The organism is Lentilactobacillus farraginis DSM 18382 = JCM 14108, from assembly GCF_000583655.1.
GTDB classification, from domain to species: Bacteria; Bacillota; Bacilli; order Lactobacillales; family Lactobacillaceae; genus Lentilactobacillus; species Lentilactobacillus farraginis.
Map to the genome: position 1 here is coordinate 115,343 of NZ_BAKI01000002.1, position 57,671 is coordinate 173,013.

At 42.7% G+C, this 57,671-nt stretch carries 61 protein-coding genes, 7 pseudogenes and 2 riboswitches (2 of these 70 running past the window's edge); of the genes and pseudogenes, 33 read left to right on the forward strand and 35 right to left on the reverse strand.

Annotated features, from left to right (window positions below; translation table 11 throughout):
- Positions 1-773: the 5' portion of a LicD family protein gene (locus JCM14108_RS01470; RefSeq protein WP_035177729.1), read on the reverse strand. Its footprint begins 94 nt before the window's first position; only the first 773 of its 867 coding nucleotides appear in the window; it begins with the start codon at positions 771-773; its stop codon lies off the left edge, out of view.
- Positions 774-1,350: 577 nt separating this feature from the next.
- On the opposite strand from JCM14108_RS01470, the gene xerS reads away from it, so the two are divergent.
- A complete protein-coding gene (gene xerS, locus JCM14108_RS01475) occupies positions 1,351-2,118 on the forward strand; it encodes a tyrosine recombinase XerS (RefSeq protein WP_439645786.1) in 768 nt (255 codons plus the stop codon).
- Entirely contained in the window at positions 2,079-2,462 is a 384-nt protein-coding gene (locus JCM14108_RS16185; protein WP_439645787.1) for a tyrosine-type recombinase/integrase, read from the forward strand. Before xerS ends, JCM14108_RS16185 begins: the two co-directional genes overlap by 40 nt.
- A 63-nt stretch (positions 2,463-2,525) precedes the next feature.
- On the opposite strand, the gene JCM14108_RS01480 is transcribed toward JCM14108_RS16185, so the two are convergent.
- The 6 genes and pseudogenes from JCM14108_RS01480 to JCM14108_RS01505 form a co-directional block, all read right to left on the reverse strand.
- The gene (locus tag JCM14108_RS01480) at positions 2,526-2,939 is read right to left on the reverse strand and encodes a hypothetical protein (RefSeq protein ID WP_035177731.1); all 414 of its coding nucleotides are present in this window, start codon (positions 2,937-2,939) and stop codon (positions 2,526-2,528) included.
- A gap of 15 nt (positions 2,940-2,954) precedes the next feature.
- Complete coding sequence (locus JCM14108_RS01485; protein WP_235807147.1) at positions 2,955-3,824, reverse strand: hypothetical protein; 870 nt, start codon at positions 3,822-3,824, stop codon at positions 2,955-2,957.
- A 191-nt stretch (positions 3,825-4,015) separates the two neighbouring features.
- Positions 4,016-4,708 (reverse strand): respiratory nitrate reductase subunit gamma, encoded by a 693-nt coding sequence (gene narI, locus JCM14108_RS01490; protein WP_035177737.1) that lies wholly within the window; start codon positions 4,706-4,708, stop codon positions 4,016-4,018.
- Entirely contained in the window at positions 4,701-5,276 is a 576-nt protein-coding gene (gene narJ / locus JCM14108_RS01495) for a nitrate reductase molybdenum cofactor assembly chaperone (protein ID WP_035177740.1), read from the reverse strand. Before narJ ends, narI begins: the two co-directional genes overlap by 8 nt.
- Positions 5,269-6,827: pseudogene (gene narH, locus JCM14108_RS01500) on the reverse strand (nitrate reductase subunit beta). The gene narJ and the pseudogene narH overlap by 8 nt, the downstream one beginning before the upstream one ends.
- A pseudogene (locus tag JCM14108_RS01505) lies at positions 6,817-10,484 on the reverse strand (nitrate reductase subunit alpha). Before JCM14108_RS01505 ends, narH begins: the two co-directional pseudogenes overlap by 11 nt.
- A 146-nt stretch (positions 10,485-10,630) precedes the next feature.
- On the opposite strand from JCM14108_RS01505, the gene JCM14108_RS01510 reads away from it, so the two are divergent.
- From JCM14108_RS01510 to JCM14108_RS15010, 14 genes are all read left to right on the forward strand, one after another.
- Positions 10,631-11,677, forward strand: coding sequence for a HesA/MoeB/ThiF family protein (locus tag JCM14108_RS01510; RefSeq protein ID WP_420805524.1), 1,047 nt, complete (start codon positions 10,631-10,633; stop codon positions 11,675-11,677).
- Positions 11,674-12,141 (forward strand): MogA/MoaB family molybdenum cofactor biosynthesis protein, encoded by a 468-nt coding sequence (locus JCM14108_RS01515; RefSeq protein WP_035177743.1) that lies wholly within the window; start codon positions 11,674-11,676, stop codon positions 12,139-12,141. The genes JCM14108_RS01510 and JCM14108_RS01515 overlap by 4 nt, the downstream gene beginning before the upstream one ends.
- Before the next feature lie 21 nt (positions 12,142-12,162).
- A complete protein-coding gene (locus JCM14108_RS01520) occupies positions 12,163-13,380 on the forward strand; it encodes a molybdopterin molybdotransferase MoeA (protein WP_051995954.1) in 1,218 nt (405 codons plus the stop codon).
- Positions 13,359-13,553: a molybdopterin-guanine dinucleotide biosynthesis protein B gene (locus tag JCM14108_RS14030; protein ID WP_051995956.1), complete on the forward strand. Its 195-nt coding sequence runs from the start codon at positions 13,359-13,361 to the stop codon at positions 13,551-13,553. Before JCM14108_RS01520 ends, JCM14108_RS14030 begins: the two co-directional genes overlap by 22 nt.
- A 62-nt stretch (positions 13,554-13,615) precedes the next feature.
- Positions 13,616-13,879 (forward strand): P-loop NTPase family protein, encoded by a 264-nt coding sequence (locus JCM14108_RS14035; protein WP_051995957.1) that lies wholly within the window; start codon positions 13,616-13,618, stop codon positions 13,877-13,879.
- Positions 13,854-14,363 carry a cyclic pyranopterin monophosphate synthase MoaC gene (moaC, locus tag JCM14108_RS01530; RefSeq protein ID WP_035177746.1) on the forward strand — a complete coding sequence of 170 codons (510 nt, stop codon included), beginning with the start codon at positions 13,854-13,856 and terminating at the stop codon, positions 14,361-14,363. The genes JCM14108_RS14035 and moaC overlap by 26 nt, the downstream gene beginning before the upstream one ends.
- The gene (locus JCM14108_RS01535) at positions 14,360-14,935 is read left to right on the forward strand and encodes a molybdenum cofactor guanylyltransferase (protein WP_035177749.1); all 576 of its coding nucleotides are present in this window, start codon (positions 14,360-14,362) and stop codon (positions 14,933-14,935) included. The genes moaC and JCM14108_RS01535 overlap by 4 nt, the downstream gene beginning before the upstream one ends.
- Complete coding sequence (locus JCM14108_RS01540) at positions 14,919-15,170, forward strand: hypothetical protein (protein WP_035177752.1); 252 nt, start codon at positions 14,919-14,921, stop codon at positions 15,168-15,170. The genes JCM14108_RS01535 and JCM14108_RS01540 overlap by 17 nt, the downstream gene beginning before the upstream one ends.
- Positions 15,171-15,272: 102 nt before the next feature.
- Positions 15,273-15,707: a GAF domain-containing protein gene (locus tag JCM14108_RS01545; RefSeq protein ID WP_035177754.1), complete on the forward strand. Its 435-nt coding sequence runs from the start codon at positions 15,273-15,275 to the stop codon at positions 15,705-15,707.
- 29 nt (positions 15,708-15,736) lie between these two features.
- A complete protein-coding gene (locus JCM14108_RS01550; protein WP_035177756.1) occupies positions 15,737-16,783 on the forward strand; it encodes a sensor histidine kinase in 1,047 nt (348 codons plus the stop codon).
- A complete protein-coding gene (locus JCM14108_RS01555; protein WP_035177759.1) occupies positions 16,776-17,429 on the forward strand; it encodes a LuxR C-terminal-related transcriptional regulator in 654 nt (217 codons plus the stop codon). The genes JCM14108_RS01550 and JCM14108_RS01555 overlap by 8 nt, the downstream gene beginning before the upstream one ends.
- Before the next feature lie 99 nt (positions 17,430-17,528).
- Positions 17,529-17,795 (forward strand): hypothetical protein, encoded by a 267-nt coding sequence (locus JCM14108_RS01560; protein WP_035177762.1) that lies wholly within the window; start codon positions 17,529-17,531, stop codon positions 17,793-17,795.
- 18 nt (positions 17,796-17,813) lie between these two features.
- Positions 17,814-18,386 carry a hypothetical protein gene (locus JCM14108_RS15005; protein WP_237745678.1) on the forward strand — a complete coding sequence of 191 codons (573 nt, stop codon included), beginning with the start codon at positions 17,814-17,816 and terminating at the stop codon, positions 18,384-18,386.
- Between the two features lie 26 nt (positions 18,387-18,412).
- On the forward strand, positions 18,413-18,784 hold the full coding sequence (locus tag JCM14108_RS15010) for a hypothetical protein (RefSeq protein WP_237745679.1): 372 nt from the start codon (positions 18,413-18,415) through the stop codon (positions 18,782-18,784).
- Positions 18,785-18,894: 110 nt separating this feature from the next.
- Here JCM14108_RS15010 and JCM14108_RS01570 read toward each other — a convergent pair.
- The 6 genes and pseudogenes from JCM14108_RS01570 to JCM14108_RS01595 form a co-directional block, all read right to left on the reverse strand.
- Positions 18,895-19,175, reverse strand: a pseudogene (locus JCM14108_RS01570) (metal-sulfur cluster assembly factor).
- A gap of 53 nt (positions 19,176-19,228) precedes the next feature.
- The gene (locus JCM14108_RS01575) at positions 19,229-19,540 is read right to left on the reverse strand and encodes a cupin domain-containing protein (protein WP_051995959.1); all 312 of its coding nucleotides are present in this window, start codon (positions 19,538-19,540) and stop codon (positions 19,229-19,231) included.
- A 25-nt stretch (positions 19,541-19,565) separates the two neighbouring features.
- Positions 19,566-20,759 carry a nitrate/nitrite transporter gene (locus JCM14108_RS01580; RefSeq protein WP_035177765.1) on the reverse strand — a complete coding sequence of 398 codons (1,194 nt, stop codon included), beginning with the start codon at positions 20,757-20,759 and terminating at the stop codon, positions 19,566-19,568.
- Between the two features lie 3 nt (positions 20,760-20,762).
- Entirely contained in the window at positions 20,763-21,761 is a 999-nt protein-coding gene (gene moaA, locus JCM14108_RS01585; RefSeq protein ID WP_035177768.1) for a GTP 3',8-cyclase MoaA, read from the reverse strand.
- 10 nt (positions 21,762-21,771) lie between these two features.
- Complete coding sequence (locus JCM14108_RS01590; protein WP_035177771.1) at positions 21,772-22,017, reverse strand: MoaD/ThiS family protein; 246 nt, start codon at positions 22,015-22,017, stop codon at positions 21,772-21,774.
- On the reverse strand, positions 22,014-22,421 hold the full coding sequence (locus tag JCM14108_RS01595; RefSeq protein WP_035177774.1) for a molybdenum cofactor biosynthesis protein MoaE: 408 nt from the start codon (positions 22,419-22,421) through the stop codon (positions 22,014-22,016). Before JCM14108_RS01595 ends, JCM14108_RS01590 begins: the two co-directional genes overlap by 4 nt.
- 129 nt (positions 22,422-22,550) lie before the next feature.
- Here JCM14108_RS01595 and JCM14108_RS01600 point away from each other — a divergent pair, with 129 nt between their 5' ends.
- The 3 genes and pseudogenes from JCM14108_RS01600 (at position 22,551) to JCM14108_RS01615 (ending at position 24,800) form a co-directional block, all read left to right on the forward strand.
- The gene (locus JCM14108_RS01600; RefSeq protein WP_035177779.1) at positions 22,551-23,015 is read left to right on the forward strand and encodes a flavodoxin domain-containing protein; all 465 of its coding nucleotides are present in this window, start codon (positions 22,551-22,553) and stop codon (positions 23,013-23,015) included.
- A pseudogene (locus JCM14108_RS01610) lies at positions 23,012-24,015 on the forward strand (FecCD family ABC transporter permease). The gene JCM14108_RS01600 and the pseudogene JCM14108_RS01610 overlap by 4 nt, the downstream one beginning before the upstream one ends.
- Complete coding sequence (locus JCM14108_RS01615) at positions 24,012-24,800, forward strand: ABC transporter ATP-binding protein (protein ID WP_035177785.1); 789 nt, start codon at positions 24,012-24,014, stop codon at positions 24,798-24,800. Before JCM14108_RS01610 ends, JCM14108_RS01615 begins: the two are co-directional and overlap by 4 nt.
- A gap of 94 nt (positions 24,801-24,894) precedes the next feature.
- Here JCM14108_RS01615 and JCM14108_RS01620 read toward each other — a convergent pair whose 3' ends face one another.
- From JCM14108_RS01620 to mutY, 4 genes and pseudogenes are all read right to left on the reverse strand, one after another.
- Positions 24,895-25,944 (reverse strand): ABC transporter substrate-binding protein, encoded by a 1,050-nt coding sequence (locus tag JCM14108_RS01620; protein ID WP_035177786.1) that lies wholly within the window; start codon positions 25,942-25,944, stop codon positions 24,895-24,897.
- Positions 25,945-25,969: 25 nt separating this feature from the next.
- Positions 25,970-26,893: a SufD family Fe-S cluster assembly protein gene (locus JCM14108_RS14040; protein ID WP_369385514.1), complete on the reverse strand. Its 924-nt coding sequence runs from the start codon at positions 26,891-26,893 to the stop codon at positions 25,970-25,972.
- Positions 26,851-27,174, reverse strand: a complete 324-nt coding sequence (locus JCM14108_RS14045) for a hypothetical protein (RefSeq protein ID WP_051995963.1) — start codon at positions 27,172-27,174, stop codon at positions 26,851-26,853. Before JCM14108_RS14045 ends, JCM14108_RS14040 begins: the two co-directional genes overlap by 43 nt.
- A gap of 323 nt (positions 27,175-27,497) precedes the next feature.
- A pseudogene (gene mutY / locus JCM14108_RS01630) lies at positions 27,498-28,609 on the reverse strand (A/G-specific adenine glycosylase).
- 200 nt (positions 28,610-28,809) lie between these two features.
- Between mutY and JCM14108_RS01635 the strand changes: the two are divergent.
- Both JCM14108_RS01635 and JCM14108_RS01640 read left to right on the forward strand, forming a co-directional pair.
- Complete coding sequence (locus JCM14108_RS01635; protein WP_035177788.1) at positions 28,810-29,550, forward strand: polyphosphate polymerase domain-containing protein; 741 nt, start codon at positions 28,810-28,812, stop codon at positions 29,548-29,550.
- The gene (locus JCM14108_RS01640) at positions 29,531-30,214 is read left to right on the forward strand and encodes a DUF4956 domain-containing protein (protein WP_035177790.1); all 684 of its coding nucleotides are present in this window, start codon (positions 29,531-29,533) and stop codon (positions 30,212-30,214) included. Before JCM14108_RS01635 ends, JCM14108_RS01640 begins: the two co-directional genes overlap by 20 nt.
- 130 nt (positions 30,215-30,344) lie before the next feature.
- On the opposite strand, the gene JCM14108_RS01645 is transcribed toward JCM14108_RS01640, so the two are convergent.
- The 4 genes from JCM14108_RS01645 to JCM14108_RS15015 all read right to left on the reverse strand — a co-directional run bounded on the left by JCM14108_RS01645 (position 30,345) and on the right by JCM14108_RS15015 (position 35,124).
- The gene (locus JCM14108_RS01645) at positions 30,345-32,231 is read right to left on the reverse strand and encodes a CotH kinase family protein (protein WP_235807139.1); all 1,887 of its coding nucleotides are present in this window, start codon (positions 32,229-32,231) and stop codon (positions 30,345-30,347) included.
- Between the two features lie 243 nt (positions 32,232-32,474).
- Entirely contained in the window at positions 32,475-33,293 is an 819-nt protein-coding gene (locus JCM14108_RS01650) for a hypothetical protein (RefSeq protein WP_051995965.1), read from the reverse strand.
- Positions 33,294-33,358: 65 nt separating this feature from the next.
- On the reverse strand, positions 33,359-34,672 hold the full coding sequence (locus tag JCM14108_RS01655; protein WP_237745680.1) for an efflux MFS transporter permease: 1,314 nt from the start codon (positions 34,670-34,672) through the stop codon (positions 33,359-33,361).
- Positions 34,618-35,124 carry an MFS transporter gene (locus JCM14108_RS15015; protein WP_237745681.1) on the reverse strand — a complete coding sequence of 169 codons (507 nt, stop codon included), beginning with the start codon at positions 35,122-35,124 and terminating at the stop codon, positions 34,618-34,620. The genes JCM14108_RS01655 and JCM14108_RS15015 overlap by 55 nt, the downstream gene beginning before the upstream one ends.
- Positions 35,125-35,370: 246 nt before the next feature.
- On the opposite strand from JCM14108_RS15015, the gene JCM14108_RS01660 reads away from it, so the two are divergent.
- The 4 genes from JCM14108_RS01660 to JCM14108_RS01670 all read left to right on the forward strand — a co-directional run bounded on the left by JCM14108_RS01660 (position 35,371) and on the right by JCM14108_RS01670 (position 37,126).
- Entirely contained in the window at positions 35,371-35,919 is a 549-nt protein-coding gene (locus JCM14108_RS01660; protein WP_081759828.1) for a TetR/AcrR family transcriptional regulator, read from the forward strand.
- A gap of 62 nt (positions 35,920-35,981) precedes the next feature.
- Positions 35,982-36,140, forward strand: coding sequence for a nucleotidyltransferase family protein (locus tag JCM14108_RS14215; RefSeq protein WP_235807146.1), 159 nt, complete (start codon positions 35,982-35,984; stop codon positions 36,138-36,140).
- Between the two features lie 154 nt (positions 36,141-36,294).
- Positions 36,295-36,870, forward strand: a complete 576-nt coding sequence (locus tag JCM14108_RS01665) for a DUF2975 domain-containing protein (RefSeq protein ID WP_035177793.1) — start codon at positions 36,295-36,297, stop codon at positions 36,868-36,870.
- Positions 36,871-36,889: 19 nt separating this feature from the next.
- Positions 36,890-37,126, forward strand: coding sequence for a helix-turn-helix domain-containing protein (locus tag JCM14108_RS01670; protein WP_035177794.1), 237 nt, complete (start codon positions 36,890-36,892; stop codon positions 37,124-37,126).
- Positions 37,127-37,324: 198 nt separating this feature from the next.
- Here the strand turns inward: JCM14108_RS01670 and JCM14108_RS14220 are convergent, their stop codons facing one another.
- On the reverse strand, positions 37,325-37,489 hold the full coding sequence (locus JCM14108_RS14220) for a restriction endonuclease (protein WP_369385515.1): 165 nt from the start codon (positions 37,487-37,489) through the stop codon (positions 37,325-37,327).
- 194 nt (positions 37,490-37,683) lie between these two features.
- Here JCM14108_RS14220 and JCM14108_RS01680 point away from each other — a divergent pair, with 194 nt between their 5' ends.
- The 7 genes from JCM14108_RS01680 (at position 37,684) to JCM14108_RS01705 (ending at position 45,220) form a co-directional block, all read left to right on the forward strand.
- Positions 37,684-39,423, forward strand: coding sequence for a pyruvate oxidase (locus JCM14108_RS01680; protein ID WP_035177802.1), 1,740 nt, complete (start codon positions 37,684-37,686; stop codon positions 39,421-39,423).
- Between the two features lie 304 nt (positions 39,424-39,727).
- The gene (locus tag JCM14108_RS01685) at positions 39,728-39,970 is read left to right on the forward strand and encodes a GlsB/YeaQ/YmgE family stress response membrane protein (RefSeq protein ID WP_035177804.1); all 243 of its coding nucleotides are present in this window, start codon (positions 39,728-39,730) and stop codon (positions 39,968-39,970) included.
- A 17-nt stretch (positions 39,971-39,987) separates the two neighbouring features.
- Entirely contained in the window at positions 39,988-40,152 is a 165-nt protein-coding gene (locus JCM14108_RS14785) for a hypothetical protein (protein ID WP_169790411.1), read from the forward strand.
- A gap of 131 nt (positions 40,153-40,283) precedes the next feature.
- A riboswitch (TPP riboswitch) is annotated at positions 40,284-40,391 on the forward strand.
- Between the two features lie 122 nt (positions 40,392-40,513).
- On the forward strand, positions 40,514-41,836 hold the full coding sequence (locus JCM14108_RS01690) for a solute carrier family 23 protein (protein ID WP_081759830.1): 1,323 nt from the start codon (positions 40,514-40,516) through the stop codon (positions 41,834-41,836).
- Positions 41,817-42,938 carry a LuxE/PaaK family acyltransferase gene (locus JCM14108_RS01695; RefSeq protein ID WP_035177809.1) on the forward strand — a complete coding sequence of 374 codons (1,122 nt, stop codon included), beginning with the start codon at positions 41,817-41,819 and terminating at the stop codon, positions 42,936-42,938. The genes JCM14108_RS01690 and JCM14108_RS01695 overlap by 20 nt, the downstream gene beginning before the upstream one ends.
- Before the next feature lie 14 nt (positions 42,939-42,952).
- The gene (locus JCM14108_RS01700) at positions 42,953-44,434 is read left to right on the forward strand and encodes an acyl-CoA reductase (RefSeq protein ID WP_035177814.1); all 1,482 of its coding nucleotides are present in this window, start codon (positions 42,953-42,955) and stop codon (positions 44,432-44,434) included.
- Between the two features lie 18 nt (positions 44,435-44,452).
- The gene (locus JCM14108_RS01705; RefSeq protein ID WP_035177820.1) at positions 44,453-45,220 is read left to right on the forward strand and encodes an SDR family oxidoreductase; all 768 of its coding nucleotides are present in this window, start codon (positions 44,453-44,455) and stop codon (positions 45,218-45,220) included.
- Between the two features lie 269 nt (positions 45,221-45,489).
- Here JCM14108_RS01705 and JCM14108_RS01710 read toward each other — a convergent pair whose 3' ends face one another.
- The 9 genes from JCM14108_RS01710 to JCM14108_RS01745 form a co-directional block, all read right to left on the reverse strand.
- A complete protein-coding gene (locus JCM14108_RS01710) occupies positions 45,490-45,900 on the reverse strand; it encodes a MerR family transcriptional regulator (protein WP_035177822.1) in 411 nt (136 codons plus the stop codon).
- A 219-nt stretch (positions 45,901-46,119) separates the two neighbouring features.
- On the reverse strand, positions 46,120-46,770 hold the full coding sequence (locus tag JCM14108_RS01715) for an NAD(P)H-binding protein (RefSeq protein WP_035177825.1): 651 nt from the start codon (positions 46,768-46,770) through the stop codon (positions 46,120-46,122).
- A gap of 54 nt (positions 46,771-46,824) precedes the next feature.
- Positions 46,825-47,673: an aldo/keto reductase gene (locus tag JCM14108_RS01720; protein WP_035177879.1), complete on the reverse strand. Its 849-nt coding sequence runs from the start codon at positions 47,671-47,673 to the stop codon at positions 46,825-46,827.
- 308 nt (positions 47,674-47,981) lie between these two features.
- Positions 47,982-48,449: a 6,7-dimethyl-8-ribityllumazine synthase gene (ribH, locus tag JCM14108_RS01725; RefSeq protein WP_035177835.1), complete on the reverse strand. Its 468-nt coding sequence runs from the start codon at positions 48,447-48,449 to the stop codon at positions 47,982-47,984.
- A gap of 1 nt (position 48,450) precedes the next feature.
- Positions 48,451-49,671 (reverse strand): bifunctional 3,4-dihydroxy-2-butanone-4-phosphate synthase/GTP cyclohydrolase II, encoded by a 1,221-nt coding sequence (locus tag JCM14108_RS01730; RefSeq protein ID WP_035177837.1) that lies wholly within the window; start codon positions 49,669-49,671, stop codon positions 48,451-48,453.
- Complete coding sequence (locus JCM14108_RS01735; protein WP_035177839.1) at positions 49,646-50,266, reverse strand: riboflavin synthase; 621 nt, start codon at positions 50,264-50,266, stop codon at positions 49,646-49,648. Before JCM14108_RS01735 ends, JCM14108_RS01730 begins: the two co-directional genes overlap by 26 nt.
- A gap of 1 nt (position 50,267) precedes the next feature.
- A complete protein-coding gene (gene ribD, locus JCM14108_RS01740) occupies positions 50,268-51,314 on the reverse strand; it encodes a bifunctional diaminohydroxyphosphoribosylaminopyrimidine deaminase/5-amino-6-(5-phosphoribosylamino)uracil reductase RibD (protein WP_081759831.1) in 1,047 nt (348 codons plus the stop codon).
- 139 nt (positions 51,315-51,453) lie between these two features.
- A riboswitch (FMN riboswitch) is annotated at positions 51,454-51,587 on the reverse strand.
- A 99-nt stretch (positions 51,588-51,686) separates the two neighbouring features.
- The gene (locus tag JCM14108_RS14660) at positions 51,687-51,842 is read right to left on the reverse strand and encodes a hypothetical protein (protein ID WP_156654942.1); all 156 of its coding nucleotides are present in this window, start codon (positions 51,840-51,842) and stop codon (positions 51,687-51,689) included.
- Positions 51,843-51,925: 83 nt separating this feature from the next.
- Positions 51,926-52,129: a hypothetical protein gene (locus JCM14108_RS01745; RefSeq protein ID WP_035177840.1), complete on the reverse strand. Its 204-nt coding sequence runs from the start codon at positions 52,127-52,129 to the stop codon at positions 51,926-51,928.
- A gap of 292 nt (positions 52,130-52,421) precedes the next feature.
- Here JCM14108_RS01745 and JCM14108_RS01750 point away from each other — a divergent pair.
- Positions 52,422-53,659: pseudogene (locus JCM14108_RS01750) on the forward strand (chloride channel protein).
- Between the two features lie 225 nt (positions 53,660-53,884).
- Here JCM14108_RS01750 and JCM14108_RS01755 read toward each other — a convergent pair.
- From JCM14108_RS01755 to JCM14108_RS01770, 4 genes and pseudogenes are all read right to left on the reverse strand, one after another.
- Positions 53,885-55,827: pseudogene (locus JCM14108_RS01755) on the reverse strand (copper-translocating P-type ATPase).
- Positions 55,827-56,144, reverse strand: coding sequence for a cupredoxin domain-containing protein (locus JCM14108_RS01760; protein WP_035177842.1), 318 nt, complete (start codon positions 56,142-56,144; stop codon positions 55,827-55,829). Before JCM14108_RS01760 ends, JCM14108_RS01755 begins: the two are co-directional and overlap by 1 nt.
- A 35-nt stretch (positions 56,145-56,179) precedes the next feature.
- The gene (locus tag JCM14108_RS01765; RefSeq protein ID WP_035177882.1) at positions 56,180-56,554 is read right to left on the reverse strand and encodes a cupredoxin domain-containing protein; all 375 of its coding nucleotides are present in this window, start codon (positions 56,552-56,554) and stop codon (positions 56,180-56,182) included.
- A gap of 498 nt (positions 56,555-57,052) precedes the next feature.
- Positions 57,053-57,671, reverse strand: the 3' portion of a protein-coding gene (locus tag JCM14108_RS01770) for an ADP-ribosyltransferase (RefSeq protein ID WP_237745682.1). Its footprint extends 311 nt past the window's final position; 619 of the gene's 930 nt are visible here — the last part of the coding sequence; its start codon lies beyond the right edge, outside the window; the stop codon is at positions 57,053-57,055.

The following is a 57,671-nucleotide window of genomic DNA, read 5'->3' on the forward strand; positions in this document are numbered from 1 at the left end:
TTTAAAATATGACGCTGAACGCGTTTCTCAACCGGCGGTAATTTCATATAATCACCATACAAGCGTCGTAAGTATGAATCATAGTCAGCTAACACCGGAACCGTTAATTTCTCGAATTTCATCTTGGTAAATTGATGGATTTCATTTGGCAGGATTCTTTCTTTGCCGTATTCATACGGTGATGATAGATTTACGTAAGTCAAGTCCGGATGATGATCGTATTTTGTCATGATTCGAAATCGTAAATCATAAAGCTGATCCAACGTCATTGCTGCATATTTCGTATCAGTTGGGACATCAGGACACATGTCAGGATAAAAACGCCGTCTGATTTCTTTTAAAATACTTTGTAGCGCCTGTGCTTGAAGACGTTGCTGACGCTGGTGTGATGGCATCTTATCAAATGGAAAAACATCAATAAAAATGCCATTTTGAGACTTGGCTTCTTCGCGGCCACGCTCTAAAATCTGGGTACCTTTAAACATTACTTTGGCAAAATCATACTCATAAGCCGGATTTAAACGATTTTCCTGAACAAAATATGCTGTAGACTTAAATTCCGTTGGTGCAACTTGGAGAAACTTTTCAAAATCATGTCGAGTGAATCCAATATCAATATCGTCATCCCAAGGAATAAACCCGTGATGACGGACAGCACCGATTGCGGAGCCTCCAGTCATAAAATATTTGATATGGTGTTTGGAACTCAATTTTGCTACTTCTTGTAGGATGTCCAATTGAATCCCGTGAATTTGCTTCATATCAACCATCATATGAAAGCCCCCTTTATTTCGTTAATCCTTATTTCATCTAAAAACCTCTTTTGACTATTTTTTGTTCGTCTATGCTATTTTATTGAGTTTATGAATTCAGGTCAAATATTTAGTCTGTAATTATACAAAATCAGTCTTAAAATGTGCTATAATATAACTTAATAAAACCAGTATTTTATTAAGTTATATCGCAAAAAAGATCGCTATCCCTGTTAAAACAAGCTTTTTAATTAGTACATTTCTTCGATTTTTTATTTAAATATCGCCATTTTCATGTACGCGATCAATAATTAACCAGACTGATTTAATCAGTTCAGCTTTAATAGAAATTATAGCCGATTAGCTACCAGTTTTTTTCAAAGCCTGTTAACCTTAAATATTGTTAACCCACCATCTTTAATTACAAATGTTCTTAATCTAAAAAATCTCATAATTACCGAAACAGTGAAAAACGATTGTCTAGTATCCCATTAATCACGATTTAAAATAAAGTCTCTTTAGACAATTACGGATACGTCAATCGACCTTAATTCAAAAAATCATCAGATAGTTTCTAAAAATATTAAAGGAGAATAACATGAAAAAAGCCAGTTACATCGCAAACAATGAATCGATCGTTACCAAAATGCCCAGTTATGTTCAGGACTACTATTTGGAAAAATCAACGGTCCCCCTTTCACCGGCAACGTTGTATCAATATCTAAACGAATTTAACCGTTTTTTCACTTGGGTGATTGACACAGGCATCACCAAAGCCAACAAAATCAGCCAAATTCCCCTCACAGATCTGGAACATTTTAAAAAACAGGACATGGAGCTTTACAAAGCTTTTTTACTGAATCGTGGTAAAGAAACGGCTAAAGACCCGCAAGGCACACTGTCTCATCGAACAGTTAACCGTTCTTTAAACGCCCTCTCTGCCTTATTCCGCTTTTTAACCGAAGAATCCGAAAACGATGATGGTGAACCTTATTTCTATCGGAACGTAATGAAAAAGATTGCGCTGGTTCCGGACAGTGAAACTTATCAAACCCGAGCGCACAACATTAAGGACAAGCTGATGTTGGGAAATGCCGACGTAAATTTTTTAAACTATATTTTAACCGATTATCCAAACCAACTGGCTGGAAAACGAACCCGCAAAATGTATGAACGTGACCGGGAGCGTGACGTTGCCATTAACGCCCTAATGCTTGGGACTGGTATCCGGGTGTCGGAATTAACCAATGCCAATTTATCCGACCTGAGTCTAAAAAAGCCACCATTTCTGTTCAACGAAAAGGTGGCAAACGCGATTCAGTCCCGATCGCTGCATGGGTCTTGCCATATATCAAGCCCTACTTAACAATTCGTTCAAAGCGTTACCACGCTTCTTCAGCCACCCCTGCCCTCTTTTTAACAAAAGGGGCGGACCAACCCCGGCGGATTTCAACTGCCACCGTGGAGTTGCTGGTCGCAAAATATTCACAGGCATTTAACCATGTCCGGATTACCCCTCATAAGTTGCGGCACACGCTGGCTTCAAAACTATACCTGGAAACCAACAATGAGCACCTTGTTGCTACCCAGTTGGGGCAAACTTCGACTAAAGCCACTGGTCTGTATACGCACATTGTTGATACGAGACAGAAAAAAGCGTTGGACAATCTCCATCATTCAAAAGAAGAACCGGACAATCATAGCGAATAATATTAACCAAAAACGACCACTGACAAATGGATTCATGATAATTCCTTTTGCCTACAGTCGTTTTTAGGCCTGTCGCCATAATTGATCATCGAAATATCCCAAACTATTTATCGCTAACGTTTTAAAATAGGCCAACAGTTCAACGGCACTTCCCTTACTAATTTGAGCAATTGCGTTTAACCCTGAACCGGTAGGCACCACCGCGCTCATTGTTGTAATCTCGTTGCCGTTTCGAATTGTCACCTTGGAACATGTAATTGTCCATTTATCCAAAACATTGGGCGCAAAGATCAAAAATAAATTAAAATCATCTGATAAATAAGCCGGCAGCATCCAAGCTGTTTCGTCTAGTGGTTCGGGCGATAAGTTTCCCTGCAGTGCAAATTCTTGGATATTGGCCCGAGTTGGAACCTTTTTTAACACAAAAATCGTTTTTTCAAATGCCGGTGTCCCTAATTTTAATTCAGGATTTTCCATAAATTTGCGCCCCCCTTACGTAAAGTTTTCACGGTAAAACTGATATTTGTTTTTAATTGCTTGAATCTGATTGTCCATGACATGTTCAACCCCGGCAGCATCCACATGAAATGCTTGCCGAATAATTTGATCCAACTGCTGTTTAACTTGAGGTGCTTTCCTTAAAATTGGTGATAATGGTGTCGTCATAATTTCAAATTGCTTGGTATACGCTGGTATCAGTATTCGCTTAAAAGCTTGATAAACATCCGCTAAGACCTTTGAGTAAACTTTATCGGCATACTTTAGCTCAACAGCTTCCAATTGCTGATAATAAGCATCATTTGTCAACCCTCGCCGATTTTTAACAATATGCTGTTCATCATACTCGTGCGTTAAGTAAGCGTCCCAATCCCGATAGGCATAGGTCGTCATTTTAACCACCAGTTGTCGACCCGCTTTTTGAACGTTGGCAGGTACTATTTGACCTGATGGATCAATTAAATAAGGCTTAACCAGATACGTCGTCACGTAATCGTAAAAAGTATCCGGAATTAACTCCTGGTCGCGATCTTCACGGTACAGCTCGCCGACGCCCACTAACTTGGGCAATTGAATCAGACTTAATCGAGTCTGGTTAACCGCATAAATAATGTCTTCCAATTCAGGCGTAATATCAGTTGCTCGACTGATAATTTGCAAAATATGGGTATACAACCGCACTAAAGCATTCAATTCGGTAGTTTGATTTGGATAAACGCCCATCTGCCGTTCATACTTTCTGGTTTCACGTTCCAATTGTTCTTCGAGTGCCGTCGTGGCCCGTTCGACCTTAACCGGCAACTCGGGGCGCTCAAATGATTCTCGGGCTGCCGAGCGCACGGCATCCCTTAACACCGGCCGCATCTCAACAAAGTCGGGAAATTCAAAAACATTTTGAAAGTCGGATTCTTGATTATTCAAACGAAACTCTCCCAATTTTCTCACCTTGATTTATATTTTATAATTTCTTTTATGACCATGATAACGGGAATGTCGGTAACGGACTATTAGGGAAATGGATAAATAAAAAAGAAGCCGACTAACGGCTTCTTTTTTTAGTCGGCTTTGGGCTTTCGCCGATAAACAATGTAGCGTCTAAAGATATACTGCCATGGCAGTGTCAATGCATGAACCAGTCGGGTGTATGGGAAAAAGCCGAAAATCAAAAAACCACAAATGACGTGAAGTTTATAAATAACCGGCACGCCACTCATTAAATGCCAGTTTGGACTAAGGTAAAATAACTGGCGGGCCCATACAGAAAGGGTTTCCCGATAATCAAACTTGGGAAACAGCGGTCCAGAAAGCGTCGATGCCAATCCAAGGATAATTGTGATCAGTAAGGCGACGTCAACTACCAAGTCAGTCCATGAACTAGTAACAAATACCCGAGCATTGGTAAATCTACGATAAGTCAGAATCATCATCCCGGCTAAGGCCAGCAGCCCCGCACCGGTTCCCATCATTAACGAACCAAATAAATGATACATTTCATTAGAAATCCCAAAAAACTCTGTCCAGGATTTGGGAATTAAAATACCCAAGACGTGGCCAAAGAATGCCAAAATAATGCCGACGTGAAAAACCAGACTGCCGATCATTAATTTTCGTTTTTCCAGCATTTCGCTTGAAACGGCCGTTATACCAGCCCTGAACCAAACGAAGCGGACAATTGTCCCAAAGATAAATGAAAGCATCATCGCATATGGGAAAATGACCCATAACAAGATGGAACCAAAATCAGCCAATCGCATTTCCCTCCATTTCCACGCAACCGCGAAGCTCGTTTCGAATAACGCGGACTAATCGAATGTATGGATCATCGATCTTCGCAGCGGCATTTTTTAATAGATGATAGGTCCCGTCCTCGATCACTTGGAAAGCCAGTGAAACGTCCTGATTACGAGAATCGCCCTTAAACCGGCCAAACACCAAAAATTCAAGCAACATGGGTAAATAATCGACCAGCTCACGGCTTTTTACAGAAACACCAAACATTTCATACAGCATATTAAGCTTGGCCAAAAGAACGCCACGTTCACGGGAATCAGCCATCCGGTAATAGCTCATATATAGTGGATAACGTTTATTCATTTCAAACAGTGCTGCGTAGTGTTCTTGTTGGGCTAAATGAGTCTGCTGACTCAACTCCTGAACAATTGTAACCAACTCAGCCTTTTGATCGGTTTTTGGGTACTGGTCGATTACTTCCGGTAACAACTGGTCCGCGTAAGTTGTCTTCTCGGGATAATCTATCAGCCGTGACAGCAGTGACAGCCCATCCTCGAGTCGATCAAGATTTGTAAAATTAATCACGCCAGATCCCTCCATAAAAGCTTTCGGCATAGATCTGATTGGTTGATTCACCGGCTTCGGCTTTTTTGAACATACTGCCGTGTTGTGGTGCCAGTGAGCAACCCTTGCATTCGTCGTATCCCAATGTTCCCTGTTCGCTTTGCGCGTCTTCAACTTTTTCCTTGTGACTCTTTGGAATCACAAAGCGATCTTCGTATTTGGCAATTGCCAGTAACCGGTAAAGAGACGTTGCTGTATTTTCAGTTAGACCAACCCTGGCCAATTTGGCGGTTTCAAAATCCCGACCACTGGTTTTGGCCCGCATATATAATCGCATCATGGCTAATTTATACAGAGCCGATTTAATAGCCGGTACATTGCCACCAGTCAACAAACTGGCAAGATAATCAACCGGTACCCGCATTTCATCAATACCGGGAAAGATCATATCGGGGTTGTTGATAGAGTCCCGGCCTTCAAAATAATTCATGATTGGTGACAATGGCGGAATATACCAAACCATTGGCATTGTCCGGTATTCGGGATGAAGTGGAAAGGCAATTTTTTCCTTAACGGCCATCCGGTAAATTGGTGATCGTTGTGCGCATTCAATCATTTCCTCGCTAATACCATCGGCAAGTGCCTGTTCAATAATCTTCGGGTCATTTGGATCTAGAAACAAATCCAGCTGGGCCTCGTACAATTTACTTTGATCGGGTGTTTCAGCAGCACTTTCAACCCGATCGGCATCGTAAAGCATGACGCCGATATAGCGAATTCGGCCAACGCAGGTTTCTGCGCAGACGGTCGGTTCACCTTCTTCAATTCTTGGGTAGCAAAAGGTGCATTTTTCAGCCTTATTGGTTTTCCAATTAAAGTAAACTTTCTTGTATGGGCAACCAGTCATGCACATCCGCCAACCCCGGCAACGCTCCTGATCAACCAGAACAATGCCATCTTCGTCACGCTTGTACATTGCCCCCGATGGACACGAAGCAACGCAAGGCGCATTCAAACAGTGTTCGCATAACCGTGGCAAATACATCATAAATGCCTGTTCAAAATTGGTTTTAATGTCGGTCTCGATTTTATCCATATTGGGATCCTGCTTGACGTATTCCGGAGATCCGGCCAAATCATCATCCCAGTTTGGGCCGGTTGTCAATGTCATTGTCTGACCGGTAATTTGTGATTTGGCCCGGGCAACGGGCTGGTGTTTCTTTTCCGGACCAAATAGTGTCTGGTAATCATAGGTCCATGGTTCGTAATAATCATCTAATTCCGGCATGTTGGGATTGTAAAAGATCTTTCCCAGGCCAACCTTATTAAGCTTATTTCCCGCTTTTAACTGAAGTTTACCTTTGCTATTCAGCTCCCAGCCGCCGCGATAATGTTCTTCATCCTCCAACGCTTGGGATAGCCAACACCGGGTTTAGTTTCAACATTGTTAAACCACATATATTCCGCGCCGGGGCGGTTTGTCCAAGTATTCTTACAGGTTACCGAACAGGTATGACAGCCAATGCACTTATCAAGGTTTAAAACCATCCCAATTTGGGCTTTAATCTTCATTCCAGTTCACCTTCTTCAACTTTCTAACAGCAACGTAAAGATCCCGCTGATTACCAATCGGGCCATAATAGTTAAACCCATAGCTTAACTGACCATAGCCCCCCACCATTTGCGTCGGTTTAATATGAATCTGCGTCGGGGCATTATGAGAACCGCCCCGATTACCGGTAATGTTGGCCAGTGGTTCTTGGATTTCCATATCCTGAGCGTGATACATATACATTGACCCCGCCGGCATTCTGTGTGAAACAACCGCCCGGGCGGTTACGACCCCGTTTCGGTTGTAAATTTCAAGCCAGTCATTATCTTTAATTCCAGCTTTATCCGCATCGATTGGACTGAGCCAAACATTGGGACCGCCTCGAAACAGCGTCAGCATCTCCAAATTATCGTAGTACATCGTATGAATATTCCACTTACCATGAGGCGTCATGTAGCGAAGTGCCAATTCGTGGTCATCCCGCTTAACAGTTGTATCACCGGGAGCCATGACTTGTGGCGGCAGCGTTGGCTTGTAATTGGCCAACATTTCACCATATTCTTGGAAAATCTCATGATCCAGATAAAATTGTTGACGGCCGGTTAATGTTCGGAAAGGTACCAGTCGGTCAATATTAACAGTAAACGGCGAATAACGATCGCCATCATGTTTGGCCGAAGAGAAAATCGGCGTTGGAATTGCTTCTGCCGGCTGAGCTGTGATGCTCTCAAACGACATTTTTTCCTCGCGACGCCCGGCACTGATATCAGTCAGTTTTTCTCCGGTTACCTCTTCAGCATTCTGCCAAGCTCGGTGAGCAATTGTGCCGTTGGAAGTACTGGAAATGTGAAGGATGGCTTCGGCAACTTTTTTATCCAAGTCAAGCTTCGGACAGCCGGCATTAATGCCTCATCGTAAGCTCCCAAAAGATCTTTTAATTCGTCGTATTGATCGCTGACGTCATAACTGTAGCCTTCACCGCCAAGTTTACCGCGGGCATTGGGCCCCAAAGCGATGAATTTATCGTAAACCTTGGTATAGTCCCGCTTAATCAGCGCTAGGGACGGCATCGTCTTACCTGGAAGACATTCAATTTCACCCTTCTTCCAATCCTTAATCTCACCAAACGGCTGAGAGATTTCGGCTGGTGAATCATGTCCCAGCGGCTGAGTTTTCAAATCATATTGTGGCTGGCTGTAATACCTTTTAGCCATCTCAGAAAATGTTTTGGCCAGCTGCTTGAATTGCTGCCAGTCACTTTTGGCTTCCCACATGGGGCTGACAGCGGCATTAAAGGGATGAATAAACGGATGCATATCCGTCGAAGAAAGGTCTTCTTTTTCATACCAGGTTGCCGCTGGAAGAATCACGTCCGAATACATTGGTGTAGCCACCATTCGAAAATCAAGGTCAACTGCCAAGTCAAGTTTACCCGTAATCGAATGATCATCCCAAACCATTTCAGTTGGCTTGCAATGCTCGTTGAATTTGGCAAGCAGACCGTTTTCCGCTCCCAATAGATGCTTCATAAAATACTCCTGACCCTTACCAGACGAAGTAAACAGGTTTGAACGCCAAATAAAGAGGCCCTTGGGCTGGTTTTGCTTGGCGTCGGGATTTTCAATAGCAAAGTGCAGCTGATCATGCTTTAATTCTTCAACCACCCGTTTTGAAATTTCGCTTAGGTCAGTTGTCCCATATGTCTTGGCAAAGGACAGTGAACTACGGTCAAATTGTGGGTACGACGGCAGCCATCCCAATCTGGCCGCCAACTGATTATAATCGGCCGGATGCTGATAATGATGCTTGGTCGTGACGACGGGTGATTTTAAAGCCTGATTATCCAATTCATCATATTTCCACTGATCCGAGGCAAAGTAGAAAAACGACGTCCCATTTTGCTGCCGGGCGCCACCTTTTTGCCAATCATTGGCAAACGCGATTGTGCTCCAGCCTTCCTGAGGTCGTAATTTTTCCTGACCGACGTAGTGCGCCCAGCCACCACCGGAAACACCTTCACAGCCGCAGAGAATCAAGTTGTTAATGATCGCCCGGTAGGTCATATCACTGTTGAACCAATGATTTATCCCAGCCCCCATGATTACCATGGTTTTACCACCGGTATCCAAAGCGTTTTGAGCAAATTCACGGGCAATCTGAACGACCAGGCTTGATTTGACGCCAGTTACTTTTTCCTGCCAAGCCGGCGTATACAAACTGTTCGCGTCATCATAGCCCTTGGCAGCTAATTGATCGTTTGGACTTTGCCGAATACCGTATTGGCTCATCATCAAACTAAAAACGGTCGTTACCAGTTGTTGACTGCCATCTTGAAAGGTCATCTTTTTAACAGGCAGGTTGCGTTTGAGCACCCCGTTACCAGTTGTATCAAAATAGGGAAAGTCAACAACGACTGATTGGTCAGCTGGTAATGTCAATGCGGGATCAATCGCATTACCGGCTTCATCCTTTAGTTCCAAGTTCCACTGCCGATCCTTTTGCCAGCGCTGCCCGATCGTCCCATTCGGAACTACCGGCTGCTTTTGTCTGGTATCATAAACTACCGTTTTCCAAGCGGCATTGGGAGTGTCGGCAGCTTTCAGATCAGAAATCCGGACGAATCTACCGGGCGTGTAGTCGTCAGTATTGGCAGCACTGGGCTGTAGCCTAACTAAAAACGGCATGTCGCTGAACTGCTTAACGTAATTGATAAATTGCGGCTCCTGACGTTGTTTGTAAAATTCGTTGAGAATCACGTGGGTCATTCCCTGAGCCAAGGCTGCATCGGTTCCGGGATGTGGTGCCAGCCAATTATCGGCAAATTTGACATTTTCAGCATAATCAGGGCTGACAGCAACTACCTTAGCTCCGTGATAACGGGCTTCGGTCATAAAATGGGCGTCCGGTGTTCGGGTCAATGGTACATTGGAGCCCCACATCATAATATATTGACTGTTGTACCAGTCGGCTGATTCGGGGACATCAGTTTGCTCACCCCAAACTTGTGGAGAAGCCGGCGGTAAATCCGCATACCAATCGTAAAAGCTGAGCATTTCCCCACCCAGTAGTGACAGGAACCGGGAACCGGAAGCATAGCTCAGCATCGACATAGCTGGAATTGGTGTAAATCCGGCTAGGCGATCTGGGCCATAAGTTTTAATCGTATACAGCAGCATTGCTGAAATTAACGTTAATGCTTCCTGTCGATGAACCCGCACCATGCCACCATGTCCGCGGGCAGACTTATAAATTGCCGTCTTCTTCGGATCTTCAACAATGCTGGCCCAGGCATCAATTGGATTCTCGTGCTCTGCTTTTGCTGCCGACCAGAGCTGCCAAAGTTTTCCGCGAATATATGGGTATTTAATTCGCACGGGACTGTACTCATACCAGGAAAAACTGGCTCCCCGTGGGCACCCCCGCGGCTCGTAGCCTGGAATATTAGGCCCGCAGGATGGATAATCAGTTGCCTGATGTTCCCAAGTGATAATGCCCTGCTTGACATAAACATTCCAGCTGCAGGAACCGGTACAGTTAACCCCATGGGTTGTCCTGACAACTTTATCGTGAGACCAACGCTGACGATAAAGCTTTTCCCAACGACGATTATGTTCTTCCAGTTGGGTAAAGGTCCCGTTGAATTTCTCAACGTGTTTGAAAAATCGGGATTTTTTCAAGTCACAAACCTCCTTCAAAGAAACGTAGTCAATGCTTATGAGAACTGGTTTTTTAAATTGAAAGTAAGCCATTTCCCTAATACTAAGGTAGCATTGCCTTTGATATACTTCGACTAGGGAAATACCTATATTTTAATTTGAAGAAGGTGATTATATTGGACCGTTATGACCGTCAAAAACGTGTTGCCGTCATCGGCAAAACAGGTCAGGAAAGCCTGCAGCGGGCAACAATTTTAATTGCCGGCGTGGGTGCTTTGGGCAGCTATGCCACCGAGCAATTAGCCCGGGCCGGTGTTGGTAAGTTAATTCTAATTGATCCGGATACGGTTTCACTTACGAATTTACAACGTCAGGCTTTATTTACTGAAAAAGATGCCACCAAACAAAAATTAAAGGTCGAAGCCGCCGCCGATCATTTACACCGAATTAATGCAACTACTGTTATTGATTGTTATCCAACCCCCCTTTCGGCTGACCAACTTGAGAATTTGACGTTTGATCTAGCACTTGACTGTCTGGATAACTATCAAGCCCGCGACCTGTTAAATCGAGCAGCTGTCCGATTTAATTTTGATTTTATTTTTGCCAGCTGTGCCGGTACATTTGGCAACGTCATGGCAATATCACCTCAAGTCGGTCCTTGTCTGAACTGCCTATTTCCAAATATTAATGACCTTAAGAAAAACGATTGTGATCTAATTGGGGTTAATACTGCTTTGGTCCCAATGGTTTCAGCCATTCAAACCTCATTAGCAATCAAATATCTGGTTGCCCCCAGGGAAATTGCCTTTAACCAACTGATAACCGTTGATAATTGGCAACTTAGTCAAACAAATTTTCAAATTTCCAAATCAGCTAATTGTCCGGTTTGTCAAAATAAGCACCCAACTCTACCGCAAGTGAAAAATCAACAGCTGCGACTGCTTTGTGGCAGTCAAACCTACACGGCAACTTTACGAACCAAACTGGATCTTCCCAAAATGATCAATTTTGCTCAAAAAGGCAATTGTCTGAAAATGGCTTTTAAACACTTTTTAAAACTGAGCTGGCAGAACCACGAAATCAGCTGGTTTCCAAACGGTAAAGTCCTACTATATGCCGTTGCCAGCAGTCAGGAAGCCGAGATGCTCTTTAATAGATTTGACCAGGCAATCACCCAATTCAATCATGAAAGGCAGGCCACCCAGCCATGACATCCGTTTCAATTTTAACGATTAGTGACACCAGAAATTTAAAGACCGATCGATCCGGTCAATTAATCGCGTCATTTTTAACCAAATCAGGAATTACCGTTAACGATCGTCAGGTCGTCATTGATGATATTGTCGCAATTCAAAGTCAATTTCTGGCATTTGAACAAACACCGACCGATTTGATTATCACTAACGGCGGGACCGGCATCGCTTTAAGGGATGTCACTATTCAAGCAATTTCACCGTTGTTGGTTGAAACGATTCCTGGGTTTGGTGAAGCTTTTCGCCGCCTTTCAGTCAAGGAAGTTGGCACTCGGGCACTGGCTTCCCGGGCTTTAGCCGGCTTTAACGTCAAAAACCAACTCTGTTACTGTCTGCCTGGGTCCAGTGGTGCCTGTCAAACCGCCATGACGCATCTCATTATCCCGGAATTCAAACATCTGTTATTTGAAAGAAATAAATAAATGCTACTTAGGAGGAAGCCAATGCTTACCCGAAGAAAACCCGTTTCAATTACCAATGCCCAAAAAATGCTGACTGACCTGCCACTCCGATCCGAAGTCGAGGAGATTCCCGTTTCAAAAGCCAATCACCGAATCGTTGCCCAAGATATTTTGGCACCATTTGACTACCCCCACTTTCGTCGTTCCGGATATGACGGCTATGCGATTCGTTCTGAAGATGATCATGATTACCCAAAGATATTTAAAGTTGTTGGCAACATCCCTGCCGGTGCGACCTTCGACCAACCACTTGGTAAAAACGAAACCACTCGGATTATGACCGGCGCTTTTGTACCCGATAACGCGGGAAAGGTCATTATGCTCGAACAAACCCGTGAGGCGGCCGACCCACAGCACATTAAAATCATGGTTCCGGCAAACCACAGTAATATTACAGAAAAAGGCACCGAATTTGCGGCCAATGATGTCCTGATTAAAGCGAATACCGAATTAAATCCAGGTGGTTTGGCAATCTTGACCGCTTTGGGAATTCAAACCGTTCCGGTATATCGGCAGCCCAAAATTGCAATTATTACGACAGGTACCGAGCTGATTCGCCCTAATGAAAAACGCCGTCCCGGCAAGATCTACAACAGCAACGGCATCTTGATTGAAAACCTGGTAAAAGAACACGGCGGTGTTGTGACCGAAAACCGTCAATTGGTGGACGACGCCAACTTATTAAAGACCACCCTAAAGTCAGCCATTGCACAAAATGACATTGTCATCACTGACGGTGGCGTCTCGGTTGGTGATTATGACTTTTTGGCAGTAGCGGCTCTAAAATCAGACAAATTATTATTTAATAAGCTGCGAATGCGTCCCGGCAGTGTAACAACTGCCTTTGTGCAGGATCAAACGCTGGTAATGGCGCTATCCGGCAATCCGGGAGCCTGCTTTACGGCCTTTTACCTTTACGTTGAACCACTTTTAAGTCGGTTTGTTCATCGACCATCTCGGGTTGTTGAAACCACCGCCACCTTGGTGGCACCTTATCATAAGACAAATGGCTTTGATCGAATTCTACGGGGAACCATTACGCAAAACGACCATGGTTATGAGGTTGTTCCTAACGGTTCCGATAAATCGGGCGATCTCGGTAACCTGCAGACAACTACCTGTTTATTTGAGATTCCCCATAGTAATACACCCATCGCATTGAATACCGAGGTGAAAACATGGTTGTTACCCTTCAAGTAATTGGTTATAAAAATTCCGGGAAAACCACGGTTATTACCGCGTTTATCCGAGAATTGACCCGCCGTCATATTAGCGTTTCAGTTATTAAACACAGCTCCCACGAAATCGAATTGGATGTTGCCGGTACCGATACCGCACAGTTTACAGCAGCTGGCGCGGCCAGTACGGTTTAAAAACCGCCAGTACACTGTATTATCAGCAGCCAACCACAGTCCAATTAACGGCAGCCGATATCATGACGGGGCTGCCCCAAAAGTCCGCCGTCGTTTTAATCGAAGGTTTTAAAACTGATCCTTTCCCCAAGTTGGCGTTGCTTAAAAAACCAACCGATCGACAGCGGTTAGCTCGTTATCAACCCATTGTCGAAACAGCCAGTCTCTTTTCACCGGAACTGCTTTTTCAAAATGAATCATTTGGTGTTTCAACCATTACCCAATGGTTCATCCATGAATTTTTACCAAAGGAGCTTACTCATGACAGATTCTCTCACCCATTTTAATGATCAAAGTCGAGCCAAAATGGTCGATGTTACCAATAAAACCGTTACTTCTCGAATGGCTGCCGCAACTGGAAAAATTACCATGCAGCCGGCCACCCTAGCTCGGATTCACGCAGGAAAAGTTAAAAAAGGCGATGTTTTAGCAGTTGCCCAAGTTGCAGGAATTATGGCTGCCAAACAGACCAGCAGTCTAATTCCGATGTGTCATTTGATTCCCCTGACCGGCGTTGACCTTCACTTTTCAGATGATCGACAAACCACGATTACCGTAACTGCAACCGTTAAAACCAAGCACGTAACCGGTGTTGAAATTGAAGCCCTCTTGGCGGTGCAAACCAGCTTGTTAACCATTTACGATATGTGCAAAGCCATGGATCGAGGAATGAAGATGACCGATATTCACCTGATTGAAAAGGCTGGTGGTAAGAGTGGTCACTTTGTTTACGATCAATCAACGATGAACCAGGGAGGCGCTTCTAATTGATTGGAATTGTTTTAGCGGGCGGCCAAAGCCGACGATTTGGTCAGGATAAAGCCCTCTACAAATTACCACACCAGTCACTCACCAACGCCCAAACCGCGATTGGCAACCTACTGCCAATTTGTGATCGGGTCATTTTAAGTGCCAGTCAAACTAATTTTGCCAAGTTAACCGCCACTTGTGAAACCATCCCCCGGGTGAGCGTTATTCAGGACCAGGCGCCATTTATCAACTGTGGTCCGCTGGGCGGGCTTTACGCGGCAGCGTGTCAGTTTCCCGGCTCAACAGATTATTTACTGTTGGCCGTAGATTTCCCGTTTGTTACTGCCAATATTTTGGCAACCATTGCCAGCATCGAAAACAGCTACGCAGCTACCGAAACACACGAGCAGTATGCGATTAGTCATTTCACAACTAGCAAACAGGAATTGGTTAATTACTTGCAAACCGGCAACTTCAGCTTGAAAGGCTTTGTTAAAGACGACCGGCACTGCGTTGCAATTAATTTTGCTGCGACAATGGCTCTTACAAATTTAAATTATGAAAAGGAGTCCCATGATGAAAACAAAAAATGATATGTCTGAAGCCGATTTTCAAAAATTGGTTCAGATTGCTTTAAGTGATCTACAGATCAGAAGAACCCTCCTTGAAAACGAAGTTGCCAGCGTTAATGAGGAAATGCGTTCTCTGGAAAAAGATGCCAAATTAGATCAGTTGGACATGCGAATCCGGGCCGTCCAAGCTGATTATGAGCATTATCGCCAGTTTAACCGGACAACCGAAGCAGTCAATATTGATCAACAGTATTAAAATCAATCTATTTAAATGATGAAAATATCAGGAATTAAGCAACGTTTAGAATATTTTTTGTCCAATTATATATAATAATGTTATAATCAAGGAGTGTTAGATGTGACGTTAAGTGAATCGTCATCTGTCAATCATTACAATGAACTCGTGAACCAAGTGTATCGTAATGAATTGTTTGAATTAGTTGCCGTTGCGCTTCAGTCTCAAACTGCTGCCCGTCAGATTAAATGGCGCTATGCAGCGGGAAATCAAAATGAAAAGTTTCGAAAAATAGTATTACGCAGTGGGATGGGAATCGCCGGATTGGTTATTCGAACCGGCAAACCCTTTTGGTGTGACCGGTTAAATGTTTATCAGTTAAGGGATGCCATGTACACCCCAATTGCCAAGTGCGAATCATTGACCGGTGCCGCAGCCGTACCGATTATGTCACCGGCCACTCGTCTGGTTGACGGGGTTCTCTTAGCCGGTTTTCGAAACGGGCAACCCGTTTCCAATAAAACCGTTCAAGCGCTTTCCCAATACCTGCTGCCTTAAAGACAGGAAAGATTTTGGGAGGCGTTTTTTTGCTAGCAACAAAAGACTGGCTTGGCCAATACTTTGATCATTCAACGGACGCCATTTTTATTTTTAAAGATGATGCGTTACTCGTACAAAATCAAATGGCTAAAGAACTTGAGCAAGAATTAAAAGTTGATCCGATGTACCTGCTTCAGGTAGCGGATACTTCGGTTAAACAAAAGTATTCACAGACCAATGGCTGCTTTAACTGTATTATTCAAAATAAGATGACCAATCTATCAGTACCGCTTACCTTGGCTGACGATTCGACACACCCGCTGCATTATTTTATGGTTTATAGCATCCTCGATAAAACGGCCCATCTGTTTTCGATTACCCTTAAGAGTCGTGGCACCATCAATCGAATGGATCAACTGGCCCAGCAGCGAAAATTAACCCGCTATGTCAATCGGGCACACGAATTGGAACGCAAGCGGATTTCAGCAGATCTTCATGACAGCATTGCCCAGGGGATTTACTCCGCCATTATCGGAATTCGCCGGTTGCGAAACGCCGATCTGTCTACTGAACAATTAACGGCCCTTTCAAACGTGATTGAAAACCAGCTTGACGATACATTAAAGGAAGTTAAGGGAATGGCACTGGATATTCGGCCGTCTGTTTTGGATAATTTTGGCCTTTTGCCGGCTTTAAAGGTCTTGGCTAACCGGCTGGAAGAAAATTCCGGGATTACGATTGAAGTTGCCGGCAAAGCTGATACCAGCGTTCTTTCCGAAGACGTTCAAAGCGTCTTGTATCGAATTGCTCAAGAGGCAATTAATAATGCACTCAAACACGCCAACGCTTCTGAGATTACGGTTTTATTGGTTAATCATCAGCACTTTATAATTTTGGAAATTATTGATGACGGTGATGGCTTTGACGTTCCCAGTCACCAATCCTTTAACGGCCGTTCGCTTGGGCTCTTAAATATGAGTGAACGGGTTAAAGCACTTAACGGCACTTTTAATATCAAGTCAAAGCTTCACGACGGTACAACAGTTACCGCTAAATTTCCAGTTGCAGATTTGGGGAGGAAGCAACATGTATAACGTTCTAATTGCCGATGATCACGCAGTTGTTCGTTCCGGTCTGGCTTACTTGATTAACCAGCAGGCTGATTTTAAAGTGGTTGATGAAGAAGCCAACGGAACAGATACTTATCTCAGAGTTGAACAGGGTGGCATTAATATCTTGATTATGGATCTAAGTATGCCGCCCGGTGAAAGCGGCCTGGTAACAACTAAACGAATTCACGAACATTTTCCGGATATCAGAATTTTGATTCTATCCATGCACGAAGAACAGGCATACATTAATAAAGCCATTCATAACGGCGCCATGTCTTATATTCTTAAAAGTTCACCCGATACGGAACTTTTAACAGGGTTAAAAACAATTGCCCATAAACATTTTTATATTGATCAAAATATCCTGATTACCAAATCCGACCTGCGCCAGATTAATTCTGACGGTGTTGATACTGATATCAAAGGCTATAACGGTTTATCAGAACGGGAGAAAGAAGTTTTTCCACTGGTTGCTTTGGGATATTCAAACAAAGAGATTGCTGCCCAACTATTCATTTCAACTAAAACGGTTGAGGCTCACAAGGCCAATATTATGCGCAAATTGTCGCTGAAATCCCGAGCCGAACTGGTTCGTTATGCAATCCATCACAAACTAATTGACGTGTAATTAAATCGGATATAGTAAAATCCCCAATAGTCCTTCAAATCACGGCCCCTTAGAATAAACCTGTAAGATAAACCAAGGCTAATAAAGAGGAGAAAAAGCATGGCACATAATGTTTCTCATGACGAAGAACTATTGGGGATTTTACGCGATATTAATGAACATCGGTTTCACGAGGGCCGGCAGATCAATCCCGCTTCAATGTTATTTCAAACGGTTCAAGAAGCCGATAAAAAAGGCTATTTGGAGCATGCTGTAATTGATAGCAATCCAGAAAAGCGGCTCGCTGAAATTAATTTGACCCACGCGATTTTATCAACCAGCGGCACTCGGGAACTAGCCAGATTATCAGCACGACAGTCCCATTAAGGAGGCAAATCTAGAACTATGGATATCAAACAAAAACTGGTAGCAAATTACGAAGGCATCGCCATTTATACAGCTGGCTTTTACGCTGATCCGGAAAATGACTTGGCAACCCGGGCCAAACTGCTGGAAACGCTAAAATCATTTGTCCTTAACCAGCAGCCGGAGACTCCCTTTTCTTTACAGATTATGTTGACCAACGGCGAAATCAATATCATGCCCTTGGGACTGGTCGATCTGGATGAATTAAAAGCTTATGAAAAAAAGCGTCGCCAAGAAACCGGCATTATCAACATTGATGACGGGACACCGCTAAACATTCAATTTGCTGCCCACACGGACAAAGCAACCGTTCAAAAGCAATTGATTGGCACCACGCAGGAACTTTTTGATCATTTTGAGCAACAATTTCAACGAATTTGGGCTCAGGTTAAACAATACCTGCAAATGAATCACCAACTATTGCTCAAAATCGAAACTGATTTAATTGAAGATAGTCGAGATATTCAAACGCAATATTCAAAAAACTTTTCAGAAATGTCGACAGACAACGGCGGGAAAAAGTCGGTTTTGACTTACCCGACCAGGAGCTAAACCACTTTTCAACCTTTATGGCTGACATGCATGAAGTCTCGACTGCTGTACTTTCCTCAGCGGCGTTTATCGATCATGAAGTTAAAGGTGACTTATTATTTACCCAAATGATGGCTGACAGTGTTTTGAGAGGGACTTTTTTCTGGGTTCTGGACAACACATTTCATGAGATCTTTTATTATTTTCAACAAAAGTATGGTCAAGACAATCCCAAACTTACCAAACATTTCCGGCACGTTAAACAAACGTTGATTGTCAATATGCGTCACGATGCTTATGAACACGCTAAAAAGCTGTCGGCCAATCCGCAAACGGCGGTTGACTTAAATCGTTATTTTACAGACATTTTTATTCCGGTTGCCGAACAATTGGCAGCCGACAGTGATAAATTCAACTAATGAGACTCTTTTCAGTTTAACGTTTACCTGCCTAAAAACACCCCAGCTAATCGGCTGAACCAATCAGCCTAACCGGGGTGTTTTCCTGTTATTTAAATTATGATTTTCGTTTATCCATGAATACCCAGAGCAACTTTGGCAAATCTACTCATCATGCTTGGGTTCCAAGCCGGTTCCCAAACCAGTTCAATATCACAGGTAGCTACCCCGTCAACCGACGTAACCGCCTGTGTAATTTGATTTGCCAGTAGGCTTCCCAGTGGGCAGCCGATAGTAGTTAATGTCATTGTTACCACACAGTGATGATCTTTTACCGTTACGTCATAGATAAGTCCTAAATTAACCATATCAATGCCCAATTCGGATCAATCACATCTTCCAGCGAAACCATGACATCCTTTTCAACCTGACTGTATGCTTTACCTACTGCTTCTTCAGCCAATCCTATTCCTCCTCTTGAGGTGCTAAAACACCGTGGACAACAATAACTTCACCGTCTTGATCCGGAGCTTCCAGCCAGTGAAATTCACCAGGCGTCATTACAACTGCCTTACCCGGTGTTAAAACCGTCTTGGCGTCATCTGTATGAAAAACAATACTGCCCTTGATTGAAACAACCGTTACCGTCATCAAAGACCGATGCCGTTTAATAACTTTACCTTTTGGCAGCACCAAATGGGTAATTTTAAGGTTGGTCGTTTTAAACATTTGATCCGGTCCCTGTGTTACTTCTGGGTTACTGTTAAGAATTTTCATTTAGACACTCCCATTAACTGAATTTTTATTTGACGATGTGAAAGTCGCCATGAATGAATCGTTTCCATAAAACATATAAACATAGAATCGCAAATAATACGAGTAGTAGAATCCCCACTTGGTACTGGCCCGTTAGCCCATGAAGCCAGCCGACAACCAACGGTGGGAAGAAGCCGCCCAGGCCACCAAGTGCGCCGACAAAGCCCGTAACCGCTCCGGTATTACCTTTTGAAACATAAGGAACCATTTTAAAAATAACACCATTGCCAAAACCGGCAACCAGGCCAACCCCGACAATCCCGGTAATAAAGAGCGGTTGTGACTTAAACGTCAGCATAATCAGCAGTGCAAACAGTGCAATTCCGATAAAACACCATTGCAACAGTTGCATCGGCCGTTTTCGATCTGCTGCGTAACCGCCTACCGGTCGAATAATTGTACACAATCCCGCAAATAAGGCCGCATACAAGCCAGCCTGAATCTGTGGGACGCCAAATACATCCCCTAAAAATAATGGGGTTAAATTAGTAAATGAAACAAACAAACCAAAAGTTAAAAAATAAAATAAAGAAAGATACCAAGTACTACTCTCTTTAGCAACCGACAGTGCTCCCATGATTGTCTTGGTTTTATCTACCGGCATTTCTTTACAAAAAACCGCAAATAACAAAGCCAAAATAATTGTCAGGCCAATTAAAAAATAGTAAACCGCATCAAAACCGTAACCTTTGGAAATGGATGGCAGCGTCAGTGCCGCCACAGCATTACCCATATTCCCCATACTAACAATTCCCAGTGCCAGTCCCTGCTGCTCAGGCGGAAACCAGACCGAAGCATAGGAAACCCCCACTGCAAATGACGTGCCGGCCATGCCAACCAGCAATGCGGCTACCAGCAGCATACCAAACGAATGAACCATTGGAATCATGATTAGTGGGATCAGAATAAAAACCATCAAAATCAAATAGACTTTTTTACCACCATATTTGTCTGACAAAATACCAACGGGCACCCGCATAATCGACCCTAGCAAAACCGGCGTTGCCAGTAGAAGTGTTCGCTGGCCAACGCTTAAATGAAACATCTTTGCCAAATCCGAAGCCAGCGGCGCAAAGTTGGACCATGACATAAAGCAAACGATCATGGCGATGGTCGCCAGTGCCAGCGTCAAATACGCCCGGCCCCGATTCTCTGTTTGAATATTAACCTGATTAGCCATTTTTTACCCCCCAATTTGACTCATATGGCGCCAAGTGGGTGCCTTATCGATAATTCGATCCGTTTCAGCCAGTGCCATTTCGTGATTAAGCGGCTTATTGTCAAGCGCCTTTTGAATTAGTTGTCGAAATGCCGGCTTATCCGGAATCGCCTTTCGGATATTAATCTCTTCGTTCCAATATAAGCAGGCTTTGACATAGCCATCTGCTGTAATTCGCAGCCGATTACAGTTTTCACAGAATTTGGCACTGATGGGATGAATCAGACCAAAGCTACCGGTATAACCGTCAACCTGGTAATTGTCAGACGGCCCGTTGCCACTTAATTCAATGGGATGGTATGTTAACCCGGCTTTACGGCAGATATCAAAAACATTGGTTAAACTAACGTACTCTTTTTTCCAAGTTCGAAGTGCGTTACCAATCGGCATAAACTCGATAAACCGGACGTTTACATTGTGATCTTTGGTATATTTAATGAAATCCAAAACTTCATCATCATTTTGTCCCTTAATCAAAACAATATTTAATTTGATTTTTTTAAAATGTAATTGACTGGCTGCATTAATCCCGTCAAGCACCTGTTGAATATGACCACCCCGGGTGATTTTTTGGTAAACAGCTGGTTTAAACGTATCAAGGCTGATGTTTAGTCGATCCAGTCCAGCAGCTTTAAGTGCAGCAGCTTTTTTCTCCAGAAAAAGGCCGTTGGTCGTAATCGAAACATCATCAATTCCCGGTACCGCTTTGATTCGACGGACAATGTCCACGACATCTGTTCGAAGCAGAGGTTCACCACCTGTGATTCTGACCTTTGAAACACCCATTTCTGCAAAATTTTCGACTAGCTGGACAATCTCATCCTGCGATAATACCCGTTCAGTCGGAAAGAACGGCAAGCCTTCTTTGGGCATACAGTAAACACACCTGAGGTTACAACGATCAGTAATTGACAGCCGAACATAGTCGTGTAATCGATCATACTTATCATATAGTTTTTCCATAAAATGCCTCCTAGCCGCCACTAACCGGTGGAATTATCGCGACATCCAAAATATTGCCTGTTTGTGGCAGAGTATCGTCAATAAATTCCTGATTAATCGCAATTCTGGACTCTTGAACAATTTCTTGACTGCCGGGTAGTTTCTTGATCAGTGCCGATTTAATTGCACTACCGGTAATTGGCTCAGAAATTGTAACCGTGATTTCAGTGTCAAACTGGTCCTGTAGCATGGCAAATAATTTTACTTTCAGATTCATAACGTTGTTCCCCACCTGATCTTATCCGTGTCAATTTCTTTTTTCCAAATTGGGACATCTTTTTTCAATGTATCAATTAAATATTCGCACCACTTAAAGGCTTCCGCTCGATGGGCGGCCGCAACTCCGACAAAAACAGCTTCGTCGGTGAGTTTAAGCCGACCGGTTCGATGGGCAATGACAACCCGACCGCCCTGCTTTTCAATTGGTTCTGCCAGATTGGCCAATTGCGTTTTTGCCATTGCCTCGTAAGCTGTATATTCAATCTGTTTGGTCTCAATCTGCCCGGTCCACTGTCTGACTGTTCCGATAAAAGTTACGATTCCACCATACTTGGGATCTTTTAATCGCTGATACAAGTCATTAACGGGGAGCGGGCTGTTGGAAATCCGTAAATAAGCCACGATCACCACCCCAATCTTTTGATTACACGTTTATTATGTCAAAGGGCGGAAATGATTTGAATTAGTCAATTCCCTAATAATGTTATAAACCGCACAATGCTATACTTTCTTCATAAAGAGGTGGCTAAAATGCTCTCTGCAACTGTTATTTATGCTTCCTTAACTGGAAATAACGCAGAAATTGCGACATTCATTACCAACTACCTGATTAAACAGGCTGTTCAAACTAAAATGATCGATATGCTACAGGCGGATCTGGACGAAATCACCGATCGTAATATTCTGGTCGTGGTTCCTTACACTTATGGTTCTGGTGATTTACCACCGGAAGGCCTGGCAGTCTATGATGATGTGCACCAAACCGACTTAAACCAATTAACCTATGGCGTAGTCGGTTCGGGAGATCGACTCTATGGAGCGGACTTTTGCCGGGCCGTTACTATATTTGACGCGGCTCTGGCGCATGCGGGGGCTAACCGGGGCGCCGATCCCTTATTCGTTGATCTCCAGCCGGATATTAAAGATCAGGCAGCTATTTCAACTTTTGTCGACCAAATTATTCAACAAACAACAATGAGGGCCAAGCAGTCATGACACAACACTTATTTTTTAAGCAACGTTTAACACTCATCGCAGCAGCATTTCTCATGATTATTGGTATGCTGATCGCATTAAGTGTTGGTAGATATGAACTTTCACTTAGGCAGGTTTTTGGTATTTTAACCAACACCATCCCCAGTACCGCTGTCAATCAAAATGTGGTGCTTAATATTCGCCTGCCCAGGGTATTGGCAGCAGCAGGAATTGGTGCAGCACTGGCTTTGTCGGGGACGGCTTATCAGGCATTTTTCAAAACCCGTTAGTCTCTCCAGATCTGCTTGGCGTTTCAAACGGGGCCGCCGTTGGTGCTGCACTGGCAATTTTGCTGAATTTTCAACCATGGGCGATTCAAATTCTGGCATTTATCTTTGGTATTTCAGCCGTTCTTTTGACGATGTCAATTCCAAAATTAATGCATCAGCGAACTACCCTTACCTTAGTTCTTGCCGGCATCATTGTCAGTGGGTTAATGCAGGCCTGTTTGGGTCTGATCAAATATCTGGTTGACCCGGACTCTCAATTGCAATCAATTGTCTTTTGGCAATTGGGCTCCTTAGCAAAAGTTACGCTGACAAATTTGCTAACAACGCTGCCGTTACTTATTATCGGCACAATTATTTTATGTATCATGCGCTGGCGGTTAACAGTAATTTCATTGGGGGATTCGGCTGCCGGTTCATTAGGAATCAATCTAAGATTTGAAAGGCTTTTAATTATTCTATGTGCCACTATTTTAACGGCGGCCTCGGTTTGTATCAGCGGCACCATTGGCTGGATTGGCTTGGTGGTTCCCCACGTTGCCCGACTGATAATCGGCCCCAACCCTAGATACGCGTTGCCGCTGGCTGGACTAGTCGGCGCGCTTTTCTTGGTAATCGTTGATACACTAGCCCGGACGATTTCAGCCGGTGAAATTCCATTAAGCATTTTAACTGGTTTTATCGGTACCCCAATATTTATATACATTCTATTATCAAAGAGGGTTAAATTATGAGCGCCATTCTAACTGCATCTCGGATAGCTTTTCATTATCCCAATCAAGCCAATTTATTTACCAATTTAAGCCTGACAATTAATTCAGGTGAAATCTTCACTTTACTGGGTCCCAATGGTGCCGGCAAAACGACGCTGCTTAAATGTTTGTCGGGCGAATTAATCGTTAATACCGGCCATATCCACTTAAGGGGGACTGATCTAACTAAAATACCAGGAAAAAAGCGGGCTCGACTTCTGGCCTACGTTCCCCAAATTACCACAATCACCAGTCCTCTGTCCGTACTTGACTTTGTTGTGACCGGTCGAACCCCCTTTATCAACTTTGTCAATGTCCCGGGAAAATCGGACTATCAACTTGCCCATAACTGTCTTCAAGAACTCGGTCTGGCCAGTCTTGAATCAAAACAAATGACCGCTTTAAGCGGTGGCCAACAACAAATGATTATGATTGCCAAAGCATTGCTGCAAAAGCCTAAACTGATTGTTTTGGATGAACCAACCTCAGCATTGGATTTTGGTCGCCAACGACAAGTTCTGCGCTTATTAAAAAAATTAGCGAACCGTCATTACGCTATTTTATTGACCACCCATAACCCAAATCATGCATTGATTCTGAACCAAAAGGTTGGCCTTTTTTCAAACGCCGGCCGATTGAAAATTGGTACCACAGCTGACATTATTACTGAATCACACTTGGCAACCCTTTATAATGCACCGCTTAAGATCACTTATGTTCCCCAACTTGGCCGTAATGTTTGTGAGTTGGCTGAATTTGATAATTAGCAATTATTAATCCAGATCAGGTCAAAAAAGTCTCCAACGGATGTTTTTATCTGTTAGAGACTTTTTCCAATTACGCTTAGTTAATCATTAACGATTATTCACCGGGATTTTTCCCAGCCAAAATTAGTTTGGCGTCATGAATAGATAACTGATAATGATAATAACGTTTATAAAAGGCTTGAGTTTGGGTTACCAGGTTTAATTGTTTGAAACGGTTTGGATGGAACAATTTAGCTGCCCAGAGGACTTGAAGTGCCTCTTCAGCACTGTAACGGTCCCAAGGGAAAGTTCCCTGAGGATTTCCATATACGCGACCCCGCTTCACCGCTGTCAGCTGACTAAACGCCGGATTTCGCCGCAAAACTTTTAAAGCATTGGCCGAACTTGTATTACCTACAATAATAATTGTGGGGTCTGCCTTAATTAACTGTTCAGTGGTCACTGAAATCATATTACCGGTCTGCTTAAGTGCATTGGTGCCGCCAGCTGCCCGGATCCATTGATCGACGATTGTTTTTCGACCATCAACCTGATTTAAATTGGTTGGATTAACAATATGCAAGATGCGGGGTCGTTGGTACTGACCCGTTAACTGCTTTTTAACCACGGCCAGATTGTGATCAAGGGTTTTATTATACGACTTGGCAATTTTGGGAGCTTCACCGCCAAGAATTGTCGCCGTTAATTTAATGGATCTTTTTAATCCGCTAAAATCCTGATACATTGCGTTGACTGCGGGTAATTTAGCATTATTGGCAATCTTCAGCTGACCCGAATCAGCCGAAATTACCACATCAGGTTTGGTTTTAATTAAGGCCTCCGATTGAATATCAGCACCCGAAAATGGTGAAACTGCTTTTTTAATTTCCGGATCAATTTTGGTAAACCAAGGTTGCGCTTTGATGAGTTCTGTTGTGGCTACTAATTTTTGCTGCCCCCCTAAAAGTAAAACCACTTGGTTGTTAGCATGCCAAAGGTCCGCTACCCGCGTCACTTTTTGTGGGATTTTAACCTTTTTTCCCGTCATATCAACTACCGTTCTGGTAGGCACAGTGGTTGCCGACCTCGAGTGACAACTACTCAGACCGACAACACTGATAACCATACCAATCAGCAGGATGATTCTGATAATCATTTTCTTCATCTTAATCCAACCTCACTCTTGTTAGTTATTTAATTACCAATTTATCAAGTCGATCATTAATGGACTGAATCAGTCGGGCATAAAACGATTTGGTTGTCTGATTACCGATAATTGGTTTGAAATAATCCTGAACCAACTGTTGCCTTGTTTTAACCGGCTGATTGGACCGCCTCTGCTGATCCAAACAATCAGTATTAGTAGCGTCCAAAGCCAAAATTTGGCTATCCGCTGCTTGCACTTTATCATTGGTATCATTAAGCGCCTTTATTGTTAAATGAGACTCTCCCAGTTGAACGCCACGCTGCTGGAGAGTGCCATTTGCCTGTTTACCCAGCCCATGAATTTGATTTTGAATGACCATCTGTTGTTGACCGCTGGTTAAGGCAACCGTTTTTGCCTGGCTGCGAGCGTTATGCCCCGTTAACTGATAATCCGCCGCCATCACGGTATTGCCACGATTTAATAACGTCGTTAATTGATTAATAGTTGCTTGGGCACCAACTGTGGCCCGCTCTTTCAGATACGTAAGTTGATTATTCCCCAGCCGATTAACTGCAGTCATGTTAATGGCACTTCCTCGCTTGGCGATAATTTCAGTGACACAATCAGCCGGATTGGCTTGATCACCAACGCTACTCAAATTCGTTATAATTGAGGCCTTGGCATTTTTTTCAGCTACAATCAAGATATGAGCTACCATTGCCTGATTTGATGTATTATCTTGGATTAGGTGCAGCTCAATTGGCTGGTCAACCTTAACGTTTTCCGGAATATAGAGAAAGATCCCATTGTTAAGAAAGGCGGCGTGATATGCGGTTAACGAATTTTCATCAGGCAAAACGGCTTTTGACATAAAGAATTTTTCCGCTAATAGTGGATGCTCACGAAAAGCGGCAAATAGATCCGTTAAAATGACGCTTGATCGTCCAGTTCGTCCGGAAGTCTTAATTCAACCGCTGTTTGCCCGATTTTCACTATTTGAATATCGGCATCTTCAATGTTGGCTGCTTTCAATAACTGCTTATCCGACCGGCGCCACTTCATATCCGGTGAATAAAGTTGGGCCAGCTGTTGCTGCAAGTCAATCCCCGAAATAGTGGGCAGCGGCCTGTCGGCAATTATATCCAGAGCTGCCAACCGTTTTTCCGTAAACCAGTGTGGTTCACCATGATCGTTTGAAAGTGATTCCAACAGTACTGAAATTTGATCCTGATTTTTGATTGTTTCCACAATAGTTTCCTTCCCTTATTAAGCCTTTGACTTTTTTGAAATAACATCGATGAATTAAGCCAGCCTTCATATTTTGAACGGTAGTACTTAAGCGACATTAAATCAATGATGATCCTTAATCTCAGCTTCATTATAAAACGACAAATTTGTCGAAAAATACTAGGTGTTTCCCCAAATCTCGTCAGCATCTCAGGTGGCCAACCAACTAAGCCACCCATTGACGATCACTGTTAAAGCCAAAATAAAAACCATTTCCGGTTGATTCGAAAATGGTTTTTATCGCTCGAGATTTTTTAATTATTGCCTCACCATGAAAGCAAGCCTTATTTTTCAATTTGCTTCTGATAACGTTGCCACATCTTATCCTGAACTTTGGTAAAGGCAAATGTTTTAAAAGCACTTGCCGGAATCCATTTACCCGGAAAATAGCTCAAATCAACGTGTTCGGCCAAGTTCGCCGTCAGTAACGTAATTCGCCATTTTTGATGGGTAAAAGTATGCGTGACCGGCTGACCGCCAAGTTTGGTAACGTGTATTTTTAGTCGATAGGTTTCTAAGAATTGATTTTCCAAAGCATTTAACTGTTGGCCTTCGTCAGCGTCCTTTGCTACCTTGAGATCCGCCACTTTAACCAAGGGAAACATCCAAAAATTACTAAGGATGCCATGAGCCGGTCGCTTTTCAAACAAAAAACCGTTGTTAGAAGTAATCAAAAGACCGTAGTAGGCCACTGGTACCGGTCGTTTATTTTTTGTCTTGACCGGATATTGATCTTCAACCCGTCTAAATAAGCTTGGTTAAACGCCTTCATCGGTGAATCCGCCGAGTGATAGTTGGTAGCGGTCATGTAACTGGCACCTAAATCCATAATAGCCTGATTAAAGTCCCCCGGTCGGTCTTTTGAGATAACTCGGCCGATCACGTTTTCAAACAGCCGGCGGGTTTGCGGTTTGGCGATATCCGCGTCAATTTTTAATAACCGGGCAAACACTCGAAATGCATTGCCATCAACTGCAGCAACCGGTTGATTAAAGGCAATGCTGGCAATTGCACCGGCTGTGTACGGGCCAATCCCGCTTAATTCCTGCAAACCGGCTTTAGTTTTCGGCCATTCACCGTGATAATCGGTTATAATTTGTCGGGCCGCTTTTTGTAAGTTACGGGCTCGTGAATAGTACCCCAACCCTTCCCAGGCTTTCATGAGTTGAGTCTCGTCAGCGTCTGCCAATGCCTGAACCGTTGGAAACAGCTTCATAAAGCGCTGATAGTAAGGAATCACCGTTTGAACCTGGGTTTGCTGCAGCATAATTTCTGAAACCCAGACATGGTATGGATCATGATCCTTCCGCCAGGGTAAATCACGTTTGTTTTGATCATACCAATTCAGTAACGTTTTTTGAAACGCCGCGATTTTCTCAGGCGACCACGTTATCATTATCATCACTCACTCTCTTAAAAGACATTTAATTTAATATGGGCTTTACAGTTAAGGGGGATAAATATATATTTATCTTTGGAAAACTTGGTTTATCAAGGTTTGGCCGCGACTCTAACGCCGGACAAGATTGACGTTATCGGCATATTATCTTACAATTTTAAGGATTGACTGATTATATTTTAGAGGGGGCTTTAGAATTGGGGCTAAAGCAGGTTTTTAAGCGCCGTGAGTATAAATATTTACTCAATGCCGAAGAATATACCAATATTCGCAAACTTTTAACGGGTTATATGTCAGAAGACCAATACGGACTAACCACTATTTTATCATTATATTTCGATACACCACAGTATTATATAATTAATCGAAGCATTGAAAAAGCATCGTATAAGTCCAAATTCCGAGTTCGCAGCTATGGTACACCACTGCCTGATGACCCGGTCTTTTTAGAGATAAAGAAGAAAATTGATGGGGTTGTCTATAAGCGGCGACTGGAGATACCTTATGAATTGTTGGAACCAACACTGGCTACGAAAACTGATTGTCTCGAAAAGTATCAGCTAACTGTCGCCGACAATCAAATTCGTCAGGAAATAAAATGGCTGTTTGGCTGCTATACGTTGGCGCCAAAAGCATTAATTACCGATGAACGCGTAGCCCTATTTGCCAATGACGATCCGGATTTCCGGGTAACGTTTGACTTTAACGTCCGGTTCCGGGATAACGATTTAATCCTTGGCCACGGCGGTAATGGGACTAAAATTAAGCCGCCCTTTGAAACAATCATGGAAGTTAAGGCAACCGGTGCTTATCCTATTTGGTTTAGTAACATTATTGCCAATCTGCATTTGGTGAAGGGCCGGTTTTCAAAGTACGGTTATGTTTATCAACACTATTTAAATAAAGCGGGGAAAAAACATGTTACAACAATTGTTTAAAGCACACACAGTCGCCTACACACTGCCTTCAATTATGGGCAGCGTCGTTGCCTCAATTGTTTTGGGATTATTGGTAGCGACAGTCTATATGTATCGAAATACTTATTCCAAAAACTTTGTTATTACGCTGGCTACCCTGCCGCTGCTGGTTCAACTAATTATCATGCTGGTTAATATGAATGGTAATCTGGGAACCGGCATGGCGGTTCTGGGAGCCTTTAGTCTGATTCGTTTCCGATCCGTTGCAGGAAATTCCCGTGACATTGCCACGATTTTTTGGGCAATGGGTGTCGGACTGGCCGCGGGCATGGGTTACGTTTTTTATGCCATTTTCTTCTCAGCAGTCGTAACAGTCTACCTGCTGATTTTAAATTCATCTTCGTTTGGTGATCGTAAGAAAACTGCTGAACGCGAATTAAAAATTACGATCCCCGAAGATCTGGATTTTCCGGGACTATTTGATGATTTGCTGAAAAAATACGGTTACGACTATTCATATGATTCAGTTAAAACCACTACCATGGGTTCAGTCTATGAGCTGTCGTTTTACATTAAGCTAAAAGACGTCAAGGAAGAAAAACATTTAATCGATGAAATCAGAGTTCGCAATGGCAATATGCCGGTTGTCTCAAGCAAATTGTCGTCTCAAACCAATGTCTTGTAAAATTCGTTGTGGTCGGTATATTGCAATGCTGCTGATTTAAAAATAAAACGTCTCCTTCAAAATCGAGAATTATTAGTTTCTCGATTGAAGGAGACGCTTTGTTTTTGGTGATTTTTAGTTTGAAATTAACTTAATTACCAGTGTAGCCAAAGTGGTTATCCAAGGTTTGAATCCTGGTTGTCACAACCTTTTCAAGCGCCGGCAATCCCTGCGTATATTGATTGATTTCCAACGGATTAATGTCCTGGTCATAAGTGTAGTTGTCGTAACCGACTTTCGACATAAAATCAACGTACTGATTATTGATCTTGTCGGCACTAATCGTCCCGTCCGAACGCAGCTGCTTATACCGGGCAGCAATTTCCGGGCCAAACAACTGGGCTACCCGTCTTAATAAAGTATTATGGGATGGGAATAAACCGCCACGGGAAGCATTGTAATACATTGCGTAGGGTTCATGAATTCCGAGCCCAAAAATGTAATTTCCAAGCGTCAAATCATTATCGTAGGCCGTCATTCGCCAGCTACGGCCGCCATCATAAGACAAATAAGTGGCATTCTTGGCAATTTGGTCATAGGCGCCCAGAATATTAACAAATAAATAATAATCGATGACGTTGTCCAGATTGATGTAATGGGTAAGTCCCTTTTTGAAATCGTCATCGGAGAACTTGCTGACAAACGTGATAAAGTCATTCAGATTGTTCTTGGCGTAGTCGGTAATCGTATCTGAACTTTCCGAACTAAAGTCGGTGCCGTCAACCTTGGCATTTCCCTGATCAAACATTTCTGCCGGTGAACTGTTAACATTTCCCTGAACAGCCACCTGGTTGGGATTATCCTTGTCCATCCCCCACAGGTCACCGCTCTTGTCGGTCGTCAGCGTGTATAAGCCACGGCCCTTCCCATTTACAAAGACCAAAATTGGAAAGCCCTCAACCGAACCCAAATTAGGCTTGGCCTTCAGCTCTTGGGGAACGTTTTGTTCCGAAGCCACCATGGATTTCCAGATATTGGCGTTAACCAGGTTTCTGGCCATTGTTGGATCGGTCTCATTGGCTTTTAATTGATAAGTATTATCTTTTTTAGCGTCGTCAAATAGTTTAAGCTTCAGTTTGTCAGTTAGCTGCTGATCCTTATATAGCTTAACCTTATAGCTTTTCTTTGGTAAAAGCTGGGTTGAACTTCCCGACCAGTTAACTTCCGCATAACCGGTTTCGTTTTTGCCGGTCTTGGGATCGTTATAAGTAAAGGTCATGGTTGAATGATTGGTCTTGTCGGCCAGAAATTCATTACCAGCTAATTTCATAATCGGCAGTTTAGTAGAATTCTCGGGTGTCTTATCCGCTGTTTTGGATTGCAGCCCGGTCAGATCAATTTTACCGCCACTCTTGCTGATATCACCGGTTATGCCGGAAACAACCGAACCCACGGCGGAAATACCAGCCGAAATAATCCCTAATGGAAATTGCGTATTAAATTGATCAATGACACTGGTCAATCCCCGACTAAAGTCGCCCAAAACATCACTGGAAGTGGTGACGTTGCCCAGCATATTTAAAATTGTCTGCGGCAGTCCGATGGTTAACGCACTGATAACGTTTGGCCGCCCCTGGACCATTTTATCAAGGGAACCGTTAATAATATCATTAACGGAATCCAACAGCGACTGGGCTGAGTTATCATTTCCCGGATAAATACTGCTTAGATCAACGTTCTTGGTAATGGTTTTGCCGTCCAAACTTGCGTCACTACTATGAACAGTTACCGTTACCTGGTTTCCTTCAATTGATTGCGTCTTAACCGGTAAGTTGTCAATTGTCGTCTGTTTGGCATAATCGCCAGTCGCGATAATTGTGGATTTTCCGATTCCAGCCGTGGTGGGCGTAACCCCTTGGCCGGGCTCCATAATGGTAGAACCGCCAATTCCATCAGCGTGAGTCGACAGTGGTGTAAACATGAGAACTGCCAGCGCAAAACCAGCAATCCCCGCCCCAATGATTGTTTGTTTCTTCAAAAAATACCCCTCCATATTTAAACGTCTGCAAGATATCTATAGCTTATCACATTACCTTGTTGAAATTCTCATTATTTTTTACTTATTGTTACTTAAAAAATCAAAGCACCATTATCAGTAACTGCCCAGATTTAACCACTTCAAACCGGTTTGCAAATCAGTTGACCAAAAAACACTTCTAAGCAATCAGCCCAGAAGCGTTTGAGAATCTTCGAAATCTTATTTAAATTATGAGAAAGCAATTTACCACCAGGGTCCCCAGCCACCGTTGCCACCACCAAAGTGGTTATTGTCAAACCAGCCCCAGAAATAGCCTTCACCAAAGCTGTTGCCGCCGGAAGTATCGAAGTAAAGATGGGAATGGGGATGTCGCAGCTTGTGAATAATCAGCCAGGAAATTACAATTACCAAAAATAAGATAAAGCCGGCCTCACTCCAGCTGAGTCCCGGTTTTATTTTCTTAACCGTCGCGACGTGCTTGGAAACAAATGGCTGATACCGGTTAAAGTAAGCTATAATGGTGGCTCCGGTACCGCTTTTGGCCGGCAACCGCCGGTTTAACCGCCAACTTTGCAAATCAGAGGTTGCCTTGGCCAAATCATCCGAAGGCAATAGAATCGTTCGAAAACCATTTTTGACCGGATAAACGATAATTAAAGAGACCCGTTTTTCAAGTCGATTGGCTTGATGCAAGACAGCCATCTGACGGTCTTCATCTAATTGGGCCGGCAGTTCATAGCGGGCATTTTTTCGCAACACATCCTCTTTGAAACTCTGAAAAGCAGTTATTGGACTTTCATCCGAGGTGCCAAACGCGGGGTCGTTGCTGACGTCTGATGGAACCTGCTTTAAAGTATAAACCCAAATTGCCGGCTGATTTCTGGTTTGCCGCCATTGCTGATTAACCCGGATAATTCGCTGTCGCTGACTTGTCGATAAAATATGCAGTTGATCTTGAATAACCGATGAAGAAGCTGCCCTGACTTGAACAATTGCTATTGAACCAAACAAAATCAGCCAAAAACAAGTGATTAACAACCGCTGGATTTGCTTTCCGGTCATACCCTCATCCCCAAATTCTATTGATACTTTGATTATGCCACTTTTTATCGGTTAAACAATCCCTACTAATCCCGATTTTTTTGACGGTCATTTTTCTTTTTAAAAGAAAATAATGGTAATCCCAGTAATGATATAAACGGCAGCCAAACCATATTCCCATAAACCGTTAAAAAAGCACGATCCAGATGATGATGCAACCGGGCTTTAACGTGAATAATTAATCGCCTGAGCTGGCGATTAATCAGCGTGGTTTTTTCAACAGCTGCCCGCTTAACCTTTTGATTAATGATTAGCTTTAATCGCTGACGTGAAGCTACCGGAATCTGTTTAATTGACGTCAATTGGTTAGTCACTTGAATTTGCTTTAAACGTTTCTGATAGGCTGTTTGTGACGCTGCTTTAACCTTTTTGGTTGAAATCCGGATCTGGTGAAATTGAATTTGTTGATTTCTTCCATTAACCTGATTACTGGCCGTGGCTAACTTTACATTTAGCAGTCGAATAAGCCGCTGTCGCAATTTTGACGGTCCGTTTAACCGGGCTATTCGGCTTTTCCCGTCGTTAATTGTCTGCTGCTTCGCAGTTGTAATATGGTTGGCCAAAATCGTCATAAAAACGGCAATTGCCAACACCATTCCCACCTGCCGTAAAACATTGGCGACACTCTGCGAATCGGTCAATCGCGTTCCATGGAAATCTGCCACTGCCAAAATGTTTGCGGTAGCCGCCACCAAACCGTAACCAACCCCTAAAGCAATATCTGCTATGATCAGTTCCGTATACCCCCGATCAAGATCCATTTGCGACAATAAATAATAACTAATCCCAATCAAAATAAAACCAACAGAGAGCAAAAATTTATTATTAACTCGCCTTACACAGAGGGAAGTTACAATAACCGAAATCATGACGGCAAAAGAATACGGGGTAATCCACAATGCAGCATGTAATTCACTTTCATCGTGAATCCTTGTCAAGAAGGTCGGAATTAATACGGCCATCCCACCCAAAAAGAAATTGCAAAGAACTAACGAGCAACCTGCTGCGACAAAGTTGCGATTTTTAAATAACCGCATATCCATCATCGGTGATTTCAAACGACTTTCAAGCAAAATAAAAACGATTAGTGAGATGAAGGACAGCCCGAATAAACTTAGAATAATCATTGAATGCCAGCCCCAAGTATTTCCTTTAACCAAGCCAAGTGAAAATGAAAATAGCATTACCATACTTAAAAGCGCGCCAACCCAATCAATTTGAATTTTAAACCGTTGCTCATTTCCCAATGGTAAGACCAGTGGGTAAATAAACAGGTCCAATAAAATCAAAGGGACATTAATAAAGAATACCCAACGCCAGCCCCAATATTGAGATACCATCCGCCAATGCTGGGACCTAATGCTACTGCCAACCCCTGAACGCCAGCCAAAGCTGCCACGATTTTATGGCGATTTTTCTGATCACTAAGTTCCAAGCCAATCACCATGCTGGTTGGAATGATAATCGCAGCCCCAATACTTTGAACGATTCTGGCACCGATCATAAATAGCAAATTAGTTGAAATCCCAGTTAGTAATGAGCCAACGCCAAAAATAACCAATCCTGCAAAGACAAACTTGTTTCGCCCAACCTTTTCCGCCAACTTGCCAAACGGAATAATAAAGGTGGCAAACATAATCATATAAATGTTTAGCGTCCAGGACAGGTCCGTTAAGCTAACATTAAAAGCCGTTTGGATTTCCGGCAGAACAATTGTCATAATCGAAACGTCCATCATGCACAACAGATTTCCCAGCAATAACACTGGCAAAACTTTTTTAATCCGGTTCATTTTATTGCCTCCCAAGCTAACCAATCAAGAAACACTGCAGTGATCCAATTGGTTAGTTTTGTTATTTTAGGCAATGACATTTGCGCAAACATAATTTGTCACACTTGTAGCAATCTGTTACACACGTGACACATTACCTACTTTTTAGTATACTGGGTTAAAGGAGAAAAGCCAGCCCTCTAAGACAAGTGCTACATCTCCCAATCAAGTGTGACAGGAGTGATTTTTATTAACGGGAAACAACGTATGGTTGCGCAATCGCGAAAATGGCTTATTGAGTCATTTATTACACTACTAAAAGAAAAACCATATGAATCAATCACGGTTAAAGATATTGCCGAAGAAGCCCAATTATCCAGAAGAACCTTTTATCGTCTTTTCAAAGACAAGACTGCCCTTTTAAGCTATTTAGGTGACCAGCTTATTCATGACTATCTCAACCAACTACAGGCAATTCCCAAAACTAATTTGAATTTTGAGCAGGTTTTGACCATTTTCTTTAACTTTTGGTGGTCCAAGAGAAAGCTGGTTAGATTACTAATTCACCAAAATTTGTTCATGAACCTACTTGACCAGATAAATCCAGCGGCCTTTCGCCTATATGACTTTTTTGACGCCCCTTGGCATATTAATGGCAGTCGTCAGGAAATTTCCTGCGTGATGAGTTTTTCGGTCGGCGGTTTCTGGAACGTTTTGAATACTTGGCTGAGCCAGGATGATCAACACGCACCATCACCGGAAACAATTGCCAAAACGCTTTCTCGCGCGTTGGTAAAACTTCAAACCGGCAAGTAAATAAAGGACAACTTACCAATATCAGCTAAATTAATCCTTATTTAAAGGTTAATAATTTGAAGTTGATTACCCCCTATGGCGTTAATGATTTAGTTAACCTGCAATGTCGTCCGATTCCAAGCTTTCAAAAAGACAACGCCCATTTGGACATTTACCGGGAACGGGTGCAAAGAAAGGGATGGGCGCAACGGTGGCCATTATTAACCATATCGGATTTATGATTATTTTGAAATTAATAGCATTGTTTTAATTACATTTATGTTAATTTAAAAATGCTAAATGACGCCAGCTCACATTTTATCCTCGAAAAATAACTATTGATTATCGTTTATCGATAAAATATAATCGATAGTATCAATTCGAGGAGATGTTTTTATGCCAAAGATTCTTAATTTTGCACTTTTTGTTTTATCATTACTCGCCCGCCTGTCTTTTGCTTTAACATGGTTTTGTTTTCTAATCCCGATTTGCTTGGTTGTCCAAGCCTTAAAGGGAACCGTTACCACCAATATCTTACAGAACGACAACTTTTTGGTCGTTTCTGCTCACCTTCACCTTCAGCAAACCACCATCGAACATTTTCCGCAATACCTCTACGCCGGCTTAATGTCGGTCGGTGCCGTTCTGGCAGTTATTGGGGCCTTATATGGCTTAAAAGCTCTTATCAAAATCCTGATGAATATCAGACAACGACAATATTTCAGTGATGAAAACCGCCGATTGTTATGGACTTTCATTGTTGCCCAATTTTATGCATTGGCAGCTGATCCCTTTATTGCCGGGGCCAATCAGTTGGCTCGAACTTATCTTGGCCGGGTTAATACCGGCTACTTCGATGGTACCTGGGAAGACATTTATGCGGACTTAGTTGCCCTTGCCATTATCGGAACCATTTACATTCTATTCTGTTCAGCAACCAAAATAAAAAGAGAAGCCGAACTAACCATTTAACAAAGGACGTGATAAAGTCATGATCAAAATTACCCTAAACGTCGTAATGGCCAAACGAAACATTTCAACCGGGGAATTAGCCAAATTAGTCGGAATAACACCTACCAATATTTCAATTTTAAAAACCGGAAAAGCCAAGGCGATCCGTTTCAGTACTCTGGAAAAAATCTGTAAGGCATTAAACTGCCAACCTGGAGATATCTTAACCTATGTCGATACGGAAGATGATGACGGCATCAATTTGCGTGACTTTTGAATCGCACTTTTTCAACACCAATCGGCTAACCTGCATTTGAAAACCAACTAATTATTTTCTACCAGCTTAGAAGGCCTTATAAAAGTCTGTTTGTTAAAAACACGCTTTTGTAAGGCCTTTTAAGACGATATCCCCTTATCCAAACTATTCATCAAAGAAATCGCCGTCTATTTCATAGAGCTTATATTCACACTTAACTTAAACGCCAACTTCATATTCAAGCATCAAATCGGTTAATTGAATACCATCTACCAAGACAATTTGAAAGTTGTCAGCATATTTTTTTGCTGAATCACTAAAATCGGACGTTGTAATAAAAACGCCGTTTTCAACACCTTTACCTTTAATTGCCTCATAATCGATATCCCCAAAATGTTTTGATTTACTGCCATCTTAACCACACCCTGATTATTTGTTTTAATTAAGTATATCATACCAATCAATACATAATTAAAACGTTTTTCCAAATTAAAAAAGCTTCTTTTTTACAATTCCAATTAGATTGTCTACAATGAAAGTAAGCTTTTCTCACATACATTTAGAAAGGATGACGCAAGATGGCGCAAAAAGCTTCTGAGCAGTTAGTAGATGTTTTAATAGATTGGCACATCAAACACGTTTACGGTCTTCCAGGTGATTCGATCGATACAACGGTGGATGCGTTACGAAAAAAGCAGGATCAAATCGATTTTGTTCAAGTCCGACACGAAGAGGTTGCTTCTCTAGCTGCCGCGGCGGAAGCAAAATTGACCGGTAAACTGGGTGTCTGTCTTTCAATCGGCGGTCCGGGAGCTATCCACATGCTAAATGGGCTTTACGACGCCAAAATGGATCACGTTCCGGTGTTGGCATTGTTGGGACAGGTAGATACGCAATTTCTCAATGAAGCCTATTTTCAGGAAGTCAATACACCAGAGCTGTTCTCTGACGTGGCTGTCTATAATAAATTGATCACTGCCAGCGACAACTTGGCCGAAATCGTTGATGAAGCAATTCGAACAGCTTACGAAAAACATGGCGTTGCTGTTTTGACACTACCGGATAATTTACCGGAACAAAAGGCCGCCAGCTCATACACCAGCTCTGCCAACACATTTCAGCTAACGGCGCCTCAAGTAGATGACGAACGGATTAAGGCGGCTGCCAAATTGATTCGTGAATCAAAGAAACCATTGGCTTTGGTCGGCTTGGGAGCGAAAAATGCCGGCAGCCAGGTTGGAAACTTTTTGAAGCGAAACCAGATACCGTTCATTTCCACTTTACCAGCTAAGGGGATTATCGGTGACAGTCATCCAAACTCGCTGGGAAATGTCGGCAAGCTGGGCACCAAACCGGCTTATGAAGCAATGCAAAATACTGACTTACTAATTATGCTGGGAACCAATTATCCGTACAAAGCTTACTTGCCAAAGCCCGGCACGGCCAAAAGTCTGCAAGTTAATCTTGACCCGGCAGCCATCGGCAAGCGTTATCCGGCCGACGTTGGCTTAGTTGCCGATATCAAAGACGTTTTGCATCGCTTGGATCTTGCGGAAACAACGGTTTTGCATCCAGACGACAGCTTTTTGAAGGCTTGTCAGGAAAATGTGGCCAATTGGAACCGGTGGATGGCAGGCAAACGAGAATTGGATACTACGCCACTGGCACCAGAAGCACTTTTTAACGAAATTAATGAAACAGCCCCGTTAAACACCATTTATTCAATTGACGTTGGTACAGCAACCTCTTGGAGTGCCCGCTTTTTAAACGTTTCACCATCTCAGAAGTTTATTCTTTCAGCATATTTGGGAACCATGGGTTGCGCCTTGCCCGGTGCGATTGCGGCCAAATTGAATTATCCGGATCGACCGGTTATTTCAGTCAACGGTGACGGTGCCTTTGCGATGGTCATGCAGGACTTTATTACCGCGGTTAAATATAAGTTACCGCTCATCAACATTGTCCTCAATAACTCGAAATTAGCATTTATCGAATATGAACAGCAGGCCGCCGGTCAGCTTAATTACCAAATTGATTTACAAGATATGGATTATGCCAAGTTCGCTGACGCTGCTGGCGGCGTTGGTATTACTGCCAAGACACCGGAAGAATTTAACCAGGCTTTGAATCGTGCCTATCGGGTTCAAAACATGCCGGTTTTGATCAATGCCTATGTACGCGATGACGCCCCACTTCCCGGTAAAATCGTTGGTGAAGAAGCCAAGGGTTACATGAAATTCGGTAGTCAATACCTCAAAGAAGAGAAGAAAATTCCGGAACTACCACCGCTAAAAGATATCATGCGGCAATTCTTCTAAAAACTAAAAAACGACTTTTCACGGTTTAATTATCAACTTTTCAAGCTGACTTGTTTAAACGTGGCAAGCCGTTTTTAATTTATCAAGCAACGACCAAACCGCTCACACGATCTTACAATCTTCAAGCCTCGTTTTTGACAGTTTAAATGCCAACTGATAATCTTAAATCAACAGCTAACATTTTAGCTAAAGCAATGACAGTCACATTATAGATTGTTGCGTGGCGATCTATTTTAGACGATCCGCAAATCAATGTGGCTAATGACCTTAATTCGAAGTAATTAATGACAAGGAGGCGTTTATAATGGGTTTAATTTGGTCAATTATCGTTGGGGCAATTATCGGTGCACTTGCAGGTGCGATTACCAATAATGGTCAATCAATGGGTTGGATTGCCAACATTGTTGCCGGCCTGGTTGGTTCCGCAATTGGCCAGGCGTTGTTGGGCTCATGGGGGCCAAGCTTAGCAGGAATGGCACTAATCCCCTCGATTATCGGGGCCGTTATTCTGGTCTTGATTGTCTCATTCTTTGTCAAACGAAATTAGAAAGTGAGTGATTTGAAATGGACGCATTAAAAGGGATTTTTAAATTTATGGTTGCCAGTACGCTTATTGTCAGTGGCGTCTTATTAGGCGGGACAATTTTTGCCGGCAAGAAAATCGATAAATTTGGTGATAAACTGCAGACTAAGCTATATGGCTCAAAGTCAAAGAAACCAAATTATTAATTCTACGGTAATTAATTGATTCGTCATGGAAAGATTCACCTCAATTATTAATAGGCGTCTTTTAACGGGACAATCAACTTAAAAACAGCGTGATAATTTAAATAAAATCGTGTTATACTTTAAGCACTTAAATTAACTGCAAGGGGAGCCATTGTGCTGAGACTAGATTGTGTCAACAATCTTAACCCTATGTACCTGATCTGGTTAGTACCAGCGTAGGAATGCAGCCAACCTTACCGGAAAAGCATTAATTAAATGTCCTGTATTTGCGGCTGAATTCGTTTTGAATTCAGCCTTTTTGCGTTTAACGAAATCGGGTACCAGCTGACTTAAGAAAATACTTAAGGAGATGCTTTTATTCATGAACAACGTGCGAGAAAAACCGGGTGTTGCAACAACCGATACCTTACCCTGGGGACAAACTTTTTTAGTCAGCATTCAGCACATTTTCGTGTCCAATGTCTGGCTTGATCCAATTTTCGTTGCCTCATCCGCGGGGCTTTCGTTGACACTTTCAACTAATTTGGTCAACGCCATTTTTATTGCTTCCGGGTTGGTCACCCTTATTCAGGCAACCAAGCTGGTTAAACTGCCGATTGTCCAAGGGCCATCGGCTGCTTTTGACGCATTGATGATTAATGCCGGTAAAACCGGTATGCTGCCGGCTGCGGGCGGTTCGATACTGCTCAGTGCCTTATTGGTATTTGGCCTTTCAGTAACGGGACTGCTGACTAAATTAGTCAAAAAATTGACACCGACAATTACGGGAACCATTATCTTTTTGGTAGGCGTTTCATTGGCCAGCTTTACACTATCCGAGTTTTTAGGAGGCAGTCCCGGAACACCGGGGTTTGCATCCCCCAAAACGCTTCTATTAGCCACCGTCACCACCTTGATTGTTCTAGTTCTGTCGCTTTTTGGAAAGGGACTTTGGCATAAATTCTCATTTCTAATCGCTTTGGTAGTTGGTGATGTTCTCGCTGGTGTGACCGGTGCTATTCAGCTATCAGATTTGGGAGCAAAACCATTGTTTGGCTTCCCTCACCTACTACCCTATGGCGGGTTCTCCTTTAATTGGTCAATCTTTCTAACGTTCTTTGTTGCTTATGCTGTTGCCGTGATCGAAGCTTTAGGCGTTTATGAAGCATCTGCTTCAGTATTGTCAATTAAGTTGGACCAAAAGCGGATTCGTAACGGTATTGCCGGTGAAGCAGCTGGTTCAATTCTGTCTTCTCTAATCGGAGGTTTTCCGACTACGGCCTTCGCTCAAAATCTGGGTGTTATGAAACTAACCGGTGTTCATTCCAGAAAACCGATTTTATTAACTGGCATTTTACTCATTATCTTGGGATTTATTCCCAAACTAGGCGCGTTCTTATCGTTGACGCCTTCACCGATTATTGGCGGTATGTTTTTACCGGCAGCAGCTACCTTGATTACAACTGGTTTTGCAATTCTTAAAAAAGCACCAAACAACGACACAAATAATTTAATCATTGGCTTATCGATTATCTTAGCGATTGCAGTGCCAACCTACGCGTCCGGATTTCCAGGTGATCTCAAAACGCTTTTATCCAATAATATTCTAATCGGTGCAATTGCCGCAATCGGTTTACATGTTTGTTTAATTTCGATTCCAAACATTTTTAGAGGAGGTTCTCACAATGACAAAAACGTCAACTGAAATTCAAAATCTGGTATTAAGCTTTATCGAACAATTTGCCAACAGTAACTCAGCGACTCAAAGTGACCCGACTTTTAACGAAGTAGCATTGGCAGTCTTTGATTATCAATTTCAAAATAATTTGCCTTTTCGTAAATATGCCCAGAGTAAACGCCGATCACCATTGTTGGTTAAAAATTGGTCAGATATTCCATTGATGCCAATTCAAGGCTACAAACAGCTGACACTCTCAACAACGCCGATTACAAAAGATGAACCAGTCTTTATGTCCAGTGGGACAACCGATCCCAGCCATCGAAGCCGTAACTACCACCCAAGCTTTAAGGTTTGGGATGCTTCAATGAAGTTTCCCTTTAAAAAATATGTCCTTCCCGATCGCGACCAAATGACGATTCTAGGTCTATTTCCAGGAGCCGACACCAATCCAAATTCATCTCTTTCCAGATATGTTAGTAAAGCTGTTGACTACTTTGGTGATTCAAAAAGTCGAGTTTTCATTAATGAAAACGGGATGGATTATCAAGGAATCGTTGCCGCATTGCAAGATGCTGAGACCCGCCAATATCCTGTCATGCTTCTTGGCGCAAGCTTTTCCTACGTGCACTTACTGGACTACCTGCAGACCCACGATTTGACATTTAATTTACCAAAGGATAGCCGACTATTCGATACCGGTGGCTTTAAAGGCCAGTCCCGAAGCGTTTCTCCTCAGGACTTATTCCAAACCATTCAGAAAACCTTTGCAATCGATCGGGACCACTACATCAATATGTATGGCATGACGGAGGTTTGTTCACAATGTTATGATCAAAATTTGTTCGACCTTTACCACCAGTTTCCTATCAAATACACCAAACAAGCTCCAGCGTGGGTTCGAATTAAGATTTTGGATACTAATACCCTTCAGCCGGTTCCAGCTGGGCAAACCGGTTTAATCGCTTATTACGATTTGTCAAATTGGAATTCCTGTGTCGCAATTTTAACAGAGGATATTGGAATCCAAGACAAAACCGGCTTTCGATTACTTGGTCGGGTTCAAGGAGCTGAAGCCAAGGGATGTTCAATTGCAGTTGATCAATTATTACAAGTCAACCAGAGATAAGTGAGGTGGATACGTTGCAGGTAATAAACAAGGATACTTTGAAAATAATACCAGTGGATCTATTCAAAATCCCAAAAGCAACTTTCCTAACTGAATTTCGATATCAAAGTATTCGGCTTGGTGAAACTGTTTACAGTTTACGGCTTCCAATACCTACCCTTGCCGAACTTAATGTTCTGATTAACCAGCTTAAAGCTAATCAAAAAGCATATCTAAGCCATTTAAAGGTGGCTGAAATAATTGATTGGATTGACCAGGCAATTCAGTGTTGGACAAATCCCAAATGCCCGCAACGTCAATTGGCAATTAAATTGTTGCCGGTAATTACTGGTTACAATGCCGAAACGATCAAACTGGAAATCAAACGTTTTATTCGAATATTTAGAAAAAAAGAGTTGCTGCGCTTTGTCGATAACGAATTGAATCAACCGGAAATTCTGGATGATTTTCATCCCCAAAAAAGTGGTAGTTTAACCAAGGCATTTGGCCCCCAAACAATTTTTAATGTCTTTTCCGGAAACATCCCCGGCCTACAAATCTGGCCTTTAATTATGGGAACCCTGGTTAAAGCCGCCAGTCTTGGCAAAACGTCAATGGCGGAACCGCTTCTTCCAGTTTTGTTTGTTCAAACACTGGCACAAATTAATCCACGCTTGGCGGATTGCATGGCAATCTTACCCTGGAAAGGTGGTACCCAATCTTTGGAAAGCGTTGCAGCTACTCAAACAGGTGCAACCATTGTTTACGGTTCCGATAAAGCCGTTGGAAGTATTCAACCATTAGTACCGTCATCAAAACCCTTCCTTCATTACGGCTATAAGATCAGTTTTTCAATGATTGGTCGGGAAGCTTTAACGCCGGAGCATTATCCGCAAACGATTAAACGAGCGGTTGAAGATATTGCTGTATATGATCAGCAAAGCTGTCTTTCAACTCAGGCAATTTTTATCGAACGCGGTGGCTCAATTTCGCCGTTGGCAGCTGCCAAATTAATCGCAGCCGAACTGGCTAATTATCAGTTAAAACGACCCCGAGCAGTTTTGACGAACCCCGAAGCAGCAGCTATTAACCGTACCCGCAATCAATATCAACTGCGTTCTCTGAACGATTCAACCATTCAGGTTTTGGCCAGTCGACAAAACACTGATTGGACTGTGGTTTACCATGCTAAAGCCGGCTTTACAAATTCACCACTTAATCGCTTTGTACACATTTTTCAAATTGATCAGTTGGAAAATGTGCCACGTTATTTAAACGACTATCAGCCCTATCTTCAAAGCTGTGGCATGGCAGTTGATCCCAATCGACTTTATTCATTGGCTGACCGTTTGGGAGAAATTGGCATTGATCGTATTTGTTCACTGGGCGAAATGACCCGGGCAAGGCCTGGATGGCATCATGATGGTCATTTTAATTTGTTGGATCTTTTGCATTTTGTTGACGTTGAACCAAGTATGGAAGCTTACGCCGAACGCTTGGATCCAGACGTAGAGTAATTTTAAAGGAGCTTAGAAATGCTGTTAAAAAATAAAATTGCTTTAGTTACAGGTGCCAGCCGGGGAATCGGGGCCACAATTGCCAAACGTTTTGCGGCAGAAGGTGCCATCGTGGCAGTTAATTTCTTGAAAAACCAGAAGAAAGCTAATGACATCGTTCAATCGATTATTGATAATAACGGTCAGGCTTTTCCCGTTCAGGCTGACGTTCGAAACCCAAAAGCAGTTCACCAAATGATAGCAACAATTCAAGATAACTTTAACGGGTTGGACATCGTTGTTAATAATGCATTGAATCACTACACATTCAATCCCAAAACGCGGCAAACAGCGGAATCAATCAAATGGCAAAATTATCAGTCGCAATTCGATGGAAGCGTTCAGGGAGCCTTTAATGTTTGCCATGAAGCTATACCAATGATGTCAGATCAAAGTAGTGGGCGCATCATTAACATGGCCAGCAACTTAATTGCGTTTCCACTCATCCCCTATCACGACTACATTACATCCAAGACCGCTTTAGTCGGCTTCACCCGATCTCTGGCAGCAGAAGTTGGCGCTCTGGGAATTCAGGTTAATGCAATTGCGCCCGGATTAACCTACCCGACTGATTCCAGCGTTGAAACTCAAAACGATGTTCGAGAGTCAATCATCAGGATGACACCGACAAAACGGCTGACTATCCCGGACGACGTTGCCGGTAGTGCTATTTTTTTAGCTTCGAACTTATCCAATAACATTACCGGCCAATGCTTGTATGTGGATGGTGGCTTGGTAATGCGTTAGATTCACAATAATAAATAAAACAAAGCTGCTGAACTACTAATGTAAAAATTCCAAATCATTGTTACTTATAAAAGATGGCACCAAAGCAAATTTTCGCTTAGTACCATCTTTTATAATGATTGTTTAATTAACAAAATTATCTCCCAAATCATCATGATAAATTTTGTGATTACCCTTGTTTTATCGGCCGCAATACAATTTTATTGACATTAGCTAATCGTTTAGTGGTTGCTTCGCCAATCTCACTGGATAAATCGGTAATGATAACTTTATTTTTTGCTGTCATTACTTTTTCCCTCGTAAACTAATTTTTCTTTTTCGTAATTTAACGTATGATCTTCAAAATGATCGATTTTAAAACTTAAATAAGCAACTGTTTTTTTAATTTCAGCCATCTTATCGATTAATTCTCGTCGCTGATCAATTAATAATGTTTTTCTGGCTTCAGAATTTTGCTGACCTTCACGATATAGTTTAACAAATTCAATTAGTGCTTCAATTGACATGCCGGCTTTTCTTAACGCTTTAACGTAAAAGACCCAATTCATGTCGTATTCGCTATAGTCTCGATACCCACTTTCGTTTCGCTTGATTTCTGGCAATAAACCCAGTCGCTCCCAATATCGAAGTGTGTCTTTGGTCAAATCAAACTTTTTACTTACTTGATTAATCGTTGCCATTTTAACTTTCCCCCTTCACTTTATGGTATTGCTTTAAACATTAGTCTGAAGTTTACAGTCTCCTGCAAAAAGTTCATAATCTTCTCAATGACAAATGGCTAATAAAAAAATTATTAATTTTTAGACACTAATCAGTATAATGGATAATTTTAAATCATATTGATTAGTGTCTAAATTATATTTCAAACTCTAAGGCTCAAACGGCGTGGTGTTTTTCAATTAATAAACAGGGCGATTTTCACCTTGCGTTGCCGGGTCAGCCAGTCCCAAACTATCATTAATTCCCAATGATGGATCAGTGATAATTTTCAACACTAAATCAGCGACACTTTTACGTGACCCTGATACCCCGACAAATTGATCATTCTTATGCGTAATTTGGTACGAAACTTCATCACGGTCATTCAGCCAAGGTAAACGCAATGTCGTATAGGCCAAACCCGATTGGCTTAACAACGTATCTGATTGAGTTGCAGCTGCCAAGCCGTTTTTAACCATTGTTCGATTCCAACGACCAAATTCTCCCGGTACTTCATCATAAATACCTAAAATATTGGTTGAAATAATCCGGTTGACATTATTTGCTTTCATTGCTGAAATAACATTCCTGGTCATTTTATTATCGGGGTCATGATCAACGACTGCCATAAAAATCATATCCTGACCCGCAACTGCTTGGTTAACCGATGCTTGATTCTCCAGATCCACATCAAGTAGACGGACTCTGGAATTGTTTGCTAGATCAGCTAATCGTTTTGGCTGACGCAAACCCAATGTCAACGAGACATCCTTGAATTTATCTTCGGCAAGAAGTCTTTTTTCAACAATTTTGGCAATTTGACCATTAGCAGCTAATATAAGTAAATTCATTAATAATTTCCTTCCTTATTATTAAATTGTTCCGTAGTACTTGACTAAAAACAGCTATTTAATCCGGCGACCCACGATTTTCATTTGTGCTTCCGGATCCCGATGATCAAAGAACTGGCTTTCCTGTTTATCCAGTTTTTGAATCATCGTCATTTCTTCATCTGTGAGTTCAAAATCAAAAATGCTGATATTTTCAACCATTCGATTTTGATGAACTGACTTAGGGATTGTGACAATTCCACGTTGCAGTAACCATCTCAGAATAACCTGACCAATTGACTTATTGTACCTATGGCCGATTCGAGCCAAAACCGAATTTTGAAAAATGTTGTGTTTACCTTCCGCAAACGGCGCCCAGGCTTCCGGCTGAATCTGATTATCCTGCATAAAGCTAACCGGTTTAAACTGTTGGTCCCAAGGATTAACCTCAATCTGATTAACCGCCGGCTTAACATCATTGAAAATTGCGATGTCCGTTAATTGGTCAGGCTCAAAATTTGAGACACCAATAGCCCGAATCTTACCCTCACGATACAGATCTTCCATCGCCCGCCAAGACCCGTGAATATCGCCCCATGGTTGATGAATGAGGTAAAGATCAATGTAATCAAGTTGCAGTCGTTTTAAGGATGCCTGAAAGGCTTTCTTGGCCGCATCATAACCTGTATCGGTCAGCCAAAGTTTAGTTGTAATAAATAATTCTTTTCGATCAATGCCACTTTGTTTAATAGCCCGGCCGACCGCTTCCTCGTTACCGTATACCTGTGCTGTATCAATTAATCGATACCCCGATTTGATTGCATCAAGAACCGCCTGTTGCGCAACGTCTAAATCTGTTACCTGAAAGACCCCGAAACCAAGTATGGGCATCTCAACGCCATTGTTTAATTTAACCATTTTCATCATGAACTGATTGCCTCCTCATATTTATTAACAGGATCAGTGTAAACCTTGGTGTGGACTCCAAGGCAAGCTATATTTTTTAAAATAACGTTTTTTATAAAATCCCTTCTTAAACTATTTATTTGCCAAGCTAAAAGTCAAAATTTGAAGAGTAAAAAAGGCCACTTTTTAATTTCAAAAAATGGCCCGGTACAATGCTTGCATATTTTTTAACAAATATATTACCACTATGCCTACCTGAAGATGTGCTCTCATAGCAAACAATCCATCGGTTAAATCAGCTTATGAACTGGCAACGATAATTAAACTCATTCAGCCAACCAACTTTGCAGCCCCAGCATTTCCAACAAACCGCCAGCACATTCAGCGCCCTTGTTACCACCCTTACCACCGGCCCGATTAATGGCCTGTTCCATATTATCAGTTGTTAACACACCAAACATTACCGGCACTTCGCCGTTTAGCGAAACCGAGCTAAGACCGTTGGCAGTTTCTGAACAAACATAGGTATAATGATCGGTTTGCCCTTTAATAACAGCACCCAAAGCAATAACGCCGTCAACCTTTCCCGATGCTGACATTAATTTAGCGGCTCTGGGCAATTCCATGGCGCCCGGCACCCAGGCAACCGTTATGCGTTCGTCTGCCACCCCATACTTTTTTAGGTCGCCCAGTGCCCCTTGCAAAAGCCGCTCGGTCACTAATTGGTTAAAATGGGCAACAACAATGCCGATTCGATAATGATTATCACTTAACTGTCCCGTATAGCTGTTCATTTTATTCGACTCCTTTCAATAAATGATGAAATTTCTCTTTTTTAGTTTTTAAATATGAGGTATCTTCAGTTGTTGGTTCAATCTCCAGTGGAATCCGCTTATTAATATCAATTCCCAAATCGGTCAACTGTTGCATTTTATCCGGATTGTTCGTCATTAAGTCAACCCGATGAACCCCCAGTTTGTGTAAAATTGCCACTGCCACACCGTAATGTCGCTGATCCGGTTCAAAACCCAAATGGATATTAGCATCAACCGTATCGTACCCCTGTTCTTGAAGCTTATAAGCTTGCAACTTATTGGCCAAACCGATTCCGCGGCCTTCTTGCCGTAAATACAAAACGGCACCGTGGCCTTTCATTTGAATCAGCCGCAAGGATTTTGCCAACTGCTGGCCACAATCACAACGCTTTGAACCAAAAACATCCCCAGTTAAACATTCTGAGTGAACCCGTAATAATAATGGCTCATTTGCATCAATCGTCCCTTTTGAAATCAGCAGTGTCGGTTCCGAGTGTTCATCAGTTCGAAAGGCCGTCAAATTAAAATCACCATATTCAGTCGGCAGTTTAACCCGAGTGATTGGCTGGGCCACGTCAATATCTTTCATATATCGATAAGCTTGGATGTCCGCAATGGTTAAAAATGGCATTTGTAGTCCTTCAGCGAAGGATTTTAAATAGGATCGCCGGGCCATCGTGCCATCTTTTTTGAGGATTTCACAAATATAGGCTACCGGGGATGCACCGGCTAATTTGGCGAGGTCGACGGCCGCTTCCGTATGCCCTTGGCGTTGAAGTGTACCACGATCAGCCGCAATTAGCGGAAAAATATGGCCGGGATGATAAAAGTCCGCACTGGTTTTACTTACATCTGCCAATTGCCGAATCGTGTCTGCCCGGTCAAATGCTGAAATGCCAGTCGAGGTGGTTTTAGCATCCGTGCTGACTGTAAAAGCAGTCCCGTAGGCGTCCGTTGCATTGGTAACCATTGGGCCAAGCCCCAATCGATCCGCATATGATTGACTCATTGGCACGCACAGAAGGCCGTGAGCTTTTGAAACCATGGTGTTAACCGTTTGGGGTGACACAAAATCGGCCAATCCGATCATGTCTCCTTCGGCTTCCCGCTGCAGTGAATCCGCAACGATCACCAGTTTACCCTGTTTCAATGCCGCAATGGCGCGTTCAACCCGTTTAATAATCTGTTTTGACTTGTTCATTTGTTTCAGCCTCCCGACCTGATAAAATGTATTTGCCTAAAATATCCGTTTCCAAATTAACAACTTCACCATCGTTTAAATCTTTTAAGATAGTTTCCTGCAACGTATGTGGAATCAAGCTAACCGAAAAGGTATCATCATTGACTTGGGTAACGGTTAAACTGACACCGTCAACGGCAATTGACCCCTTCTCAATAATCAAGGGCCGATATTTTTTAGGAAACCGAATCTGATAAACAGTGGCATTACCTTCAACTTGATGAGAAGTCACGGTTCCAATTGTATCAACGTGTCCCAAAACAAAGTGGCCATCCAATCGATCCGAAGCCCGCAAAGCCGGTTCAATATTTACTTGAGAACCGACCCGAACCGTTGCCAGATTCGTGCGCCGAATTGTCTCCGGCATAACGTCAACGGCAAAGGTTGTTTCTTGTAGCTTGGTAATTGTTAGACAAATCCCATTAACCGCGAGGCTGTCACCAATTTTGGCATGAATTTTGGTAACCAACGGGCAATCAATTAACAATCGCTGACTGGCTTTTCTTTTTTCAACTGCTTTAATCGTTCCAATTGATCGAACAATTCCGGTAAACATCTTAGTCCCTCCCCGCTGTTATGACGACATCCGACCCTAATTGACGGACTTTGATCGGCTTAAACTTTTCAATTGTCGAAGCGGCTTTTCCGAAAACTGCTGGTAAGCCGCCACCACCCAAGATCAGCGGAGCCAAATAAACCTGCAGCCGATCAGCCAAATCAGCGGCTGTAAAAGCTGCCAATACATGGCTGCCACCTTCAACTAATAACGATTGAATCCCTTGTTTGGCCAAAAATTCAACGATGGTCTGCGGCGTCCAAGTTTGATCTTGAAACACACGAACAAACTTTGGCCACTGGCGGGTTGATTTGGTCCGGGTTAACAGCCAAACCGGTGCTTCCTGCTGAAAGAGTTGTGCCGATAACGGCAGTTTGTCTGCGTTATTGACCAATCCAATTCTGATTGGTGGAAACGGCAAGTTCGCTGTTCGAACCGTCAATTTCGGATCATCGACCGTCAGCGTCTTTTCACCAACCAAAATCGCCTGATTGGCGATTCGCAGTGTCTGGCTGTCAGCAAAAGCCGCATCACCGGTTAGTCGCGTACGTTGTCCGGCTTGATAGTTTAATTTACCATCTAGGCTCATAGCATATTTAAGGGTCACTAACGGTCTATGATGGCGATAAAAAAAGTTATAGGCTTCGTTTAATTCACCAGTAGTATTCAAAACTTTGACCGAAATACCATGATCTTTTAGAATATTTATGCCTTTGCCAGCGACCAATGGATTAGGATCGCGTTGGCCAATGATTACTTTCTTAATCCCAACGGCAACTAACTTCTTGGCACAGGGTGGCGTTTTGCCAAAATGACTGCAAGGCTCCATTGTGACGTACATCGTCGCGCCCTCAGCCTCCTTTAGCGTTTGAAGATGGCTCAAAGCATCGATTTCGGCATGGTGCTGGCCAAATTGATGATGGTAACCAGTTGCCAGAATCTGATTATCTTTACAGATGACCGCGCCAACTACCGGATTCTGCCAGGTCAGACCAATGCCTTTTTTGGCTTCGGCAAAAGCCAATGCCATGATTTTTTCATCGTCCATATTCTTTCACTCCAATTAAAAAGGCCCCGCAACAAAGCTGCGGGGCCCTTACTTAATCCATTTTTGATGTAGATTTTAAGGTTGATTAATCAAGACAGCCAACTAAAAAAGCCGGCCACTGATTTTATCAAACGTGTCGTGTTTTCTTCTCCCATCCAGACTTTACTGTCGGTCCCAGACTTGCACTGGGTCCACCGCTAAACGCGGGTCACGGACTTCAATCAAAAGATTGTTACCGTCGGTCGGGAATTTCACCCTGCCCCGAAGAAATTATTTAATTGTCAAAGTAAAGATAGCACAAGTTGGGTTAAATGACAACCTAAAAAATCATGATGTTTAATAATTTGACACTTGATCCGTTAATTAAATGAATCATGACTTTTTTCTAACCCAAGCAACAGCAGCGTAGCAAACGCTAAACGCAACCAAGACAATTGCACTGCCAAACAACCAATTAGACCAGTCACTTGTTACGCCATGGAAAATTACAATGAGCATTGTTGCAATTGTGACAATAAATTTTTTCATTTCCTTTGACACCAAAAATCACACCTAACCAATTATTGAATTTCCAGAAGACTTATCAAGCTACATCCAAAATACAGTCAGCCTTATGAACGCCGCTTTCTTTCAATAAAATAAATCAAACCAACAGATACGACGATATAGGTTGGTGTAGATATGCCAACCAGCATAGCCAATGGCCACCACTGAATGCTACCCAAGATTAACCAATCAAAAATAAGATGAAGAAAAATCATCATCATTTCCATGCCAATATACACAGTTCCAAATACCTTCAACGTTTTTCTCATTTATTGCCTCCTGATTCCTTAAGAGTAAATTAGGATTTATGAAAAAATGCAACTAACCTCAAACTAAAGCAGTCTAGATAATAGTAGTATGTCACACGAATTCAAAAAGCGTCAAATTATTTTTAAGTATCATTCACCGCATAAAGTTTCAGTATTGTGCTTTTAAGTTTTTCAAGTCAAACTACAATTTCACGAATGAAAGCCTCATTCTTGACACTTTCAAGAATTCTCTACTGATTTTCATAAAACGTTAATCCGTCTAACCGTTGAATATGATAAGATAATATGCGTTATGAAAAAGGAAAATGCTATTTTAACAATTTCAACAATTGGTTTGGGAATTTTGGTGGGAATCAGCTCACTGCTTTTAAGCCTGTTCCTAAATCTAATTGAAAAAATATTTCTTCACTTTGATGAAACCGCGCTTCAACCGATTGTAACAGGAACTCCTGGTAGCGCCAGGGTGGCTTCAGTTCTTGTCGGTGGAATAATTTCAGCAGTTATTTGGTGGGTTTTAAGAACCAAAGTGACACCCCCGACTACGATTGAAAAGGGGTTATCCGGGGAAAAGATGCCACTAGTTCAAACCGCACTTCACGTTATAACCCAAATCTTTTATGTCGGTACCGGTGGTTCGGTCGGCCGAGAATTAGCCCTCGGGAAGCTGGGGCAATGATTGCTCAGAAGTGGCAGGCCGGATTGGTAAAATGTCGGTTGGGAATCCTCAGCAAAGACGATACCCACCTATTAATGGCTGCCGCGGCCGGCGCGGGATTTGCCGGAGTCTATAACGCACCAGTTACCGGAATGTTTTTCTGTGTGGAAGTTCTCTTCAAAAAAATTTCTTTACGCAGTGTCAGTGTTAGTCTAACCATGTCAATCATTGCAACACTGATCAGTGACGCCGTTAAGGGAACCGCTCCTTATTATCTGGTTGGCAAAAATGCTTTTCAGGCGCAATTTTTACCAATTGCTGTTTTGATTGCGATTCTTTGCGGATTGCTTGGCGCTTTGTTTCGGAAATCTTTTAAATGGGCTGAAAGACAAAAGCCTCGAAATTCCAAAATGCTGTGGCAGCTGCCATTGGCGTCTTTATTAACCGGATTGGTTTCAATTAATTTTCCCCAAATCATGGGAAATGGTCGGGCTTTGGCTCAGTTTTCATTTAACACCACCGACAACCACCTATTGTTAATCCTTTTATTTGGTGCCATCGCAAAGTACCTGGTCACCGTTCTAACCATTCGAGCTGGCGCGTTTGGCGGTACACTGACGCCTTCCGTCGCAATTGGCGGTGCGGTTGGCGCAATTATCGGGATTTTAATTCTTCCCTTTATGGCCATACCGATTTGGCAGTCAGCTTTATTGGGTGGCTGTAGCTTGCTGGCCGCTTCCCAGCAGGCCCCTCTAATGGCATTGTTTATGATCTTTGAGGTCTGCCATTTGGGATCCATGGCTTTGGTGCCGCTTGGATTAGGGGTTGCCATCGCAATTGCTGTATCGAGACTGGTATTAAATCCATCAAATTAGTCTAAAAGCAAGCGTGAGACGAAGGGCGGTTAACTTCCAGAGCATAATCGAATCATCCGAATATTCCGGGCTTGAATGTTTGGATAATTCGATTATGTGGCAGGAAGTTGCCTTTCGGCGCACGTTTTTGCTCGGTAATAATCGTGATTTCATAAAATAACGGGACTGGACAAAATTACTTTTGCCCAGTCCCGTTATTTAGCATTTATGATTCAAACATTTCAATTAAGCTGTTGTTTGGTGAAACCGTTGCTCACCAACAATCTTAGTTTTATTCAATAATAATGACGAAGTAACCACCGAAACCGATGAGAAAGCCATTGCCAAACCAGCCAACTCAGGCTCAATTGGAGGCCAATCCCTACCAAGACGCCGGCTGAAATCGGAATACCAATCAAATTATAAATAAACGCCCAGAAAAGGTTAAGCTTGATGCGATTAAAGGTTTTTTTGGAAATTTCAAGCGCTCTGACAACGCCCATCAAATCATTTTGCATTAAAATAATTTCGCCGGATTCAATCGCAATATCCGTCCCGGATCCCATGGCAATTCCAACGTCCGCAACTGTCAGTGCCGGTGCGTCATTAATTCCGTCACCGACAAAAGCAACTTGACCATCCTGCTGAAGCGCTTTAACATGGTCGGCTTTTTCATTTGGCAGAACCCCGGCAATCACCTGATCAATGCCAACCTGGCTACCAATTGCCTGCGCTACCCGCTGGTTGTCACCAGTCAGCATCACGGTTTTAAGTCCTCGAGCCTTTAACTCTGAGATGGCTTGGGCCGCCGTTTTCTTAGGGGTATCCTGAATGGCAATCAAGCCAATCACTTGGCCAGCCAAGCCAACCAACACAACCGTCTTGGCATCATTTTGCAATCGGGTCATTTCTGTTTTCAAATCATCAGCCATTTGATAAGTTGTCATCAACTTGGCACTGCCGACAAACGCATTTTGACCATCGACGGCTGCTTTAACGCCTTTGCCTTCAATGTTTTGAAAATCAGTCGCCTGAGAATAGCGAAGCTGATACTGCTTAGCCTTTGCCATAACGGCACTGGCCAAAGGATGTTCGGAGTTCACTTCCAAAGCTGCGGCGATTTGAAGGACTTTTTGCTGGTTGCCGATTACATCAGTTACAACTGGCTTGCCTGCTGTAATTGTACCGGTTTTATCGAACACCACCGTCTTGACATGGTTAACTTCTTCCAGTGCCTGGCCGTTTTTAATTAATACCCCCAACTTGGCTGATCGGGCAGTACCAACCATTAAAGCCGTCGGGGTTGCTAATCCCAGCGCACACGGGCAGGCAATCACGATAACTGAAACGGCAAATAACATTGCCTGGACTGCCGGTGCACCTAAAAAGACAAACCAAATCACAAAGGTGACGATTGCGGCAATTAGAACCGCCGGTACAAAGATGCTTGAAAGCCGATCGGTTAGATTTTGAATCGGCGCGTGACTGGTCTGTGCTTTCTTAACCAGTTCAACGATTTGAGCTAAAGCCGTATCTTTGCCGACTTTAGTCGCTCGAAAAATCAACAAACCATCCATATTGATAGTCGAGCCGATAACTTCATCGCCGGTCTTTTTTGATACCGGCAAACTTTCACCGGTTACCATTGATTCGTTAACATGCGTCGTCCCCTTCGTCACAACACCATCAACCGGAATTTTTTCACCAGGTCGAACCCGGATAATGTCGCCCACTTGAACTTTCTCAAGCGGTACTTTTGAATACTGATCATTCGTTAACACATCCGCTTCTTTAACCTGCAAATTCAGCAACTTACTCAAAGCGTTGGAAGCACTGCTATGCATTCTTTCTTCCAAGGCATCCCCTAAAAGGACAAACACTGTCACCAGCGCGGCACTTTCAAAGTAAACTGCTCGGCCAGTCAACATTGCAAATAAAGAATAAAAATAGGCAACCGACGTCCCCACGGCAACCAACGTATTCATATTGGCATTATGGTGTTTAAAAGCTGCCCAGGCGCTTTTCCAATACGGCGCAGCTGAAATCAGCATAATCAGCGTTGTGGTCAGAAACGCAATCCAGGTATACCCGGGGATTATCCAATGAAATGGCATCAGAACCATTTGAAGCAGCATCGGGCTTGCCAAAATTAACGACAGCCAGAATTTTTGCATATTGGATATTTTAATCAACGGATAACCACCTTTCCGTGAAACATATTCATGCCACAAGCAAAGTCAAATTCGCCACTTTGGTCAGTGTTAATGGATACTTCAACATCCCGATTCAGTGGCAGCTTTTTCTTAAACCCAAGCTCTGACGATTGAACTTTTGCCAAACAGTCAGATTCATTCAAGCGGTGAAAGACCAGTTTGGCTGGAACGCCTTTCTTCAAACTCACGGTGTCAGGTTCGTACCCGTGATCAACTTTGATCTGAACTGTTTGAGCACCGTCATTATCTGCTTGCACTTTGTTTTGACCACCAAAAAAATTCTTGAAATTCATAACTATTACCTGCTTTCTGTTTAACTTTATTTAAATTAATCTTTTACAATAATCTTGCCGTGGAACATGTTCATCCCACAAGCATAATCAAACTCAGTTGCCTGATCGGTTGGGATTTCAATTGCCGTCATTTTTTGCTTGGTTAAATCCTTATCAATTCCCAGCTTTTCAAAAACAACGTGTGATAGACAAGCTGTCGAATCATTCATCTGAAATTTAACTTTAGCCGGCACACCCTTCTTTAAAACCAGAGTACTCGGCGAATAGCCGCCGTCCACCACAATTGTGGATTCTTGCTGATTATCACTGATCTGTGCGTCACTGGTCTTCTCCTCATGACTCCCGAAGAACCACCAGATAATAAACGCAATCAAACCAAGTGAAATTGCCAATACTACAAGCTGCAAAATTCCGTCATCCCCCTCTGCCAAAACTCATTCAATTGATTCTCAATTGCTACATAAGATTGAACCTGCTTATTCAAATGGATGGCCACCTTCTTTGAAATCTACAAGTGTAACTTCGATTAATACTATACCACCAAAAATCTACATTTGTAAACATTAACTTTCAATTTGCCAATCTTTTTAGGCAAAACCCTTAGGCATCGCCGCTTCTCAGCTTAAAATAAGTTTTTGACAAATCACAGTCGAACGCTATTTTCAATTGTTAAGCAAAAAAAGAACCGTCAATCACTGTAAAAAAACAGTCATTGACGGTTCCAAATCTATTTAATTAGGATTGAGATAACAATAATTTTGTTCAGTCCCGGTTTGTGTCATCCCGATTATTAGCAATTAAAGCCGGGCGCCGAAAGGCCATTCCAGAACGTAACTACTTTTCGCACCACTCTTAAAATGCTCACTTCATCAAGTCCAATGTAACTATCCAATACTTAAGATGTCGCGTTAGATGCTTGACATGGGCTTTCTTACCTGATTGCTGTTCGATCGATGTTTCATGAAGCTGGTATAGCCCTTCTGCAGTCGGGTAATGATCATTTTCGTTCCGGCTTGCATTAAGTATTCTTTTTCACCCCTGTTTTCTGAAATTGGATCAACGTAGGCACCGTGATACCCTTTGGGAATATTAATTCGTAAAATGACGTGTTGTGAAAAGGCCAGTGCTGTCATCCGATCCAAAGTTGTCGATGAATAGGCTGGATCCCGATATTCGCCACCCACTTGAATTGCCTGATCAGCCAATGATTTTTTTAAGCCAACTAGGGAAGTTCCCCGAAAAACCGTTAATGGCGCGTTCAATTTGAATTTATGAATCCCGTTATTAATGGCGCTAATCTTGGAGCGGGTTGTCTTAATCATTTTTTTCTGGGATTTTCGCAGTGCCTGGTTAATCACATCGTAGCCGTTTCCCGTATAGTAACGAATCGCTCGATACTGCTTTTGGTTTAACTTTTTAGCCCATTTTAGAGATGACTGTGTTAATTTATCAATTTCATGGGCGTTATTTCGAACCCGTTTGTAAGAATAACTGAACTGACTTGGCTTTTCCACCAACATTTCTGTT

Coding starts and splice junctions, on each gene's coding strand:
- xerS (WP_439645786.1), top strand. CDS start 1,351: ATGAAAAAAGCCAGTTACATCGCAAACAATGAATCGATCGTTACCAAA.
- JCM14108_RS01480 (WP_035177731.1), bottom strand. CDS start 2,939: ATGGAAAATCCTGAATTAAAATTAGGGACACCGGCATTTGAAAAAACG.
- JCM14108_RS01485 (WP_235807147.1), bottom strand. CDS start 3,824: ATGCGGCCGGTGTTAAGGGATGCCGTGCGCTCGGCAGCCCGAGAATCA.
- JCM14108_RS01515 (WP_035177743.1), top strand. CDS start 11,674: ATGACATCCGTTTCAATTTTAACGATTAGTGACACCAGAAATTTAAAG.
- JCM14108_RS01520 (WP_051995954.1), top strand. CDS start 12,163: ATGCTTACCCGAAGAAAACCCGTTTCAATTACCAATGCCCAAAAAATG.
- JCM14108_RS14030 (WP_051995956.1), top strand. CDS start 13,359: ATGGTTGTTACCCTTCAAGTAATTGGTTATAAAAATTCCGGGAAAACC.
- JCM14108_RS14035 (WP_051995957.1), top strand. CDS start 13,616: ATGACGGGGCTGCCCCAAAAGTCCGCCGTCGTTTTAATCGAAGGTTTT.
- moaC (WP_035177746.1), top strand. CDS start 13,854: ATGACAGATTCTCTCACCCATTTTAATGATCAAAGTCGAGCCAAAATG.
- JCM14108_RS01540 (WP_035177752.1), top strand. CDS start 14,919: ATGAAAACAAAAAATGATATGTCTGAAGCCGATTTTCAAAAATTGGTT.
- JCM14108_RS01555 (WP_035177759.1), top strand. CDS start 16,776: ATGTATAACGTTCTAATTGCCGATGATCACGCAGTTGTTCGTTCCGGT.
- JCM14108_RS01560 (WP_035177762.1), top strand. CDS start 17,529: ATGGCACATAATGTTTCTCATGACGAAGAACTATTGGGGATTTTACGC.
- JCM14108_RS15005 (WP_237745678.1), top strand. CDS start 17,814: ATGGATATCAAACAAAAACTGGTAGCAAATTACGAAGGCATCGCCATT.
- JCM14108_RS15010 (WP_237745679.1), top strand. CDS start 18,413: ATGCATGAAGTCTCGACTGCTGTACTTTCCTCAGCGGCGTTTATCGAT.
- JCM14108_RS01575 (WP_051995959.1), bottom strand. CDS start 19,540: ATGAAAATTCTTAACAGTAACCCAGAAGTAACACAGGGACCGGATCAA.
- JCM14108_RS01580 (WP_035177765.1), bottom strand. CDS start 20,759: ATGGCTAATCAGGTTAATATTCAAACAGAGAATCGGGGCCGGGCGTAT.
- moaA (WP_035177768.1), bottom strand. CDS start 21,761: ATGGAAAAACTATATGATAAGTATGATCGATTACACGACTATGTTCGG.
- JCM14108_RS01590 (WP_035177771.1), bottom strand. CDS start 22,017: ATGAATCTGAAAGTAAAATTATTTGCCATGCTACAGGACCAGTTTGAC.
- JCM14108_RS01600 (WP_035177779.1), top strand. CDS start 22,551: ATGCTCTCTGCAACTGTTATTTATGCTTCCTTAACTGGAAATAACGCA.
- JCM14108_RS01615 (WP_035177785.1), top strand. CDS start 24,012: ATGAGCGCCATTCTAACTGCATCTCGGATAGCTTTTCATTATCCCAAT.
- JCM14108_RS01620 (WP_035177786.1), bottom strand. CDS start 25,944: ATGAAGAAAATGATTATCAGAATCATCCTGCTGATTGGTATGGTTATC.
- JCM14108_RS01640 (WP_035177790.1), top strand. CDS start 29,531: ATGTTACAACAATTGTTTAAAGCACACACAGTCGCCTACACACTGCCT.
- JCM14108_RS01650 (WP_051995965.1), bottom strand. CDS start 33,293: ATGACCGGAAAGCAAATCCAGCGGTTGTTAATCACTTGTTTTTGGCTG.
- JCM14108_RS01655 (WP_237745680.1), bottom strand. CDS start 34,672: ATGGTATCTCAATATTGGGGCTGGCGTTGGGTATTCTTTATTAATGTC.
- JCM14108_RS15015 (WP_237745681.1), bottom strand. CDS start 35,124: ATGAACCGGATTAAAAAAGTTTTGCCAGTGTTATTGCTGGGAAATCTG.
- JCM14108_RS01660 (WP_081759828.1), top strand. CDS start 35,371: ATGGTTGCGCAATCGCGAAAATGGCTTATTGAGTCATTTATTACACTA.
- JCM14108_RS01665 (WP_035177793.1), top strand. CDS start 36,295: ATGCCAAAGATTCTTAATTTTGCACTTTTTGTTTTATCATTACTCGCC.
- JCM14108_RS01670 (WP_035177794.1), top strand. CDS start 36,890: ATGATCAAAATTACCCTAAACGTCGTAATGGCCAAACGAAACATTTCA.
- JCM14108_RS01680 (WP_035177802.1), top strand. CDS start 37,684: ATGGCGCAAAAAGCTTCTGAGCAGTTAGTAGATGTTTTAATAGATTGG.
- JCM14108_RS01685 (WP_035177804.1), top strand. CDS start 39,728: ATGGGTTTAATTTGGTCAATTATCGTTGGGGCAATTATCGGTGCACTT.
- JCM14108_RS14785 (WP_169790411.1), top strand. CDS start 39,988: ATGGACGCATTAAAAGGGATTTTTAAATTTATGGTTGCCAGTACGCTT.
- JCM14108_RS01690 (WP_081759830.1), top strand. CDS start 40,514: ATGAACAACGTGCGAGAAAAACCGGGTGTTGCAACAACCGATACCTTA.
- JCM14108_RS01695 (WP_035177809.1), top strand. CDS start 41,817: ATGACAAAAACGTCAACTGAAATTCAAAATCTGGTATTAAGCTTTATC.
- JCM14108_RS01705 (WP_035177820.1), top strand. CDS start 44,453: ATGCTGTTAAAAAATAAAATTGCTTTAGTTACAGGTGCCAGCCGGGGA.
- JCM14108_RS01710 (WP_035177822.1), bottom strand. CDS start 45,900: ATGGCAACGATTAATCAAGTAAGTAAAAAGTTTGATTTGACCAAAGAC.
- JCM14108_RS01715 (WP_035177825.1), bottom strand. CDS start 46,770: ATGAATTTACTTATATTAGCTGCTAATGGTCAAATTGCCAAAATTGTT.
- JCM14108_RS01720 (WP_035177879.1), bottom strand. CDS start 47,673: ATGAAAATGGTTAAATTAAACAATGGCGTTGAGATGCCCATACTTGGT.
- ribH (WP_035177835.1), bottom strand. CDS start 48,449: ATGAACAGCTATACGGGACAGTTAAGTGATAATCATTATCGAATCGGC.
- JCM14108_RS01730 (WP_035177837.1), bottom strand. CDS start 49,671: ATGAACAAGTCAAAACAGATTATTAAACGGGTTGAACGCGCCATTGCG.
- JCM14108_RS01735 (WP_035177839.1), bottom strand. CDS start 50,266: ATGTTTACCGGAATTGTTCGATCAATTGGAACGATTAAAGCAGTTGAA.
- ribD (WP_081759831.1), bottom strand. CDS start 51,314: ATGGACGATGAAAAAATCATGGCATTGGCTTTTGCCGAAGCCAAAAAA.
- JCM14108_RS14660 (WP_156654942.1), bottom strand. CDS start 51,842: ATGAAAAAATTTATTGTCACAATTGCAACAATGCTCATTGTAATTTTC.
- JCM14108_RS01745 (WP_035177840.1), bottom strand. CDS start 52,129: ATGAGAAAAACGTTGAAGGTATTTGGAACTGTGTATATTGGCATGGAA.
- JCM14108_RS01760 (WP_035177842.1), bottom strand. CDS start 56,144: ATGAATTTCAAGAATTTTTTTGGTGGTCAAAACAAAGTGCAAGCAGAT.